The sequence below is a fragment of the Microcoleus sp. Z1_B2 genome (genome assembly GCF_036700325.1).
In the GTDB taxonomy this organism is placed as follows: domain Bacteria; phylum Cyanobacteriota; class Cyanobacteriia; order Cyanobacteriales; family Microcoleaceae; genus Microcoleus.
Genome location: NZ_JAUBOQ010000014.1, coordinates 1 through 57671 on the forward strand (window position 1 = coordinate 1; position 57671 = coordinate 57671).

A 57671-nucleotide genomic window follows, 5' to 3' on the forward strand; every position below is an offset into this window, starting at 1 on the left:
CGTCCCGCCCGTCCAAAAAGGACGGGCGGGACGCCCATCCCACTTTCAAGAGTGGAAGTTATTTAATTCTCATTCCTAATAAGGTAGGGGCGGGTTAACAAAAAATATCTGCTCATAATTGACAATCTCAAAAACCCGCCCTTTTAATCGCGGTAACTCGATCGGACACGATCTCAAATCGTTATCAAAGCAGATTTCGTGTCATCTAAGGTGCGTGACTTTCCAGCATCTCGCTGTTAATTGAGGATCTAAAAAGTCACGCACCCTAACGAGTATAGATAAACCCGCCCTTATAAATTCAGCAATTCTACAATCCGCTGAAGCGGAATGTGCGCCCAATCCAAGCGGTAATTAAGTTCGTAGGCTAGCTCGGCAACCGCTTTTTCCAAAATGTAAGCATCCAGCAAAACTTGTAGTTCCGGTATAGATTTGGGCAAGAAATCTGCATCGGCTGCTGTTGCCAAATAACTCTTGACAAAAGTGAGGCTGACCCAGCGGTGCCAAACGTTCGCCCACTGCTGCATCTCCGGGAGATTTTCAGGGCGAATCATGCCACTTTCTACTTCATTGCGGAGTGCCAAAGTAACAGCGTAACTTATAGATTGCAGCATTCCCGCAACATCTCGCAGGGGCGACCTCTTCATCCGCCGCTCGCTTAAGGGTCGATCGCGTTCTCCTCCGAAATCAATAATTACGAAGTCTTTGCCTGTATAAAGAACTTGCCCGAAATGAAAGTCCCCGTGACAGCGAATTCTATCGGCGGTGATTCTCAAGTTTAAAATAGACTTGAAACGTTCCATGATCAACTCTTCGCGGTTGAGGAGCTTTTGCGCCGATTTTTGTATTTCTGGTGGCAGTTTAGACAGCCGTTTTTTCAGATCCAGCAAAGTTCTTCCCGCCAGATTTCTCATGTGTTGATAGATGGAACGCTGGTAAAAGGAGGTGAAGTTTTCTGGGGCAAAAGCGGGATTTTCTGTGTCAGAAGCTAAAGCCAGGTGAAGTTCGGCTGTCCGTTGACCTAAAAGTTCGGCTGATGCTAAGTAAGAGCCGATGAGTTCGCGAGCTAATTCTGGAATTTCTAGCGATAAATCGGCTACTAGCGAGTTTTGCTGCCGCTGGGTTTGTCCGGTCAAAGCGTTCGGCAAATAATTTTCGGGGGCAGTAGATAAATTATCGCTGGAATGCTTTGCTTCTACTGTCATTACTTGCTCGAAATAGTCGCGCAGTGTGTCTAATGTATAAGACCAAGCATCTACGCTGTCGGGGATTAATTTTTGTAGGATTCCGACTGTAAGGACTTGTTTGGCTGGTGTGTGATATTCCAATGCTCCGGTAATTGGAGCGTAGTGTTGGATCGAGTTGCGCTCTGTTAAAAAGCGTCCGATTTCTAATTCAGGGTTAATACCTTCCTCGACTTTTCGCAATATTTTCAGGACGAAGCGGTCGCCGTAACCTGCAGATGTATTGCTTTGTTCTTTTTTGAACAGGTGAGGTTCGAGCTGCGCTAACTCTTCTTCTGATTTGAATGCACTGTCGGCAATTCCTAGCAGTTGACCTGCAACACCTCTGTAACTGCGAGAATTGGCGATCGCCCCCAGCAGTGCGCTCAGAAAACCTTTCTCCCCAGCAGCATCAAATAGTACCCCGATTTCCTTTTTGGTTTCTGGGAAGTGCAGGCGCGCGATCGCCCGATCGTCCACATCGCCTTTAATCTCTTCCCACCCTAAAGGCAAAACGTAAGTTTCCGGCATACCTTCAGTATAATTCAACTGCAAAAACAGAATGTAAACTTGAGATTCCTCTCCCGCGCTATCTTTACATTCAATCGGTAAAACCTCACTTATTTCTAAAGATTGAATTGTCCGATCTGAACCGCTAAACCAGCGATTCCGCCGCAAGTATCCCGGCAAAAGATTAAGCAGCATATCGCTTAACTGACTTGTAGCAAAAGCAGTTTTCCAATTACCTATGACCGCCAAAGTAGGCAAGTCTGTGGGCACACCGTGCAGCGAAAAATCTTCGTGTTTAACAGTAAGAGTAAACCAGTAAAACGTGTGAGGACTCAAACTCAAAAAGTAAGGCGAATCGCCAACAGCAGGAAACTCCGTGCGGCCGAAAATCTCCACCGGAACAGCACCTTTAAAGGGCGCAAGGTCTAATTCTGCCGTCTGGACAAAGCGCGACAAATTAGCCACTACGAGGATGTGTTCGTCTTGATAAGTACGTACAAAAGCTAAAACTTTGCGGTTTTCCGGGTATAGGAATTCGCAAGTTCCGCGGCCGAATGCTTGGAAGCGCTGCCGAATTGCAATCAGGCGTTTCATCCACCACCAAAGAGAACTCGGATTCGCCCGCTGCGCGTCCACGTTAACAGATTCGTAGTGATATTCAGGGTCAACAATGGGCGGTGCGTAAAGCCGCTGCGGGTTAGCACGACTAAAACCGGCATTGCGATCGCCACTCCACTGCATCGGAGTTCTCACCCCGTTGCGATCGCCCAAATAGATATTGTCTCCCATGCCAATTTCATCGCCGTAGTAAAGCACCGGCGTACCCGGAAGAGACAGCAGCAAAGCATTCATCAACTCGATACGGCGGCGGTTATTTCCCATCAAAGGAGCCAAACGGCGGCGGATGCCCAAATTAATTCTCGCCTGAGTGTCTTGAGCGTAAACCCGATACATATAATCTCGGTCTTCATCACTCACCATTTCCAGCGTCAATTCATCATGATTCCGCAAAAATAATGCCCACTGACAATTATTGGGAATATGCGGAGTTTGCTGGAGAATGTCGCTAATTGGGAAGCTATCTTCCATATGCAAAGCCATAAATAAACGCGGCATCAGCGGAAAATGAAAGTTCATGTGACATTCATCCCCAGCAGCGTAATATTCAACTGCATCCTCCGGCCACTGATTCGCCTCAGCCAGCAGCATCCGGTTCGGGAAGTTTTCATCTACGTGCTTCCGCAATTGCTTCAGGAATTGGTGAGTTTCTGGCAGGTTTTCGCAGTTAGTACCTTCGCGCTCGTACAGGTAAGGCACCGCATCCATCCGCAGTCCGTCTACTCCCAGCGCCAACCAGAAATCTACCACATCTAAGATGGCTTGGCGGACGGCCGGATTGTCGTAATTCAAATCGGGTTGGTGCGAATAAAAACGGTGCCAGTAATAAGCTTTTGCTACCGCATCCCAAGCCCAATTAGATGTTTCAAAATCTTGGAAAATAATCCGAGCATCTTGATATTTTTCCGGCGTGTCGCTCCACACATAAAAATCTCTTTCGTTACTGCCTTTCGGGGCCCGGCGCGCTCGCTGAAACCAAGCGTGCTGGTCGGAAGTGTGGTTCACAATCAACTCAATAATGACTCGAATTCCACGCTGGTGCGCTGCTTCTAAAAGGTCTTTAAAGTCCTCTAATGTGCCGTAAATCGGATTGACCGTAGTATAGTGAGATGTATCGTAGCCGTCGTCTCGGAGCGGCGAAGGAAAAAATGGCAGTACCCAAATGGCTGTGACTCCCAAGTTTTGCAGGTAATCCAGTTTTTCTGTCAGTCCTCTAAAGTCGCCGATCCCGTCTGCATTGCTGTCGGCAAAAGCGCGAACTGGTACTTCGTAAATAATCGCGTCTTTGAACCACAACGGGTCGTTATTTAACATTGAGTTTGGCATGATTTGTAGCGATGATTGGTAATTGGTAATTTTTACTTAAAGTTTGGTAATTGGGATTTGTTAGTTCCCATCCAAACTGATAAATCATAACTTATAATTGGGCCGCTATTCATCATGCCAGCCCCAGACTTTTAATCGTAATTTATGAACGCAAAACTTATAATTTCTTAACTATAAAATCTCAACAATCTGTTTTGCTATTTCGGACACAGTTAACAATCCGGGTACTGTGCTACCTACCGATGCGCGGTGCACACCCTACCAAGGCGTGTCAATCGATTTTAGATTTTAGATTTTCGATTTTCGATTGAAGCACTGACCCCACGGATAAATTCGGGGGCTTACTTATCGGATACAGGTTTTTTATTTCTGGGTCCTGAGTCTGCGAAGGAATGAATCCGGGGGCTTGTACCCTGGATGCTTGATTGTCAACTTAAGCCTGAAACCCCTCTGTATCTCTCGCTGGTAGCCCAGTCTAGATCCCCCTCGCATCCCCCTTGATAAGGGGAGTAGGGGTTGACTTTGAGAACACTCTTGTCCCCCCCCTCTTATTAAGGGGGCTAGGGGCGATCGAGCCCTTGTTGACACTAAGCACACCTACAGACTCAGGGTTAGGTGCGGTATTTACTACCTGCCGGACGGTTGCCACGACATTACAGTACCTTGACGTTGATTGCTAATTTTCGTTACATTAGTTTACATAAAGCAACAAAAGTTAAGGAAAAAGTAAAAATGACTATTGTAATCGCTCTTTTAATCGTCGGTTGGGTAGCAGCCTCAGTAATTGGCACTCAAGCATATTTCCTGGGCGAACAGTCAAAGCCTATCCACGAGCGGAATTGGAACGATGAATCTTTTGAAAAATTGGCTGTAGCAATCACAGCAACAGAGATGGATTACAGCGTTCGCGTTCCCGCCTACAGCATGGATGCTTACGGCAGCCGCACCATCTCGAATTCTTGATATCAAGTAACAGGTTTCACTATTTTCAATAACAGGCATCTTGCCTGTTCCTAATTTTCAATAACAGGCAAGATGCCTGTTCCACAAGAGAATTGATTATTTGTGGAACAGGCATCTTGCCTGTTCCTAATTTTCAATAACAGGCAGGATGCCTGTTCTACAAGAAAATTGATTATTTGTGGAACAGGCATCTTGCCTGTTCCTAATTTTCAATAACAGGCAGGATGCCTGTTCTACAAGAGAATTGATTGTTTGTGGAACAGGCATCTTGCCTGTTCCTAACTATTCGGCAACTACAAACTGTTACCTGCTAGCGCCGGACGAGACTCTTTTTTGCGAAATTGCAAAGAGTTATTTTCACAGTCGATCGCAATTGTATCACCTTCGACAAACGCATTTTCCAGAATCTTGTTAGCCAGCGGGTTTTCCAACTCCCGCTGGATGGCGCGTTTCAAGGGGCGAGCGCCGTAAACCGGGTCGTAACCGACATCTGTGATATGGTTTTTCGCCGCATCGGACAGTTCCAAAGTAATTTTTTGCTCTGCCAACAAACGCTCGATCCGCTTCACTTGGATACTGACAATTTGCCGCAGTTCGACCTTGCTCAAAGTGTGGAACAAAATTATCTCGTCCACCCGATTGAGAAATTCCGGCCGGAAGTGCGATCGCAGCGCTGCCATCACCCGTTTTAACATCTGTTCGTACTCTTGGTCTGTCTCCCGTTCTTGAGTCAATAAATTTTCATTTTCAGTCTTGTTTTCACTCTTACTTACACTATCAACCTCAACTCGCTGGGCCGACACCTCAACAGTACCGTCTGCCGCCACTTTATAATCTGTCTTTTGACTTGACAAATCTTTCGTTTCCTGCTTCCGGCTAGCAGGTTTTTTGACGGTTTTTTCCTTCTTAGTAAACACGTCTAAAATGTGGTCGCTGCCGATATTGCTAGTCATCACAATTACGGTATTTCTAAAGTCAACCACTCGACCTTGAGAATCGGTAATTCGGCCGTCATCCAACACTTGCAGCAAAATGTTAAATACGTCCGGGTGCGCTTTTTCCACTTCGTCAAACAGCACTACCGAATAAGGATGTCTCCGCACTGCTTCGGAAAGTTGTCCCCCTTCATCGTAACCGACATATCCGGGAGGAGCTCCTACCAACCGAGAAACGCTGTGTTTCTCCATGTATTCCGACATATCGATGCGGACGATCGCATCATCGCTGTCAAACAAAAACTCCGCCAACGCCCGCGCTAACTCAGTTTTTCCCACGCCTGTCGGGCCCATAAACAAGAAAGAGCCGATCGGCCTGCCGGGGTCTTTCATGCCCGCCCTAGCGCGCCGAATTGCCGCCGCCACGGCTGTTACAGCTTCCTCTTGACCGATGACTTTTTGGTGCAAGTGTTTTTCCAATTGCAGCAATTTTTGGCGTTCTGATTCCAACAATCGGTTAACCGGAATGCCCGTCCATTTAGCGACAATTTCCGCAATATCGCCCTCAGTAACTTTTTCGCGCAGCAGGGAAGAACCTTGAGCTTGCTGTTTCAAAAGTTCCGCTTCTTTCGCTTCGCGATCGCGCACCGCAGTTTCCAACTTGCCATACTTTAACTGTGCGGCTTTATTCAAATCGTAAGCCCTTTCTGCTTGTTCGATTTGCACTCGCAGTTGGTCTTCTTCTGCTTTCAATTTATTGATTGCATCCAACAACTGCTTTTCGCCCAACCACTGAGACGACAATTTTTCCTGCTTGACTTTTAAAATGTCAATCTCAGATGTGATGCGTTCGACGCGGAAGCCGAGCCCAGGGGCTAGAGCACCTTTTCCTTCCCCTTCGATCGACAATTTTTCCATTTCCAACTGCATCACCCGGCGGTCGATTCCTTCCAATTCCACAGGTTTAGAGGTAATCTCCATTTTCAAGTGGGCGGCCGCTTCATCTACCAGGTCGATCGCCTTGTCCGGCAAAAAGCGATCGGAAATATAGCGAAAAGACAGAGTTGCAGCAGCTACCAGGGCCGAATCAGTAATTTTTACCCCGTGGTGGCGTTCGTAACGGTCTTTCAATCCGCGCAAAATCGAAACAGTATCTTCAACGCTGGGTTCGCCGACAAATACTTGTTGAAAGCGGCGTTCCAGGGCTGGATCTTTTTCAATATTCTTGCGGAATTCGTCGAGAGTTGTAGCGCCGATGCAGCGCAATTCGCCTCTCGCCAACATGGGTTTCAACAAATTTCCCGCATCCATTCCCGAACCGGAACTGCCGCCGCCACCAGTCCCGACAACCGTGTGCAATTCGTCAATAAATAGGACAATTTGCCCGTCGGAATCGATGACTTCCCGCAGGACTGATCGCAATCGTTCTTCAAATTCGCCCCGGAATTTTGCCCCAGCAATTAAACTGCCCATGTCAAGGCTAAATAGCTGGCGATTTTTCAAAGATTCCGGTACGTCGCCGTTGACAATTCGCTGGGCTAAACCTTCGGCGATCGCAGTTTTTCCGACTCCGGGATCGCCAATTAACACTGGATTGTTTTTTTGGCGGCGGGAAAGAACTTGTACCACGCGGCGGATTTCCTCGTCGCGGCCGATTACTGGGTCGAGTTTGCCGGCTTTGGCGGCTTCTGTCAAATCGCGGCCGTACTTGCTGAGGGCGTCGGAGTTAGCTTCCCCATCTTGATCTTGGGCTTTAGCGCTGCTGCGGCTGCCTTTCCCGGTTTCGGAATTTTTTTCTTGGGCTTTAGCAGTGGCGCGGAAAGATTTGATGGCTTCTTCTAGTTTTGGTCGATCGAGTGTACCGGCTGGGGGTTTGCGATCGTAACCGGGGCGACCAGGCGGGCCGTCGCCTTTTGTCAGCAACCTGCGGCCGACTCGTTCGTCTTCTACTAAGCCAATTAATAAATGTTCAACGGCGATAAAATTATCTTGCCAAGTCGCCCTGGTGGCCTCGGCAACATCTAACATCACTTCTAAGCCGCGACCGAGATATAGTTGGTCAGCGTTGGCAACTCTGGGCTGTCGTTTGGCAAAAGCATCTAACTGCTGCGCCAAGCGGGTGGCATCTACCCCAGCCAAGCTGAGAATGCTGTTGGCCTGACCTTGCTGTTCGAGAAGGGCGATGGCTAAATGTTCAACCTCTAGCTGCTGATTGGCAAAGCGGCGGGCTACATCCTGGGATTTGACAATGGCTTCCCAGGCTTGATCTGTAAATTTGCTAGGGTCTGTTGGCTGCACGTTGGTTCCTCGCAATCAAGGGGATTCCTGTTGTTATCCGTTAATACATCGTCTCACAACCATCATAATCTTTAAACAGGATTATGAATTTATGAGTGCGGTTAACTAGGGCGGAAGTTGTGAAATAATTGACAAGATTGAAAAAGCTTACAGTCCGTAATCCACCCCGAAATTTGCTGCGGTGAGACTCACATCTTGCGCCATTCTCCAGAACGGGCAAGATGCCCGTTCCACAAAAGATAAATTTTCTTGTGGAACAGGCCGAAAAGCCTGTTCATAAAAGGCTAACTGACAATGGTGCAACATATGAGTTCAGACAGACTAGGGCGATTTCCTTCGGGATAGGTTCGCTGGCCGTACTTATAAAAATATTGCCACAAACAAGATTTTTTATCGGCTGAGATATATGCTATTTCCCACTTACCAATTTTTAGTATTTTTCCTAATTATTTTTAGCGCGATCGTCTCTGTGAAACCCCAAGTCGATTTGTATAAAATTGTCTTGTTAGTTTCCAGTTTATTATTTTATTCCTTTTGGAGTTTTGACTTTCTCTTGCTCCTGATTTTCTCTACAGTCTACAATTATATCATTCTCCGGGTGCTCTGCAAGAGTAAATATAAAAAATTTGCTTTAATCTCCGGTCTAATTTTCAACATTGGCTATCTCGGCATCTTTAAATATTACAACTTCTTTGTAACTTCCTTATTTGAGGTACTGAATCAGCTACAAATTCCCGCCGACTTTCCAGTTTTGCAAATAATCGCCCCCGTCGGCGTGTCTTTCTACACTTTTAGAATAATTTCCCATTTAATCGACTGCTACCAGCAAAAAATCCCTTGTCCGAATTTTGTAGACTATGCCGCCTACATTACCTATTTTCCGCAAATTGCCTCCGGGCCAATCTCGCGAGCTCGCGAATTTTACTGGCAGCTAAATTCACCGGAAAAATACGACTATAAAATTGAAGAAGTTATAGTTTTGATTTTGTCTGGACTCTTCAAAAAATATACTTTATCGAGCTTTTTGTTTAACTTCACTGACTTGCCATTCAAAGTCCCGCAGCAGTACAGCAGCATCGATTTAATCCTCGCGGCAATTTCCTATTCCTGTTTGATTTACGTAGATTTCAGCGGCTACTCGGATTTAGCCAACGGCATCTCCTGTTTGCTGGGTTTCAAACCCATTGCTAACTTTAATATGCCATACCGATCGCTCAGCCTGCAAGAATTTTGGAAAAGGTGGCACATCAGTCTTTCCGAGTGGCTGAGGGATTACGTTTACTTTCCCTTTGGCGGCAACAAATACGGCAAGTTGAGGAAGTACGTAAATTTACTGATGACAATGGCGATCGGTGGATTGTGGCACGGCGCAGGTTTAAACTTTATTTTCTGGGGAGCAATTCACGGTTTAGGATTAATTGTCAACCATTTATGTAAAGATATCCCCCAAGCTATCCACTTTAAATTAGACTATGCCTTTCCCAGATTTGCTAAATTTTGCAGTTGGTTGTTAACATTTAGTTTTGTTACTTGTAGCTGGGTATTTTTTGGCACTCCCAACTGGGAAACGGCGGTGAGCTTTTTTCAAGGAATTATCCATCCTGTCGTCGCAACTTTTCAATTTAACTTCTGGCAATTGTATTTAGTAATTGCAGTCATTGGCGCGATCAACTTGTGGGGCGATCGCATCTCCGAACTATTGCAAACCGTACTGTCATTAAAAAACATTTTCTTTCGGGTTGTCTTAGTTTCGCTGCTCGTGTATACTATCTTGATGTTGGGGCCTAGTACCGTTCCGCCTTTTATTTACTTTAATTTCTAAGACATATGAAAGACCGGGAAATTTTGCTGATTGTTACTTCTGTAATTCTCACTTTAATATTTTCAAACTTATCATTATTTCTAAAAAGCTTTGCTTCAACTCCTTTCGCAAGTCCAGAAATTAAACAAGCCGCGCGCCAGATAAAAATAGACGGTTTCCGAAAATCAGAACAAGATTTTTGGAGCAAAATTAAAGATATTAACTTCGATAACCTCCCCAAAGAATCAGAACTTCCTCCTGTCCAAACCGAAACAAAAACTGCCGTTCAACCCCCTAAGCCTGCCACTGCTAAAAAACCAACTCAAGGGAAAAAAACAACCCCAGCTAAACCCAAACTGACCATACCTTATCGCAGATTTTTATTTATTGGAGATTCCGTAATGTTCGACTTAGGAATTCAACTCCAGTACACTCTTAAGAAAAAATACAATATCGCCGATACGAAAATTGACTACAAGGTCTCGACCGGATTAAATCGGATAGATTATTATGATTGGTATGCCAGAAGTCGCCAAACAATTAATAATTACCAGCCGGATGTAGTGATAGTTTTGTTTGGAGCCAATGACCGTCAAAATATTATAGATTCTCAAGGAAAAGCCCGGGCTGTTATGAGCAAAGAATGGCAAAAAGCTTATCAAGAAAGAGTTGAAAAATATGCCAATTTACTGGATTCGTCATCCGTGAGAAAAGTGTATTGGGTCGGTCAATCGATGCCCAACAAATCTTCCTATCTCAAAGCTTTTCCCATCATGAACAATATTTATAAGACTGCCAGTAAATCTTCATCAAAAATCGAATTTATTTCTACTTGGGAGACATTTGGACAAGGCGGAAAATTTGTTCCAGTAGTTGCTAATAAATCGGGTAAGCGAGGCTATGTAAAAAATAATGACGGCTTGCACTTTACCTCCCACGGAGCTCAAATTATCAGCGACTTAATCGTTGACAAAATGGTGAGCGACAAAATCTTAAAAGCTCCGACCAAGAAATGACGAGAGTAGGTTGGTTTTTGTGACTCAACTCAACCAAATTTTTTGACATTTCACCGATTAATGCAAGATAATATATTTAGTTTGGGACGCACATTGGTCTCGATCAACTAGGTTTATAGGGAAAATCTAGGATTGAGTTATAATAAATTTACTCATGAAACCGGGTTTATAACTCCCTATGCGTCCAGGACTAATATTGACAAAAAGCCACAGTAAATGTAATGCTGAATTCAGCATCCAACAACGGCCTCCATATCTAGCAATTGTCATGGCGACAAATTATGACGAGCAATATGTGGAAACTCGATCGCACTAACATCCCTGAGTCAATGGGGTGCAGTGGCACAGCGCTAATCTTCACTCTCACTAAATATACTCAACCTTGGCAAAGAATAAACCTAGTTGAAAAAATCCTGCAACAGTGCGGCATCGAGCCTTTTGCTGAAGTTTTGGGCGTACCCAACAGCGGAATATTCAGAGAAAATATACCGGAATCCGTCAGAAAACCGCATCCGAATTTGCTGTTTCGCGCTTTGGCAATTCAAGCATTGGGGAAGGTGCGAGAGGGGCTGATATCAAGTGAGAGAACGGCTAGAGCAAGTAATTTTAACAAAAATCTGCTGGCGGCGTTAGAACAGGAAGCACGAGGGGGCTCGACTCCTTTAATTCGGTGGTCTGCGGCTGTTAGTATTAAGTCAATGTGGTTGGATGAAGTAGGGCAACAACAAGGCAAGGAAGGTGCTGTCAATTCCACAATCAATGCAGGGGAAATTGAGCGGCTGGTTGTAGAAGAGCAAATTCAACTATTAGCAAGCAACAAATTTGCTTTGGACGACAGCCGCAGACATGACAGCGGTAAGGAATATGAGAATTGTCTCGATTTTTGGGTGTACGGCCCTAGCTGGCTGCTGCCGAGCCTGCCAATGGATTGCGAGGAATATCTGTTTTGGATCGATCGAGTATTTGCTGCGATCGCACTTAGGGATTCCTACAAATTGAATGCCGAAAACGATGCAGCGGTAACAAACTTTTTGGAAGTTGCGGAAAAGAATTTTAATGACTTAGAATTATCCAAAATACTTGCCACAATTTTTGATTTCCTGCACCACCCGGAAGCGAAAGTCAAAAATCTAGCTGCCATTATTTTAGCACCCTACAAAGACAAGCTGGAGCAAAAATCGGCGCAGATTCTGACAGCGATCCTATATAAATTTCAGGTAAAATATAAGCCTTTACAATCCCTGACTCTTCCCGAAATTGAGGAGTACAAAGCGTCACTGTATTTCGGTAAAATGGAAATTGACGACTTGTATTGTGAGGCTTTGGCGCTGTGCGGCGAGCGGGATGTCGAACTCGCAAGTTTCTTGTCAGCTAAACAGAGGGAATACCAAAATACTGTAGATGAGCAGATCAACAATCTCAGCAAGTTAGTTAAGTCGATCGTAGATTGCCAGAGCTTGTTAGATGCAAATAGGGAACTTTTGTATTTAACTATAGAGCGGCTGCAAAAATGGGATTACACCCTAGGTCATAAACTGTCTGTGCACCGCAAGAAACTCCAAAATCTCAGTTTTGACAAAAGCACATCCGAGCAGTGCATAAACCTCGACAACGAGCTAAATTCTCTCAGAGATTCTTTGCAATATACTTTGTATGAAGTCACATCCAAAATTAACAGCCTAATTAGAGATTTAGAACTTTCTGTGTCTAAAAATCACAAGACTGCAACAGATATCTTTAAATGGACATGGGTATTGTTCGGGGTGTGGTTTTCAGTAGGGCTGCTCTTGTATTTATCGGATTCAGTGATTAACTCGCTGTTTACCGTCAGCTACACAAGCGAATTTCTAGTTTGTTGGAATATTTTATTTAGTGTAATGCTGGTATTTTTGTTAGTATTAGCTATGTTTTTTTCGGCGATCGCTGCTTTAGACAAGCGCCGAGAATCTAAATTAATTCCTAAATTTGATAGCTTAAGCCAAATAGGGAGCAGTTTTTCTGTCTTGTGGCAAAAAATATATTTGCAGCAGTTTGTACCGTCGGTGCGATCGCATTAAAAGTGTTAAAAACCCCCTAAATCTCCTCAGTAGGGTGCGTCAGAGAAAGAGTTTCAACTTAACTCAAAAAAATTGTTTCTGACGCACCCTAGCAGGACTAGAGGACGAACTCTAAGATGCGGTTGTTGCTGCTACTTTCTGGGTGTTGCTACCTTGATTTTCCAGTTGAATTAATTCAACTTTATATCCATCTGGGTCTTGCACAAAAGCGATGACTGTTGAACCGTGCTTCATCGGGCCGGGTTCGCGACTAACTTTACCGCCACGAGCTTTAATTTCTTCGCAAGTACCGTAAATGTCGTCAACGCCGATCGCAATATGACCGTAAGCATCCCCTAAATTGTACTCTGTGACGCCCCAGTTGTATGTTAATTCCAAAACTGTAGTGTCGGATTCATCGCCGTAGCCCACAAAAGCCAGAGTAAATTTACCGTCTGGATAGTCCTTTTGCCGCAGCAATTTCATGCCCAGAACCTCAGTGTAAAATTTGAGGGACTCTTCCAGGTTGCCGACTCGGAGCATCGTGTGTAGTAGTTGCATTTAGCTCACTCCAAATTTTTTAAGCTTTAATCTATTTTAGCGATTTATTGCTGAAAAAACTCGCGCCTCAACCGTCGCAGTTCCCGCAGGTTGACAACTGTCTATTTGATTTAGCTTTGTACTTCCACCACACCCCGAAACATATTCATGCCGCAAGTAAATAGGTATCGTCCAGGTTTTTGAGGGGTGAATTCAACAGCCGTTACCTGATTTAGAGGCAATTCTCGCACAATGTGAAAATCTGGTAACAACACTTTTTCAAGACAACTGTTGGGGTCGCGCCTCAAGAAATTGAGCCTGACTAATTGACCTGCTTTCACAACTACAGTGGCAGGCTCATAACCCCCGTCTACAGTAATATTCAACTCTTGTATACCCTGAATAGATTCAGCTTGCTGCCCTTTAGATTTACTGAACAAAAACCACCACAATTCTAAACCTATTAATGTCAAACCACCTATTGTGACGCCAACTTTTAAACCTAGTGGCTGTTCAATGCTGCGGAATTGAGTCGTTGAAGTAGAATGCTGGACGGACATTTCTGAAGCTTGAACTCCCGATGCAATTCCCATCACAAGTCCTAAACTCGCGAGACTTCCCGAAATTTGACGATGGTGTAACATTTTTCTCATTCCTCCAAATTTATGCACTAGATTTGGCTTGAAAATTCCGCAAGCGCAAAGCATTAGTAACTACAGAGACTGAACTGAAAGCCATTGCTGCACCGGCGATAATTGGATTTAGCAGCCAGCCAAATATGGGGTACAAAATGCCAGCAGCGATCGGTATTCCAGCGATGTTGTAAATAAACGCAAAAAACAGATTTTCGCGGATGTTCCGCATGGTGGCGCGGGAAAGTTTAATTGCTGTAACTATGCCTTGCAAATCGCCTGAAATTAAGGTAATGTCGCTGGCGGCGATCGCCACATCGGTGCCGGTGCCGATCGCAATTCCCACGTCAGAAGCGGCCAAAGCTGGTGCATCGTTAATCCCGTCTCCCACCATCGCGACAATTTTTCCTCCCCGTTGCAGGGCTTGAATTTGAGCTGCTTTTTGGTCGGGTCTAACTTCGGCAAAAACGCGAGTAATGCCCACGGATTGGGCGATCGACTCCGCCGTCGCGCGATTATCTCCAGTCAGCATCGCCACCTCCAAACCGAGCTTTTGAAGCGCTTTCACCGCCTGCGCTGACGACGGTTTGAGGGCATCCGCAATGCCCAGAATTGCCTCTATTTTGCCTTCTACAGCCATCCAAACAACCGTTTTGCTCGCAGCTTCCAAAGCTCTCGCGCGCAGTTCCAGATATTCAGTATCGCAGCCGAGTTCCTGCATCCACCTCACCGTTCCCAGGGCGATCGACTTTCCGCCTACAACCCCGCGAACACCACTCCCCGCGATCGCCTCAAAATCCTTAACATCCGTCAAATTCACCTCTTGAGATTGAGCATACCTCACAACAGCTTCCCCCAAAGGATGCTCCGAATTTCGCTCTACAGACGCCGCCAATTGCAGCAACTTTAACTCATTGCTATTCGCCGTTCCTTTAATTGTCACAAAATCAGTTACAGTCGGCTTGCCTTCAGTAAGAGTTCCTGTTTTATCTAATACGATAATTTGGATTTTATGAGCCAATTCTAAACTCTCGGCTCCTTTAATTAAAATCCCATTTTCTGCACCTTTCCCAGTTCCCACCATCACAGCAGTCGGAGTCGCCAAACCCAAAGCGCAGGGACAGGCAATAATCAGCACTTCCACCATTGTCACTGTGGCTAGAGTGAAGTTTCCCGTCGCGTTAAACCAGATAATGAAAGTAGCTAAAGCGACGGCAATTACTACAGGAACAAACCAACCAGTCACTTGGTCTGCTAACTTTTGGATCGGTGCTTTTGACCCCTGTGCGTCCTGCACCATCTTGACAATTTGAGCTAAAAATGTATCTTTGCCAACTCTTGTCGCCCGAAACTTGAAACTGCCAGTTTTATTAATTGTGGCTCCGATAACTTCGTCGCCAAGCTGCTTTTTGACAGCCAAACTTTCTCCCGTAACCATTGCTTCGTCTACCGTCGAAGCCCCCTCAATTACCTCTCCATCTACGGGGATTTGCTCTCCCGGCCGCACCTGCACGATGTCGCCAATTTCCACTTGGGCGATCGGCACTTCCAACTCTTCCCCGTTGCGAATTATTCGAGCAGTTTTTGCTTGCAAACCCATGAGTTTGCGAATGGCTTCGGAAGTCTCTCCCTTCGCCCGATTTTCTATGGTTTTCCCCAACAAAATTAAGGCAATAACGCTGGCGGCAACTTCGTAGTAAACGCCAGAATTTAAACCTTGGGCTGTGAATAAACCTGGGAAAAATGTCACAAATACAGAATAAAAGTAAGCAGCACTTGTACCCAAGGCAATCAGAGTATCCATTGTTGCTACCCGCCGTTTTAGGGATTTCCAAGCTCCCACATAAAACGATTTCCCGCACCAAAATTGTACGGGTGATGTCAGCACTAATTGCAGCCAATAATTGTGCAGCCATGCGGGAATAAATGGCAGGTGCAAGCCGGTCATCGCTGGAATAGAACCCACCACTAGCAGGATGCTGATGATACCTGCTGTCCAGAGTTTTCGCTGCAAGGTTTGAGATTCCGATTTGCGATCGGCTTGTTCGGAATCATCCTCTGGCGCCGCCATTTCTGGAAGCGGCAAAGCTTCGTATCCCGCATCATCAACAGCAGATTGAATTGTTTCTAAGTCGGTTTGCTTGGAGTCGTATTGGATGGTTGCTTGTTCCATCCCAAAATTGACATGACACTCAATTACGCCGGGAACAGATTGGATTGCTTGTTCGACAGAGGCAGCACAAGAAGCACAACTCATGCCCCGCAATTTAAGTGTGAGATTGTCCATAGATGCCCTCCTAACTTATAAAGTTACCTTCTGTCTTCAAATGACCGAAAGCCCCCGGATTCATCCGTCCAGAAATAAAAAACCTGTATCCGAGAAAATTGCCCCCCGAATTTATCCGTAGGGTCAATGCTTCAATCTAAAATCTAAAATCTAAAATCGATTGACCTCGCCTAAAAACGGATAACGTGCGACGTACTCCTGTCGTGGAGAATCAAAAATTTTAGACTCTTGTTAAATCTCCCAGATTCAAAGCTGCAAGTAAATCTCAAATCTCAAATCTCAAATCTAAAATTGACTTGTTGGATAGCCAGCAGATGCGATCGCTTTCCTAACTTCACTTTCCGACTTAGCGGTGTGAATCGTGACCAATTTTGTCTTGAGATCCGCCTCAACGGTTGAGGCTGAGTCAATGGCTTGGACTGCTTTTGTGATTGTAGTCGCACAAGCAGAACAAGCCATCTTAGGCACTTTTAGCTGTAATGTCATAATTTGAACCTCAGCAGAAACTACTCTGCTCAATCAATGAATTAACTCTATTGTAAAGTCTCCAGTACACTGGAGAGTCAAGGGGAATTGCAAAATAAATCAGGAATTTATGAAAAAAGTGGTTTGACACGCTACCCATAGGGGTAAGGCGCGCACTGTGCACATACATAATTAGGTTGTGAGTTCTGTAAATCTTAACTTTGAGTGCGATCGACAGCACAGCAATAATTCTTTACAAGTTTGCCACAAAAATTTCATCCTAATTTCATTTATATGTGAAAAGCTGAAAATAAATGGCCATTTTAAGGATATAAGCTCTATGAAACCAATTTCATTGAAAACAGGCTTTGCAGCGCTGATGTTGACCGCCACAGCCGCTTTTACCAGTGGAGTGCTTGCAGCTTGTTCAAATGCCCCTTCCAGTGAAAGTCCCGCCCCAAATGTTACGGCTGCAACCGAAGCAAACAACAAGCAAGACGTGGTACAAGGCGGTGGCATGGGTGGCATGAATCATGGCATGAATCATGGCATGAATCACGATATGTCAATGGATTTAGGCCCTGCTGATGCCGACTACGATTTGCGATTTATTGATGGCATGACAGTACACCATCAAGGTGCTGTAAACATGGCTCAAGATGTGCTTAAACAATCCAAACGCCCGGAAATGAAAAAACTTGCCACTGATATAATTGCTGCTCAAAACCGCGAAATAAATCAAATGAAAGAGTGGCGAAAAACTTGGTATCCCAAAGCCAGCAGTACGCCGATGGCTTATCACGCTCCCATGGGTCACATGATGGCAATGACTCCCGAACAAATGCAAAGCATGATGATGAGCATGGATTTAGGGGCCGGTGACGACAAATTTGACTTGCGATTTATCAATGCGATGATTCCTCACCACGAAGGAGCTTTAGTGATGGCCCAAGATGCTTTGAACAAGTCAAAACGCCCAGAAATGAAGAAATTAGCTCAAGAAATTCTGACTTCGCAAAAGCAAGAAATTGAGCAAATGAAACAGTGGCGGCAAGCTTGGTACAAACAGTAATTTAGCAGCCCTAAACAAAACGTGACCCAAATCCCGAAAATGAGTGACATTAATCACAGTAGCTCAAGAGTTCCGAAAATACTTGCTTCACAAAAGCAAGTAATTGAACAAAGGAAAAAGTGGCGACAACCTTGGTAGACAAAGTAATATAGCTCGACTGTGGCTGTCAGCATTTGTCTGACTCCACCTCAGTTTCTTGAGAGTACCTACACATACTGTAGATAATGGAGCCGCCCTACCTCTAAAGTAGTATAAACTTACGTAATAATACTGTAGACAATTGCTCATCTCTACCTCTAAAGTAGTAGGTAAGTCAGTAAAAAGCTATATGGATAGAGAGGGTAGTGTATGATATTGAATAGCTTGGAATTAAACAACATTTATAAGTCAAATGCAGCCGTAGATGAGCTACTGAGCGCATTGACAAAAGAAATTGCAGCGCCAGCAGAGATAAAAAAACCTGAAAAAAATCTAAAGCATAATCGCTTGTCATTAGGCGAAACTTATCTTCATATTTTAGAATCTGGTGGGCATCTGGGCTGCTGAGGCGAAATTTCATCCTAATTTCATTTGACCCTGAAATACTAGGTTGAGTAGAGCATTTCTAGCTCTTGGTCATTGCTTAGCGGTCGCTTCTTGGAAAATGCTAATAAGTAACTTTACTTAATGGGTATCAGTTACTTACCTTGGCAAAATACCAACTGCTAAACCTGTGGCACTCAACCTGATTTCAAGGACAATGCCAACGATGATAATTCATAAATATGCTCAATCTCCAGTAATTATTAGCAGCTTTTCGGGAATTTTGTTCAGCCTAATTTTGCTAACTTCTCCGGCTGTCGTTTTTGCTCACGCGGGACACGGAGATGAATTTCACCAAAGCGGCGAAACAACTCAAACTCCTGCTGCTATTTCTGTCGATGCGGAAACATCGAAGCGGATCGGAATTAAAATCTCCCCTGCCACGCGCCAGAGACTAGATATCGGCATTAAAACTACTGGAGAAATTGAAACTTTACCTAACCAAAAAGTAGAAGTGACGGCTCCTGTTGCTGGGAAAGTAGTAGAGTTACTGGTTAAGCCTGGGGACAAAGTATCAAAAGGTCAACCGGTGGCGGTTTTATCGAGTTCAGAATTAGGACAGTTGCGGGTTGAATCTCTCTCGAAACGTGCCGAAGCTGAGGCAGATTTGCAGCAAGCAGAAGGGGATCTAAAACTAGCACGAGAAAATTACGATCGCCAAAGTCAAATATCCGCAGCAGAAATCGCCCAAGCCCAAACCCAATTAACAGCGGTAACTAAGCAGTACCAGCAAGAACAAGAATTAGTAAATAATCGTTCCGTGGTGCAAGCCGCTAAAGAAAACTATCAGCGTCAAGTTGAAATAGCGCAAGCAGAAATAGCGCGGGCAGAAACTGAACTGACAGTGGCTAAAGAACAGTTCGATCGCGACAAAGAATTAGTGGCATCAGGGGCGATCGCGCGGCGCACAATGCTGGAATCGCAAGCCCACTTCGCCGAAGCACAAGCCGCTGTTGCTAAGGCAAAAAGCCGTCCTGAAGTTATCAAAGCCCAAACCGAAATTAAACAAGCCGAAGTAGACCTCCCAATGCGGGAATTGCGGGAATCTCAAGGCAGAGTAGCAGACGCAAAAGCTCAACTTACCAGAGCTCTGAGCCGTCGGGAAGTCCTAGAAGCCGAGAACCAACTCAAACGCGGCAAAACTGCCGTAGAAGTCGCTCAGTCGCGCATTCGCTTGGCTGATGCAGCCTATCAAGCGCGGCTGCAACAATTAGGAACTGTTGCCAACGATCGAGGACTCGTTACCGTAGTTGCTCCGATTTCGGGGACTGTAGCCGATCGCTTCATCACCCCAGGAGAGTCAGTAAACCCTGAAAAACCGTTGATGAGTCTGTTAAATGACAGCCGCGTTTTTGCCACAGCCAATATTTACGAAAAAGACCTGAATAAAGTAAAACAGGGTCAGGAAGTGAGGGTAAAAGTCGCTAATTTACCCGATCGCACTTTCAAGGGAAAAATCGCCTTAATTGGGTCATCCGTGTCAGGAGAAACGCGGGTTGTGCCGGTGAAAGCAGAACTAGATAATATTAACGGTGAATTAAAGCCAGGACTGTTTGCTGAGTTGGAGATTTTAACAGACAAAACTGCCACAAATCTTTTAGCAATTCCGAGTGCGGCGGTAGTGGATGTTAGCGGGAAAAAAACCGTTTACGTCCAAAATGGCAATGCTTATCAAGCGGTTGAAATTGAACTCGGTCAAACTGCGGGAGATTTAGTTGAAGTTAAGAGGGGTTTATTCGAGGGAGATTTGATAGTAACGCAGCGAGCACCTCAACTTTACGCACAATCTTTGCGCGGCGGGAATAAACACTCAGAAGACGAGGAAAAGAAAGAGACATCTCCAAAGGCAACAGAGGTTAATTTTAATAATTTACCCGTGTCTTTATGGTGGGCGGCAATAGGGGGAGGAGTTGCGATCGCATCCCTAACTTTCACAGCCGGCGTGTTGTGGGGAAATCGGCGCAAATTGCCAGCAATAGCAGCGGATTCTGGAAACAATGCTGCAAATAATGGTTTTTCCGCCTCTACATCGACCTGGGACGATGAATTGCTGTTACACAATAACAACCATCACGTTAAAAATGCAGAGACAGAAGTCAATCGATTTTAGATTTTAGATTTTAGATTTTAGAATTGAAGCATTGACTTGCGCGAGATAAATACGTTCGGCAAGTTTCATCGGATACAGGTTTTTTATTTCTGGTTTCTGAGTCTGCTTTCGGAATGAATCCGGGGGCTTGTATCCTGGATGCTTTCGGTCAAGAGTTTAAAGTAACAGCACGACACGGAAGTCACGGATAGCTGTTTTTATCAATTCCCAATTCCCAATTCCCAATTCCCAATTCCCAAATTATTAAATGTTCAGCACAATTCTTAGATGGGTAATTAATCGCCGCTGGCTAGTTGTTATCGCTACCATTATTATTAGTCTGTGGACATTGTATATCATCCCCCAAATGTCCCTTGATGTCTTCCCTCCTTTTGCACCCCCGCAAGTCGAAATTCAGACGGAAGCACCGGGGCTCGCGCCGGAAGAAATCGAGTCTTTGGTAACACTACCGATCGAAAGTGCGATTAATGGAACTCCTGGGGTGACAGCAGTGCGATCGTCTTCTGCTGTGGGCCTTTCTTCGGTTAAGGTAATCTTTGATTGGGGAACTGAAATTTATCAAGCGCGGCAGTTGATAACAGAACGGTTGCAGCAAGCTGAAAGCAAACTCCCGGCTGGGGTAGAAACACCGCAAATTTCTCCCACAACTTCTCCTGTGGGCACTGTTATTACCTATGCTTTTACCTCGGAAACTACTCCTTTGATGGAAGTGCGCCGTCTGGTTGACTGGCAAGTCACAAATCGCCTTTTGGCAGTGACTGGCGTTGCTCAAGTGGTGGCATACGGCGGCGAAGAAAGGCAGTATCAAGTATTAGTAGAACCTGCAAAGTTGAAAGCTTTTAATGTGTCGTTGCAGCAAGTTGCTGAAGCGGCGGCGGCTGCGAATGTTAACGCGCCGGGGGGCTATTTAATTACGCCCGATCGCGAAACTTTAATCCGGGGGGTGGGGCGGATTGAGTCTGTGGAAGATTTGCAGCAATCGGCGATCGACTCTCGCCACGGAACACCCGTCAGAATTAGTGATGTGGCTGAGGTCAAGATTGGTGCTGCAATCAAGCGGGGCGATGGCAGTTTTAACGGCAAAAAAGCTGTGATTGTGATGGTAAACAGACAGCCAGTTGCTGATACTCCGACGGTAACGAAAGCAGTTGAGGCAGCAATGGCCCAGGTGCAGGAAGCCCTGCCCAAAGATATTAAAGTTACTGTGACTTTTCGACAGGAAGAATATATTAATTCCTCGGTGGAGAATGTGCGATCGGCTTTAGTTGAAGGCAGCATCATTGTCACCCTTATTCTCATCCCGTTTTTGATGAATTGGCGCACTCTGGCGGTTGTTTTGCTGGATTTCTTTCTGACTTGGCTGTTGGCGCTGCTGGCGATGTATTGGCTGGGGCTGGGGCTGAATACGATGACTTTGGGGGGTTTGTCGGTGGCGATCGGCACTGCGATCGACGATGCGATCGTCTACGCGGAAAATACCTACCGCAACTTGAGAGAAAATACGTCTTCTCTTCATCCTCGCCCGGTGATGGATGTGATTTTTGATGGCAGTGAGGAGGTGCGCGATTCGTTAATTGGAGCGACTGTTATTGGCATTGTGGTGTTTTCTCCTATTTTTACTTTGCCCGGTGTAGAAGGTCGAATTTTTACGCCTATGGGGATTACTTATCTGGTAGTTGTGGTGATTTCTAGTCTGGAATCGCTGTTAATATCTCCGGCCCTTTGTGCTATCTTGTTGCCTACCAAACGCATGAGTGCTGCGGAACCTTGGCTGCCGAGATTTTGCAAGAAAATATATCATTTTTCGATAAATTTGTCAATGCGCTATTCGGGGATTATTTTAGCTTTAGCTGCTGCTAGCATGGTGGCTACATTAATTATCTTGCCTTCCTTTGGACGGGTGTTTTTGCCGGAGTTTCAGGAGCAAACTTTGGTGAATACTATTATGCTTTATCCGGGGGTGTCTTTGGAGACAACAGATAGCGCGGCTTTTGCTATTGAAGATGCACTTAAGGATGATACCAGGTTTGAATACGTGCAAGTGCGATCGGGCAGGGCTCCGGGAGATGCGGATGCTGCGGGAGTCAATTTAGCTCACATTGATATCGGTTTGAGCGAGGAGGGCATGAAAAACAGGCCGCAAACTTTGGAATCGCTGCGGCAGGAGTTTGGTAAATTGCCGGGAGTTGCACCAAATATCGGCGGTTTTATTTCTCACCGGATGGATGAGGTTTTATCTGGTGTCAGAAGTCAGATTGCTGTTAAAATCTTTGGCCCGGATTTGGATCAGCTTCGCAGCATCGGTGCCAAAGTTGAAGAGCAAATGAAAACAGTGGAAGGCATTGTGGATTTGCAACTCGAACCCCAGGTGCCAGTGCAACAAATTCAAATTAAGTTTAACCGTCAAGCTGCGGGTAGATACGGTTTAAAAATCGGAGAACTTTCGGAAATAATTGAGACAGCTTTAAACGGCAAGGTTGTTTCTCAAGTTTTGGAAGTGCAGCAAACTTTTGATTTAGTTGTTTGGTTGCAGCCTGAAGCCCGAAACAACCTAGAAACTATTCAGAATTTGTTGGTTGATACTCCAAGCGGCAACAAGATTCCCCTCGCCCAAGTTGCGACTGTTAAATACGGTACGGGGCCCAATACGATTAACCGCGAGAATGTTTCTCGCTTGATTGTGGCAGCGGCTAATGCTAAAAATAGGGATTTGCGATCGGTTGTGAATGAAATTCAAGCTAAAGTCAAACGAGAGGTGCAGTTGCCTTTTGGCTATTTTATCCAGTACGGCGGTCAATTTGAAGCAGAACAAAGAGCTTCGCAAAATATTATGATATTTAGTGCGATCGCCTTTTTGGTAATTACTGTATTGATGTACTTGTCAGTCAAGTCAATTCCTTCAACTGCTATGATTATGATTAATTTGCCGATCGGATTAGTAGGAGGAGTAATTGCGGTAGCTTTGACTGGCAGCATCATCTCTGTAGCTTCTTTAGTTGGCTTTGTCACTTTATTTGGCGTTGCCACCCGTAACGGCTTGCTTTTAGTAGACAACTACAACACTAAATTTGCTGAAGGACTGCCTTTTAAGGAAGCAATTATTAAAGGTTCGATGGAACGGCTCAATGCCATCTTGATGACTGCTTTAACTTCAGCTTTGGGTTTAGCACCTTTAGTCTTTGAAGGCGGGGCGGGAAAGGAAATTTTGCAACCGCTGTCAGTAGTAGTTTTAGGAGGGTTATTTACTTCTACAGCACTAACTCTGTTAGTTTTGCCAGCTTTGTATGCTCAATTTGGGCATTTTTTACGACCTCAAAAACCTCAGCCCGTTATTGAAGACGGAAAGGTAGTTAATGTGTGATATTTTCCAATTATTGTCAGTCAGCAAGGAGTCAAACAAATGAAATCGCTTAAGTCAAATTTAATTGTTCTAGGTAGTGTTGGATTGCTGTTTTTGGGAGCTTGCAGTAACGATAACCAAGCAAGCGATCCAAATACCACTCCAGCATCCCCTCCTGTCGCCTCTCAACCTGCGTCTTCGCCTCCCGCCACTGCTCCTGGAAAAGCAACTCAAGGGGGGCAAGTTGTGGAGTCTGGAGCTTACCATTTAGAGTTTGTACCTTACAAAGAAGCTACCGGAACTCATTTAGATGTTTTTTTGCAAAAAGGAGAGAAAAAGGAACCAGTTGCTAACGCGAAAGTGACGGCTCAAGTGCAGTTGCCGAGTGGAAAGCAGCAAACCCTAGCTCTCAAGTATGATGCTGAGGGCAAACATTACGCTGTGTTGTTTCCCGGCAATGAACCCGGTCAGTATCCAGTAAAAGTGACTGCGGATATTAACGGAGAAAAAGTTGACGGGCGTTTTACCTTCAATCAATAGATGGCTGATTTCCTAATGCGCTCTAACTTATGGGCGCATTAATTATTAGCAACAAACAACTGCCTCTTGCATTTCCGCTAAAAAGCCGATCGCGTTTCGATCGCACTTAATTTCCTATTTCGTTACCTGAGTTTTTTTAAACGGAAAAAACACTCGACCTGCCAGACTTTGGAAGTAGATGCCACCGACAGTACCTAAAAACATCAAATAGGCGATCGCCTGCATGACATAGAGCTTATCCGTGTAGCCAAACAACGCACTCAACAACAAACCGGGAAACTTTTCTTCGGGAAGCAGTTTTGAGGTATTCCAGACCATTGGCCCGAGAATCCAAGAGTGGATTTTAGGAAATCTTTCGTAATAGAAACACAGTGATGCTGATTCGCGATTTGATTGCGATAAAATATTCACCGCGCTGTCAAATAATCCCAAAGTAGATACCACTAAACCCGCTACAATGAAGAGCAATAAAACGCCCATATATTTGAAAAACAGGCGGATATTAATTTTGATTCCCCATTTAAACAGCAGGACACCCAGTGCGGTGGCTGAGATAAGGCCCGCCCAAGCGCAGATCGCCGGAATAATCCCTTGTTGAAACTTGGCAACGACAAACAAAACTGTTTCAAATCCTTCGCGTAAAACGCCAATCAAAACTAAAGTAAATACGCCCCAGCCAGCATGAGAGTTTTGCGTTAAGGCGGCACTCACAGCACCTTCTACTTCGGCTTTCATAAATCGCGCTTGCTTGGTCATCCAAATCAGCATCCAGCTCAGCATTGCGATCGCTAAAACTCCAAAGGTTGCCTCTAGCAGCGATTCCATAATCGGTGCAAAAGGCTGATTGGATGCGGACAAAATTTGAATTGTCCAGCCGAACATTACACCTATCAAAGCACTGGCAATAAGTCCAACGCCAACGCCGCCGAAAACCCAAGGACTTAAATAACTTTGTCCTGATTTTTTGAGGCAAGCGAGAACGATTCGGACAACTAAGGCGGCTTCGACTCCTTCGCGGAGAGTAATTACAAAGGTGGGCAATGCTTCGCCAAAATTCCTTTTTTATGGTGGGAATGGGACTGGTTAAGGAGCGAGGTAATTGGCAGATTATTTACCAATTACCGCTGTTGATGGGAGTAATGTTTTTAAGATGCGGGTTTGAGAACTTTTTGGCTGTCGCTTTCGATCTTTTTAACTAGCTGGTTGACTTGTTCGGTTGTTTTAACTGGGGCGGGGGGTGCGATCGCAGTTGGCCAATTTGCCTTCAGTTCCGTCATGTTGGCAACAATTGCTTTGTCAATTTCCGGGCTGGTTTTAGCCAATTGAGCGGCAATATCTTTGTACAGCATTTCCGCGTACATGACAAAACCCCGCGAATCTTGGTATTCAATAATTGCGGAAATTTTGCCGTTAGCAACTGCCGCTGCGTATTCGGAATTAGCTGTATCTAGCAAGCCGTTAATCACTTGCAGCACGAATTTCGGATCTTTTCGCTGCGCTTCGGGGAGGGTGGCAATTGCTCCGTCAACTGCTTGCATTGATGTGTCAAATTGTGCATTCACTTGAGCCGGATCTTTTGCACCCGCTTTAACTAAATCCTGCAATTTAGTTAGAGTAGTCTTAAATTCGGGAATTTTACGCTCGTTTAGCTGATTTTCGACATTGGCATAAATTTCTTCGACTGGATGCCCGATGTGAGGTTCTGCCTGGTCTGGTTTGCCTTGCTCCAAGAGTTCTTTTGCTACCATAAGATGCCCTTTCATCAATCCCATGTTAGTCATGAAGTCTACATCTTTGGCTTCACCGGTGAGGACGACATCTTCAATAGTCACCATGTCTTTGATTTCGTCGAATTGGGGTTGAGTAATGACATTTTTTGATACCAATTCTTCGACTTTCCCGTAAGGACGGCTGGCTTGAATTTTGTTAGAAAGTGCCGGTACTCCTAACTTGGCTTCGAGTTTATCTAACTCTGAAGGAATGGCAGTATTGATGTTGATGCCGCCTTTGCCGCCGTGATTCCCGCTGTGACCGCTTGTGGAGGCGGGACTGGCTGTAGCAGCGGGTGAGGCGGTGCTGTCGGTGTTGCTGGCTGTGGGGGTGGAAGCGCAACCGGTCAGAGCAACGAGGATGGCTGTAGCGGTTGCTGTAGGTAATAAACGATATCTTGCAACATTTGCAGCAACCCTGCTACGGGCGGGCGAGACGCCCACCCCACAAGAAAAGTCATTGTTTGTGGAACAGGCATCTTGCCTGTTCTTGGGGACGCGCACCCCACAAGAAAAGTCATTGTTTGTGGAACAGGCACCTTGCCTGTTCTTAAGAATGGTGCAAGATGTGAGTAATAAACGAAATGTTGATAACATGGCTGTTGCTAATTTTTACGTTATGTGCATTTGGCCTCACAAGTTATTAAGAAAGATTCTCAATTATTTGCGAGCTATTCATTCTACCTATTTGCGATCGAGCTTGTCAAATAATTTCATACTTTCTTTATTTGAATCGCCGCACCGTGGTAGCAGGATTTGGTTTAAGTGATGACTTCAAATACCCCCATGCAGCCTGCTTCGGCGATATCATCTTGATGGGGATGAAACATAAATTTTCCAGCGTAGCCGTAGGTAAATTCTAAAATATGTCTTTCAGCTACTCCCATTGTGATTACATCGGTTCTTTCACTGGGAGTTAAAGTCATTCCCGTGCGATATACGTCAAAAAAGTTGGCGTGCAGGTGAAAAGTCACTGCCGCTTCGTACTCAATTATGTTGAGAACGTAAAGCCGGATTAGCTGATTTCTGTAAATAGGGATCGGGTTGTTCATGTAATAATTGGGCAACCCGTTAAAAGCGTATAGTTCGTTTTTTTTGTCGTCGTTTACATCGTATCCTCCCATGATTAACATGATTTCATCTGCGGGAGGACGGGGTTTTGGCGGATCTATGATGAACATTCCATAGAGTCCTTTACCTATATGACGAGTTACGGGTTCAATATGGCAGTGATAAAGATGCACTCCGTAGGGATTGGCATCGAATTCATAAATAAATACCGAACCGTGTTTCACTGGTTTAACGCCATCCATTTCGCTGGTATGAACGCCGTGAAAGTGCAGCGAATGAGAATCTGCGGCTTTGTTATAAAAAATGACGCGGATACGATCGCCCTCAGTTGCCCTCAATGTCGGCCCCGGCACGCGATTGTTCACGTTCCAGGTGTTGAAGGTGACGGCGCTGTTGAGTTGGACGATCGAAGTATTAGCTTCTAGGCGAAATTCCCGAACCGTGCGCCCGTTTTCGCGCGTCACCGTGCCGTAATCAAAATCCCGCGCAATTTGCATGGGGTTGATATTGCTGATGGTGACTGCATCTGCAGGCATGGGCGGTATTCTCGCGACTGATGTCGGTTTGCGAGTCAAGTGTTGAAGTGCGATCGCGCCCCCCGCTACCCCAGCCCCAGCTATTCCTAGCTGTAGCAGTTGGCGGCGACTCCAGCGCCCCGGCTTTTTCATGGGGGGACGATCGGATAAATCTGTCATAGTTATTGAAAAATATTCTCAAAAATTTGATTGGGTTTGAGTATAAGACATTTCCCGCTTGTTGTCAATAATTGTCAACAGTCCTTTTTTTCTGCGAAATTAGAAAATTTCATGCTGATTTCATCTCAGTATGTGATGTTAGATGTTGGGGTAGATGCTGCCGATCGCTAACAATGTATAAAGATTTACCGCTATAAATTAGAGTTATGAGAGTTTTGCTAGTTGAAGATGAGCCAGATTTAGGGAAAGCGATCGAGCGAACCTTAAAGCAGGAAAAATATATAGTTGATTGGGCCCTCGATGGCAGTGAAGCTTGGGAATATTTAGACAGCCAGTGGACGCAATACACCCTCGCTATTTTTGACTGGTTGCTACCAGGATTGTCAGGATTGGAACTGCTGCGGAGATTGCGTGCTAAACATAGCGCCCTGCCCGTATTGATGCTGACAGCAAAAGACCGAATGGAAGATAAAGTTGCGGGACTAGATGCCGGAGCTGACGATTATTTAGTCAAGCCGTTCGGGATGGCGGAACTGTTAGCAAGATTGCGGGCTTTGCAAAGGCGATCGCCCCAAATTCAACCACAACATAGACAGGTAGGGAATCTCGTTCTCGACTGCGGAAATCGCACTGCTTGTCATGTCGATACCCACGGCAAAAATCAGATAATTTCACTGACAAACAAAGAATTTCAACTGCTAGAATATTTTATGAAACATCCGAACCAAATTGTCACCACCGACCAAATTCGGAATCAGCTATGGGAAGCGAGTGCAGATACCTTTAGCAATGTGGTAGCAGCTCAAGTGCGCTTGCTGCGGCGCAAACTTGAGTCTGTTGGCGGCGCTAATTTAATAGAAACCGTTCACGGCGTCGGATACCGCATGAGAAATTAAAGTAAAACCGATAGTCCGGCAGGGAATGAATTCCCGGCCTCAAAGCTAAAGTCCTCTAAAGAGGACTAATGAGTTCTTTAGTCCTCTTTAGAGGACTTTAACTATTAGCCAGGGAATTCATTCCCTGGCGGACTGTTTGACTGACAGCTTAAGTTATGAAAAATGAATCAAAATAAACTATTTAACCGAACTCGCTGGCAATTAGCCCTTTCCTATGCAGCAGTAATGGGTTTGATTTTAAGCTTGCTGGGATTGGGCGTATACGAGGCGATCGCCCACGCTCACTGGGTAGCCATAGACCGCGAATTAGAATCGGTAGCGGGGACGCTACACGACAGCCTAGAAACAAAATTGCAGCAGCCCGGACGCCTAGAACCAATAGTCAATGATCTTTTGCCCAACCTCCGCGTAATTGGAGTTAACGGCATTAAAGATAAAGAACAGTTGCCCGATCGCCATATTTTAAGCGCTATAAACCAAAGCTTTTACTATATCCGTTTATTTGATAATTCAGGAAATTTGATTGCTACAGCAGGCGCTTATCCCGAAGAATTGCCACCGACATTTAACTCACAACATTGGCAAACAATCACTGACAGCCAAGGCAATATTTATCACCAAATTTCTGTATTGCTGCACACCAATAATCAGGAAGATTGGGGATATTTTCAAGTTGGGCGGAGCTTGGAAGACTTCAACGATTATCTCAGTACAGTGAAATGGGTTTTGAAATTAGGATTGCCTACAGCATTGATTTTGATAGGCTTTGCTAGTTGGTGGCTGGCAGGATTAGCCATGAAACCGATTTATGCTTCCTACCGACAAATCCAACAGTTTACAGCGGATGCTGCTCACGAATTGCGGACGCCTTTAGCGGCTTCGCAGGCGACTGTAGAATCGGCGCTGTTGACGCCTCAATTGGATGAAAAAGAGGCGCAGGAAATTTTGCGGACGATCGATCGCCAAAACCGACGACTGACTCAGTTAGTGGCTGATTTGCTGCTGCTGGCTCGCATGGATAATCAAGTGATACGCGATCGCCCTCAATTGTGTTGTTTGAATGACCTTGTTAGCGATTTAATAGAGGAATTGGCCGCTTTGGCGATCGCCTCAAAGGTAGCGCTAACATCCGAAATGCGCGTACAGCAGCAGTTAAATGTTGTCGGCAATTCCGACCAACTTTATCGCCTAGTTGCTAATTTAATTGTTAATGCCATTCAATACACTCCGGCGGGCGGGAAAGTAACAGTTATTTTAGATTGCAATCACATCGAGGCGATCGTTCAGGTTCAAGATACCGGTATTGGGATAGCGGCGGCAGATTTAGAGCGAATATTCGATCGATTTTACCGAGTTAACAGCGATCGATCGCGCCATACAGGCGGTTCGGGACTGGGATTGGCGATCGCCCAAACCATCGCCCGCGCACACCGCGGCAGCCTCAGCGCCCGCAGCGAATTGGGTTCCGGCAGCACCTTTCTCCTGCAGTTGCCTTTGTGAGCTACTATGTGAGGGCAACTGACATCTTGCACCACGATCGAGAACAGGCTTTTCGGCCTGTTCCACAAAGAGTAAATTATCTTGTGGGGTAGGCCGGAAAGCCCGCCCGTCAAAGGCTTATTGAGAATTGTGCAAGATGTGGGGAAAACCGAATCATCTTTTTGTGGTAATCCCTTCGGCAAAACGTAGCACGATCGCCGAAAATCATTAAATAGCTATTTCTAAGCAATTAGCAGTCATCACAGAGAAAAATTATGACAGTTTTAGAACAGGGAACAATCTCAATCCATACCGAAAATATTTTCCCGATTATCAAGAAGTCGTTATACACTGACCACGAAGTCTTCTTGCGGGAACTAATTTCTAACGCCGTCGATGCCATTGCCAAACTCAAAATGGTTTCTCGTTCCGGCGAATACAGCGGCGAGGTGGGCGAACCGCAAATCAACATAGCGATCGACAAAGAAAACAAAACCCTCTCAATTTCCGATAACGGCATCGGCATGACCGCCGACGAGGTAAAAAAATACATCAACCAAGTCGCTTTCTCCAGCGCAGAAGAATTTATTGAAAAATACCAAGGCAGCGGCGAGGACGCAATTATCGGTCACTTCGGTCTCGGTTTCTACTCTTCTTTCATGGTGGCGAAGAAAGTAGACATTGATACTCTTTCTTACCAGGAAGGAGCCCAAGCCGTACACTGGTCTTGCGACGGTTCTCCCGCTTTTGAACTATCAGAATCTTCCCGCACGGAACGCGGTACTACTATTACTCTTACCCTCCAAGATGAAGAACAAGAATATCTAGAACCCAGTCGGATTAGGCAGTTAATCAAAACTTACTGCGATTTCATGCCCGTTCCCATCAAATTTGAGGGAGAGGAACTCAACAAGCACAAAGCAATTTGGCGGGAATCAGCCAGCAATTTGCAAAAAGAAGATTACTTAGAACTGTACCGTTACCTTTACCCGTACCAAGACGAGCCTCTGCTGTGGGTACACCTGAATACAGATTATCCTTTTATTGTCAACGGGATTCTTTTCTTTCCCAAATTGCGGCCGGATGTCGATGTTACCCAAGGCAATATTAAGCTATTCTGCAACCAGGTTTTTGTCAGCGACCACTGCGAAGAAATTATCCCGAAATTCTTGATGCCGCTGCGGGGAGTTATTGACAGTACCGACATTCCCCTGAACGTTTCTCGCAGTTCTTTGCAAAGCAATCGCACTGTGCGGAGAATCGCTGATTATATTGCGAAAAAAGTGGGCGATCGCCTGAAAGAACTCTACCGCGACGACCGCAACGAATACATCCGTTGCTGGCAAGATATCGGCACTTTTGTCAAGTTTGGAACTCTCAACGATGACAAGTTCAAAAAGCAAGTCGAAGATATTTTAATCTACCGCAGCACCTACGAACCAACAGCCGAGAATCCAGAAACTGTAACGCCAGAAGTTCAGGTGCAAACAGAGGAAGGAGATTTGTGGCAAGATGTCACTCCGAAGTCGGAAAATTCTAGTTCCACCCAGCCTTACACGACTTTAAAAGAGTATTTGGAACGCAATCAAAAACGCCACGAAAATCGTGTGTTTTATTGTACAGATCCGGCGTCTCAAGCAACTTACGTTGCTATGCACAAAAGCCAAGGTTTAGAAGTGCTGTTTATGGATTCTTTCATCGACACGCACTTTATCAGCTTCTTGGAACGAGAACACTCAGATGTCAAATTCTCGCGGGTTGATTCCGACATCGATGAAACGCTAATTGACAAAGAGAAAGAAGCGGAAATTGTCGATCCGGCGACGAATAAAACTCGCAGCGAACAAGTTAAGGAAATGTTCCAAAAAGCTCTCAATAAGCCGAAAGTGAACATTCGCACAGAAGCTTTGAAGTCTGACTCTGCGGAGGCGACGCCACCTGCGATCGTACTTTTGCCGGAAGCTTTGCGCCGGATGCGCGACATGACTGCGCTGTTGCAGCAGCAAGCGGCCGAATTCCCCGAAGATCACGTTTTGCTGGTGAATACGTCTCACCCGCTGATTCAAAATCTGGCGAGTTTGAGTCAGGGTGCGATTATTCAAGGTGGCGGCGAGTCTCCGTCGGCCCAGTTGGCGAGTATGATTTGTCACCACGTTTACGACTTGGCTTTGATGGCCCAGAAGGGTTTCGATGCTGAAGGGATGAAGGATTTTGTCGAGCGATCGAATCAAGTCTTGACAAAATTGACTGAACGTGCCATGTAATTACCCCCCCCAACCCCCCCTTGCTAAGGGGGGGAGTAAGAGTTTATTTCTATTGGTAAAGGGATAAGTCAAGCCTTCTTCCTTGTTCCTTCTTCCTTCGGGTATAATGAGAGGCTGCACGCAAAAAAACGGTAATCTGGAGGGAAGTATGTCACGGAAATGTCAGCTAACGGGGAAGAAGGCTAATAACGGTTTTGCAGTTTCTCACTCGCACCACCGCACTCACAAGTTGCAAGAGGCAAATTTGCAGTGGAAGCGGGTGTGGTGGCCGCAGGAGAAGCGCTGGGTAAAATTGCATCTTTCTACAAAGGCGATTAAAACCTTGCAAAACAAGGGTTTGGAAATCATGGCGAAGGAAGCTGGAATTAACCTGTACAAGCTTTAAAAAACTTGGCTAGCGTAAAAGTAAGGGCGATCGCACATTTGAGAGTGCGATCGCCCTTACTTTTAGAGAAAAACCTTTACTAAAGTCACTGTCTGCATTTGAGTAAATAAGTAGTCATCTGGCCTTTGCCTTTAACTTCGATCGCGCCGCGACTTTCAAATACATACTTGTCCTGCAATATATCATAAATTGCAGAGGTGACTTGAATGCACCCCGGCAAGCCGTGGGATTCCATGCGGGAAGCGGTGTTAACGGTGTCTCCCCATAAATCGTAAATAAATTTTTTAATTCCAATAACTCCCGCGACAACCGGGCCGGTGTTAATGCCGATTCTGATGCTAAAATCTTGATTGTGGAGATTGCTGAAGTCAGTAATTGCCTGCTGCATATCGAGGGCCATTTGGGCGATCGCCTCTGCATGATCGCTGCGGGGCATGGGCAGCCCTCCTACTACCATGTAAGCGTCGCCAATCGTCTTAATTTTTTCCAAACCGTGCCTTTCTGCTAGGCGATCGAAGGTGGAAAAAATATCGTTAAGCAAGGAAACTAATTCCGGGGGAGAAATTTGGGAACTAATTTGGGTAAAACCGACTATATCTGCAAACAATACTGTTACTTCGGAAAAAGTATCGGCGATGATGCTTTGGTCTTGTTTTAATCTATCGGCGATCGCTTGCGGTAAAACATTGAGCAGGAGACGGTCAGATTTTTCTTGTTCTAAGCGCAAAGCTGCCTCAGCTTGTTTGCGAGTTGTGATATCTTGAACAGTACCTTCGTAATAAAGCAAATTTCCATGTCTGTCGCAGACAGTATAAGCATTCTCCGCAATCCAAATTATACTGCCATCTTGGCGGTAAACTTGAGACTCAAAATCTGATACTTTGCCGTTTTTTCGCATTAAATTAATGACTTCGGCGCGGCGTTCTGGGCATACATATAGCTGGCGGTTAATATTAGTTAAAGTTCCCTTCAACTCTTCAAAGGAACTATAACCGTAAATACGAATTAAAGCAGGGTTGACGCTGAGATATTCCCCATCGGGAGTAGTTTGAAAGATGCCGACGATCGCATTTTCAAAAATGCTGCGGTATTTTGCCTCAGCTTGTCGCAGCGCTTCTTCAGCGCGCTGGCGTTCTCGCGCTTCCATTGCGAAAGTTACAGAGTCTGCTAGAGAAACAGCGAAACTTTGTTCTTCAATAGTCCAACGGCGGGGCATTCCTACGTGTTCTAAACAGAGAACTCCGGCTGTTTCTCCGCCTATTTGAATCGGCGTATCTAGCATGGAAGTGATGCCGAACGGAAGTAGGTAAGATTCCGCAAATTCTCTAGTTCTAAAATCGTTTTGCGCGTCAAAGGCAGCAATTGCGCGTTCTTCTCGCAGTGCTTGGAAATAGACAGGATAGTCTGCTTCTGCTAATTGCAAACCGTCTGAGTGCTGGTTGACAGCGCGATCGAACAAATCCAGGCACTCGATCTTGGATTTAGTGCGATCGTACAGCCATACGCTCGATCGGGCAACTTCCAGAGTACGGCTAGCAGTTTCAGTTATTTCTTGAAGCGCCTTTGTTAAGTCGCCTTGATTCAGCGCTTTATTTTTGGCTAAATCAATTAAGGCCGATTTCTGTTTCTGTAGCTGAAGTTCGCTTTGTTTCAGGGCATTTGTCCGCTCTTCAACTCGGATTTCCAGCTTTTCATTCAGATGAAGCAGCGCTATTTCAGCTTTTCGGCGAGCGGTGATATCTGTGCCGATGCAGAGGATGCCCAGGATTTCTCCCGCTGAATTAACCAGCGGTTTATTTGCCCAAGATACCCAAACGCGATCGCCACGGCGTCGGAGGTTTTCATTTTCATAGCTGGTAAAGCGATCGGGATTTTGTAAAATTTCATTATAAACCAACTGTAAGTTATTCCCTTCGATGTCTGTCTGCGGAAGAATTGTTCCCATTGCATTTTTACCAATGACTTCTTCCTGAGTGTAGCCAAAGAATATTTCAGCAAATTCGTTAAAAAAAGTAATATTGCCGTCAGCATCCAATTTCAGAATAATGCTGCTTGCATTTTCCACCAATTCTCGATATTTAATTTCGCTTTCTCGCAGCGAATTTTCTGCCTCGGCGCGTTCAGCTACCGTCGCTGCCAATAACAGCGATGTAATTGTAACTACAGCCATAAAAGCTTGCAAAAATAAGATAGCCTGAGTGATATTTTCGGCTTTGGCTATGAACGGCCCCCCTCCCTGAGAACTGCCCATAATTGCGATGCTTGAGACAATGAACGATGCTAGGACAGCGGCTCGTTGACCGAATTGGAGCGCCGACCAAATTATGAAAGGAAACGGCAAATATTCCAGGGGATAACTAGAAATAGAAGCTTCAGTTTTCGACACAAAGACCAGCCAGCTCACCCCAATTAATAATAATAACCATACTGCCCGCCAAATTAAATATTTTTGCTGGCTGCCTGTTTGTCTTTTTAAACGCTCGGCGGTTACTTTAGGGCGAAAAAATATTAGGATTAAGGGAGTTAAAATTAAAACTCCCATTGTGTCTCCCAACCACCAATCCCACCGAAGCGACCAATATTCTGTCCTATCTACTTTCCCCGCTAAATATAGGGAAAACGCGCCAATCGTACAACTGATTTGAGTAGAAATTAGACCGCCAAACAAGATTAAATTAACTACATCTTTCAAGCGATCGAGAGATGGACGAAACCCCATCCAGCGCAGGGCAGTTACTGCAAAAACAGCTTGCAGAATTGCCCCGGCGTTTCCTCCCAGCCAAACCGCAAATATCTGTTCATTTGGGTTAACAAAATTTAGCAGGAATGTACCCAAAACTATGGCTGGCCAGACTTTACTCCCAAACAACAAAAGTCCAGCTTGTGCAATTCCTGCGGGTGGCCACACCGAGGCAGCAAAGGGACTAACACCTTGAATTGAAATTGCTAGCCTCGCCCCCACGGCGTAAGCGACAGCAACGACAGTTACTTGGGCTAAGTACCGCCCAATTCGGGATTGAGGGAATCGCAGAAACTGATTTAGGTTCAGATTCATACCGAGTTTTAAGTTTTAGGGGATTTCACATCTCAAGGAAGAGGGAAGTTCGGCAACGAGCAATGTACGGGATGTAACGGATGTAATATCAATTCCGGTTGTATCGGAATGAGGAAACCGCAGAGGACACAGAGGATACAGAGAAAGGGAAGAGAGAGATGAATAATTCTGATGCCAACGGATTTGATATAACGGATGTAACGGATGTCAGGAAGAGGGAATAAGGAAGAGAAAGAGGGGAGCTAATGTAGGGTGTACACCGGGCACATTGCGAGCCTAAATGTAGGTGCGCGGTGCGCGCACCTTACCAATTATAAAGGCTTAGTTGATGGCGGCTTCAATCCACTGTTTTAAAGTAGAATTTACTTCATCAATGAGAATTTCATGTGATTGGTGAGTGGCTCTTTCCACAACTTCAACTTTTCCTGCTTTCAGCGAACGGCCCGGAACAATGCGATAGGGAATGCCGATTAAATCAGCATCTTTGAATTTAACTCCGGCTCGTTCGTCACGGTCATCTAGCAAGGTTTCAATGCCAGATTGGTTGAGTTGTGCGTAGAGTTTTTCGGCGACTTCTACTTGTTGGGCGTCGGAAATATTGGGGATGCTAATGATGGCGTGATACGGCGCGATCGCCACTGGCCAAATTATCCCGTCTTTGTCGTAGGATTGTTCTACGGCCGATTGAGCTAGGCGCGACACGCCGACGCCGTAGCAGCCCATAACAAAGGGCATTTCTTCGCCTTGTTCGCTGGTGTAGGTGGCGCCCATTGCTTGGGAGTATTTGGTTCCTAATTGGAAGATGTGGCCGACTTCGATGCCTCTGGCACTTTCCAAGGTTTGTTCGGGGTTGTGCACTGCCCGATCGCCCTTTTTAGCTGTTCTGACGCCTACAACCGTTGCTGGCAGGGGAAATTCTTTGTTCCAATTAGCCCCGACAACGTGGTATCCTGATTCGTTTGAACCAGTGACAAAGTTTGTCAGATCAACTGCTGTGCGATCGACCAAACGCAAAAACTTGGGAGATACCCCCCCTTGCCCCCCCTTGGTAAGGGGGGGATTTGAGTCTTCTTGCCCCCCCTTGGTAAGGGGGGGATTTGAGTCTTCTTGCCCCCCCTTGGTAAGGGGGGGTTGGGGGGGGTTGGAGGCGATATAATCATCAGCAAGATCCGGAGCCATATAACCCAGAGGTAAAGATTTAGCCGCCCATTTCCGCTGAGCTTCCGCATCGGGAACAGTCAAAAATAAAACAGTTTTAGCTTGATAATTGCCCGCTAACTTCGTCAATTCATTCAGCAACTTTACCTGATTCACATCTTGGTCGCCGCGAATGCTTACCAATACCAAGACTGTGATGCCATTGTCGTAAACAGCTTGGTAAAGCACATTTTTGACAACTTGCGTCGGAGAACATTTCAAAAATTTGCAAAGTTTATCAATTGTTTCAGTTCCCGGCGTTTCCCGCTTTTCAAACGTTGCAAAGGGCGACGGTTCCACATCCGCAGGCATCGATACAGCCTTTTCCACATTAGCTGCATACTGACCATCTTCAGTATAAAGAACTTCATCTTCCCCCGCTTCAGCCAACACCATAAACTCTTGAGAACCAGAGCCGCCAATTGCTCCCGAATCAGCATCTACTGCTCGGAATTGCAAGCCCGATCGGCGCAGCATATTGCTATAAGCTTGAGCCATATCCTGATAAGTTTTTTTCAAACTTTCTTCGTTAGTGTGGAAAGAATAGCCATCTTTCATAATGAATTCGCGACCGCGCATCAACCCAAAACGCGGGCGAATTTCATCGCGAAACTTAGTTTGAATTTGATAAAGATGTAAAGGCAATTGCCGATAGGAACGAATCATATCTTTAGCAATTGTAGTAATTACTTCTTCGTGAGTTGGGCCCAGTCCCAATTCTCGCTGCTGCCTATCTGTCATGGCAAACATAATACCTTCAGCTTGAGTGTAGGTATCCCAGCGGCCGGATTCCCGCCACAAATCGGCCGGTTGCAATTGCGGGAGGAGACATTCTTGAGCGCCGGTAGCGTCCATTTCTTCGCGCACAATTTGAGATACTTTTTTGAGAACTCGCCACATTAAAGGTAGATAAGCGTAAATTCCGCTACCGATGCGCCGGATGTATCCGGCACGGAGTAATAGTTTGTGGCTGGGAATTTCTGCTTCTGCCGGGTCTTCGCGCAGGGTAACAAAAAGCATTTGAGATAGTCGCATGGCTGATTTCCTTAAAATACCGGATGAGTGTAATTTTAGATCAACTTCTGATATTATCAGAACTAAGCCCGATTTGATTAAATATATGAATAAAATTTGGCAAAACTACGAAAAAGGTATGGCAGTCTTTGATAATTGTCACTCTCCTACTGTGCAATCTCAGTGGCTTGCCTTAAAAGATGAAATAGGAGAATTTGTTCGAGAACCTAATTTAAGCGAAATTTGGGATATTGTTCATGCTGCTGGTCGATTGCTTTACAAACTAATCGGAATTCCATTATATTTAATTGCCTATCCTACGGTTCGCAAACACAGTCAACGTTTCGAGGAGTACGGCTGTATTCGCAGCATTCGCAACTGTGAGGGTAAATGCTGCGGGAAAAATTCGTAGCCTAGGCTGCGGCGCACCCGATATCATGTTTGTTGAATGACGCGCAATTACATTCTAATGACCGACAGCATCCAGGATACCCGCCACGTGATTCATCCGTCCAGGAATAAAAAACCTGTATCCGATGAAACTTGCCGAACGTATTTATCCGTGGGATGAATGCTTCAATCTAAAATCTAAAATCTAAAATCTAAAATGGATTGACCGGATTCAAAAAATAATGCAACTTTAGGCAAGCGCCAAACCCATATCCCGTAACTAATTCCCAATCTAAAATCTAAAATCTAAAATCTAAAATCGCATGACCAGATTTATTCACGACCAATTTGCTAAACAGTATCTGAAAGAACTATTAACCCCTCTCGGTAATGTAGAAACCAGCCGGGATGTTGCTGGAGAAGTAAGGCAGGTTGACGTTTTATTTTCCCCGAAAGCAGAACCGGAAGTCGAAGCAACAGCCCTCGGCATTTTGGGTCAAATTGCAGCAAAACCCGCTGTATTTGAACCCTTCCGCAGCCCCGTCCAAATCGGAGAAATTCGCAGTTGTCTGGGCAAACTCTTCGATATCCACGGCGAATTTGAACGCGCGGCAGTTAGAGAAAATACCCGGATTGCAGAGGCAGACTTGCCCCAACTTTGGATACTGTCGCCGACTGTTTCCGACACGATATTAGCTGGATTTCGAGCGATTCCCGAACCGGAAAATTGGGTAAGTGGAGTTTATTTTATGGGCCCATCTCTGAAAGCAGCGATTATTGCCATTCACCAACTCCCCCGGACTCCAGAAACCCTGTGGCTGAGAGTTTTAGGGAAGGGAAACGTGCAGAAGCAAGCTATTGCCGAATTGAGAGAGTTACCCTCAGATAATGTCTTTCGGTTGAATGCGTTAGAATTGTTGTACAACTTGCGAACGATATTAGAAGTACGTCAAGACATAGATCGAGAAGATCGGGAGTTAATTATGGAACTGTCACCCCTCTACTTGCAACGGTTGGAAGATGCAACTCAGCGAGGTATGCAGCAAGGTATTCAGCAAGGTATGCAGCAAGCTATGCAGCGCGCTCAACGCCTGATAGTTGAGAGTATGCTACAAGTAAAATTTGGCGAGATTGATGAAGAATTAACCCAAATAATCGAGCCTTTGATTGAGCTAGAACCCCTCGATCGCACGCGACTAATTAGGCAGCTCGATCGCTCTGAATTGCTAGCTCATTTTGATGCGTCGAAAAACCAACCCGAATCCTAACTCAGCAGCGTACTCTACAATCGGTAGGGTGCGCTAAATATCACTTTACTATTTATTATATATCGAGAAAATCTGGAGTTAATTATGGAACTGTCACCGCTCTATTTACAACGGCTTGAAGAAGCAACTCGGCGAGGTATCGAGCAAGGTATTCAGCAAAGTATCGAGCAAGGTATTCAGCAAGGTAAACGCCAGAATGTTGAGAGTATATTACAAGTAAGATTTGGCGAAATTGATGAAGAATTAGCCCAAATAATTGAGCCTTTGATTCAACTAGAATTTCTTGAAATCGCGCGACTGAGTATGGATCTCGAACGCCGGGAATTACTAGCTCGTTTTGACCCTAACAATCAAACAGAATCCTAACTCGGTAGCGTACTCTACGATATGTAGGGTGCGCCGAAAATTACTTTACTACTATTGATAATGGGTGGCAGCCCCCGCATCAAACTTGCCACTTTGATGCGAACTCTGCTGCTACTAATCCCTTGAAAACTAATTTCTGACTTTAGACGGATTTATTTTTTAGCTTCCAGAGCCATAATAAGCAGTAAGGATGAGATCACTAGATAACTGATTAACCGCTCATCCCAATTTCACTAATAAGGGCTTCAGTAAGATAAATCCGAACCCAAATAAAACATCATCTAAAGATTACAAAGATCCCTCAAAAAAAGTTGGGGGCCGTTTTCGATGTGCCGAGTTAGGCATAAAAACTTAGGAGGTAAATTATGTTTGAAAGCGAGTTATTAATTTCGCTGTACAGTCCCAAATTCAATATGGCCCAAATGCCAGTAGAAATGCCAGTAGAAATAGATGTGCCATTTGAGCACCCCGATATCGGAGGGCTGATGTTTTTAAGCCCTCAGTTTTTCGTGGCATTAATCGCCGGAGTCATCATGGCTTTCGGCTTCCAATTCCTGTTAACCAATTTCTCGATTGCCGCCAAAATCTCAAATTGGGACGAGGCTTTACCCGACGATGACGATGATGATGAGTCCGAAACTTTAGGCAAGAAAGTTCGGAAAATCGAAGGTTTAGTCGGGGGTTGGATTTTAGTCACAGTTAACCTGGCTTTATTTTTGGCTTGTTTTCTGGCAGTAAAACTAACTTCAATTGCCTCGGTAGACGGAGCGGCAATTATTGGTGTGGTCATTTGGTCGGCGTACTTTTTAACGCTGGTGTGGCTCGGTTCTAGCGCCGTCGGTTCCATGATGGGTTCCTTGATAAAAACTGCTTTTTCAGGCGTTCAAGGCGTGATGGGTAGTGCTGGTGCTGCGATCGGCGGCAAGATGGCTAGCGACCAAATGGTCAATACTGTAGAGGCATCTGTTGCCGCTGTCCGCCGCGAATTGAGTTCGGCGGTAGACCCGGATAGCATTCGCGAAACGCTGCAAGATTATGTGGGTTCTTTGCAGTTACCGAAACTAGATGTTAAGGAAATTCGCGGTCAATTTGAAAAGTTGCTGGGCGATGCAGATATCAAATCTCTTGCGGGAAGCGACGTTCTGAAGAATGTTAACCGCCAGACTTTTGTGGATTTAGTTAAGAGTCGCACAGACTTTACTCAAGAGGAAATAACTCAAATTGCTGACCAGCTAGAAGGCGTTTGGAAGCAAACTTTCGGCAAGCAGCAAGAGCAGAAAGACCCGAATTTAGAGTTGGTTGATTTTCTTAAGTTTGCGGCTCCAGATTTGCTGAAGTCTGACGAACTCAACGCCAAGCTGTCTCAAATTCTAGAAAGTAGGGAAAACAAATCGGAATCCAGCAGCGGCATGAAGCGAGCGATGCAGTTGGGTGTGGAAGCTCTTGTGGGCACTGTTTTGTCGCGGACGGATTTGTCTGATTTGGATGTTGAAAAAATCTCCGGTCAGTTGCAACAACTGACAGAAAAAGGTACTCAAAAAGCTAAATCTTTGGCTTCTAAGGTGGGCGACAAAGTGCCTGCGCTGCCTTTCAATACAGCTAAGGCTGATGTGGAAAACTACTTGATGAATGCCCAACCTTGGCATCTCAACCGGGAGACAATCAAGCAGGAATTTAGGGATGTTATTTATGACCCGGAAGCTTCTCCTGGGGCGGTTTTGCGCCAGTTAGAAATGTTTAATCCCGATTATTTTGTAGGGATTCTGGGCCGCCGTGAGGGGTTTGCTCCTGAACAGGTGACGGAAATTGCCGAACAGCTTGAAGGTGTCCGACAAGAAGTGTTGGAAATTGTGCAAGCTGCTGCTGGTGAAGAACAGTCTCAAGATTTGCGGAGTCGGATTGAGAATTATTTGCGATCGACCGGCAAGGAAGAATTGAATCCTGAAGGTATCGAGCGGGATTTCCAAGCGCTTTTGGACGATCGCGATGCTGGTTTTGAGGCTTTGCGCGATCGCCTGTCTCAGTTTAACCGCGATACTTTGGTGCAGTTGCTGGGTCAGCGGGAGGATTTCAGTCCAGAGGAAGCCGATCGGTTAATCGGGCAGCTCGAAAGTTCGCGCGATCGCGTAATTTCAAGAGCTCAAGAATTGCAAGAGCAAGCGAAATCGAAAGCCCAAGAATTGCGGCAAAAGGTAGAAGACTATCTCCGCAATACTAATAAGGAAGAACTCAATCCTGAAGCGATCGAGCGCGAGTTTCAAACGCTGTTAAACGACCCGGAAGCCGGATTCAAAGCGCTGAGAGAACGCTTGTCTCAATTCGACCGCGATACGCTGGTGCAGTTGCTGTCACAGCGCCAAGACCTCAGCGAAGAACAGATCAATCAGACGATCGACCGGATCGAATCTGTGCGCGACAACATTATCCACGCGCCGCAAATAGTGGCAGATAGAGCTAAGCAACAGTACGAGGAAGTTACTGCAAAAATTGGCGAGTACCTGCGGAATACAAACCTGGAAGAACTCGATCCAGAAGGCCTCAATCGGGATTTGACTAAATTGTTTGAAAATCCGAAAGAGGGTGCTTTGGCACTTCGGGACAGACTTTCTCAGGTCGATCGCGAAACTTTAGTCAAGCTGCTTTCGCAGCGGGAAGATTTGAGCGAAGAACAGATCAATCGGACGATCGATCGCGTGCAAGATTCAATTCGCAGCATCGTGAAATCGCCCCGCCGCTTGGCATCTCGCGCTCAAAAAACAGTCCGGGATTTCCAAGGCAGTTTGGAAAATTACTTGCGGAATACGGACAAGGAAGAACTCAATCCTGAAAGCATCAAACGCGATTTGCAGTTGCTGTTTAGCGAGCCGGGAATGGGGATGCAAAGTTTGGGCGATCGCCTGAAGCACTTCGATCGATCGACTCTGGTAGCATTGCTGTCGCAGCGGGAAGACATCTCCCAAGAGGAAGCTAACAGAATTGCCGACCAAATTGAATCTGTCCGCAACCAAATTGTCGAACAAGTTCAAATGGTTCAGGACAAGTTTCAGTCAGCAATGGATGGTATTTTCGGGAAAATCCGGGATTACCTCAATTCGCTCGATCGACCAGAGCTCAACTACGAAGGCATCAAGCGGGACTTACGCAAAGTGTTTGACGACCCGCAGGCCGGATTTGACGCGATTAAAGAGCGTTTAGGTGAGTTCGATCGCGCTACTTTAGTTGCCCTGCTGAGTTCTCGTTCCGATATTTCCGAGGCACAGGCTCACCGAATTGTTGACCAAATGGAAGGAGCAAGGGACAGCGTTTTATTGCGATCGGAACGCCTGCAAAATGAAACCAAAAAACGCATCAAACAGCTCAAGAACAAGGCCAAGCAGCAAGCAGAAGATGCGCGCGAAGCGGCAGCCGCCGCAGCTTGGTGGCTGTTCGGTACGGCTCTGACTTCTGTGGTTGTTTCGGCTTTGGCTGGAGCAATAGCAGTCAACGGGATTTCGGGTTTGTTTAGCTAGATTTTCAACGAGTTTGAAATAAAGTTCTCCTGATTCTAGGCTGGCTGTTTGCCAGCCTATTTTCTTTGGAATGATATCATGTCCGGTTGATTTGGTGGCATTGGAATTATTATGCAGTGCGAGCGTCCACAGCGAACGGTATGGATCGCGAGCGAGGACGCTCGCACTGACATTATCCAAATATATGATTCCGATGCCACCGAAAACGATATTATTTATCGCCGATCGAACTAGGAGGAAATACTTTAGATAAATCTAGGGACAAATCCCCAAAATTAGGGAGGGCAACTGTTTCGTTAGGCAGAAAAATTCTCTTGACGCGATAACCAAATTTGCCTTGCGAATTCTGATAAGGTTCGCTGTAACATTCCAAACAAATTTCTAATAAATTAAATATCCAATAATCAGAGATAGCCGCTTCAGCATAAAGGGGCAACTTGACTTGTTTGTCGTAATTCAAAGAAGAATCCGCAATCTCAATCAGTAACAATATATCCGCTGTTGTGGGGTGACAGGATAAATAGTCATCAGGGCGATTTTGCACGATCGCGCGATCGGGTTCAGGTTCGCTGTCATCCGGCAGAATAATCGGTTGTTGCCCTCGCAGTGTCGCCCTTTCTCCCAGCAGCTTAAATAACTCGCGTTCCAAGCGTGTCTCGCAAACAGAGTGAGCGGTACCTTTAGCTGCCATTTTCACAAGTTCTCCCTTGATTAACTCAACTCGATCGTCCTCACCAAAGAACCCCAGTTCTGTCAGGCGATGATATTCCGCTATGGTGAAACGTTTTGCAGTTGCGATCGACATAACAGCCACCTCAATACAGGTATGTTGCGATTATAGGCGATCGTCGATCGGCTAAACAATGCTAATCATGAGCTTCGCTAACAACAATCTTGTCAAATTTGCCTCATCCTTTGGTTGCACTTTTTCCCAATTTTTGTGAATTTACTCGCCGAACTTATGTCCGGGATCATCTCTGTCTTAAGCAAGATTCTAGCATCACTATTTATTAGGTACTTTAACTTAAGTAGCAAACAAAAGTTTTCTCAAAAATAAGAAAACTGAGCAATACATATTATTTTGGAGGCTTGAATGACCTTTACTACCAGTGCTTACGACCAAGGAAAAGCAGATATTAAGCAGTTGAGTGTAGACGACCAATTAGGTTTGCTGTGGTTTGTTTACACCGAAATGGGCAAGTCAATAACGCCAGCGGCTCCCGGTGCTTCCGGTTCGGAAATCGCTCAGGGTTTGTTCGAGCAAGTCAAGCCTCTGCCCCACCAAGAACAACTACAAGTAATGCGGGACATTGCCTCAAAAGCAAATACTGAAATCAGCCGGATGTACGGCTCGATGAGTCCTGAAACCAAGCTGGCTTTTTGGTATTTCCTAGCGGTAGGAATGGACGAAGGAACTATTATTCCCGTGCCTCCAGACTATCAACTTCCCGACGCAGGAAAAGCTTTATTAGGAAAGATTGAGGGGATGGATTTCCAGCAGCAAATTGATTTCCTTCGCGGTACAATTTTAGAAATGGGTGCTGAAGCCGCTCCGGGGGCTGGCATTTAAAAATAGGACTTACGAAAAACAACCCGGTTTCTCGGAGAATATTGGGTGTGCTAAGGACGCATTTTTTAGGAAGAAAGCCGGCTTTTAGCCGTTTGATACGTAAGTCCTCAAAAAGATTAGTAAGGAATGAGAATTAAATAACTTACAATGCGTGATGGTTCTTGTGGGATGGGCACTCTTAGCCCGTCCAGAAAGGGCGGGCTAAGAGTGCCCAACTCCTACTTCCCACTTTCAAGAGTGTAAATTATTTAATTCGCCATCCTAAGTAGCTCAAACTAATACGCCGCGCCAGAAACCCGGTTCAAGAAACCGCGTTTCTGGCTGTTCTGTTTTTTTAGCTTTACGGCGACTATCCGCACTTTACAGCTAATAACTGAATTCAACGGATTTATTTCCTACAACTTCCGGCGCAGCGACTGTTAAACGCATATTTTCGCAGGCAACTGTTAGCAAGGGCTGACCCAAGTTAAAACTGGCAAAAGGGCTTTCTTCTGGCACATCTAACTCGCCTCTAATCAAGCCGATTTTAGAACCCAATTCTCCTTTAAATAACAGCAAATTGCTGCTGTCAGCGCTGAAAACATTTCCGCTAAAAGGCACCGGGAAGGCTAAAGTTTGCTGGCTGTAATTGAGGCTGCACAGTTGACGGTTTCCTTGGCTAACTGTGACGCGGTAGCCTAGGGGTGCTGCCTTTACCGAATCGCTACCTTCCCAACTAAATTGAGCTAATTCTTTAGGAAGTCCCCAAATTTCGCGCCCGCCAGCTACCGAGTTAGGATTGTCTACGTAGATGTGGGAAATCCAAGCGCCCCATTTTCCTGCATAATTGGCGATCGCACTAACTACAATTAACTCATTGTACTCCATCACCGAACCCAACCCGTAGGACGATATATAAATGCCAGCTAGGGTTTTTCCGGGCAATACAGAGACAATTTCTAAGTCAGAGGGAACCAAGGGGCGCACTCGTGCCACATCTACCAATTGTAAAGTCCCAACAGCATAACCTTGCAGATTCCAAGGTGCAGATGGATATACCATTTTCAGTGATTAAATTTATGATATTTTATATTTATTTTAGCTTGGGGCTTCAAAAAGCCACAATTTTGGGTATTTCTTCACAAGTTGTTATGAGTTTACTTTATTTAAACAAATTAATATGTGACGGTAAATTTGATGAATAGTTGACTTGGGTTATCTGTTGTATGGGGGCGGGTTTAGTAATATTGTTAGTAGGAATTAGATATTTTTCGTAAAACCCGCCCCTACAGATATTATCAGCGTTTATCCGCGTTCATCTGCGGTTAAAAACCTCCAAGTCTACTTACTAGCATAACCCGTACTCACCAAAAACTCCCGCAACTTCCCAAAGTATTGAGTGCGATCGCGCCCTTGATAAACCCTCTCCAACAATTGCCAACCTTCCGCCTCCTGGCCCATGACATACTTGTTCGCCATGAAGGCCGCCAAAACCCCTTTCACCTCCCCATCTTCACTCAGACGCTTGTTAGATTCCAGCCAAAGCTCAGCAGAATTCGTGTATATTTCCACCGGATACTGTTTGCTAACATCTTGCATTTTACCTTGGCGGTACTGCCAAATTTGCAGCGGAAAGCGAGAATCAGCGTAATTGGTAAAAGCCTCGGAAAATCTGCCGTCCTGACTCTTAAACTCTGGGATATCATTTTTGCCCAAATCGACAATTTCGTAACTCACATTGCCCCAGAAATGCTTGAGATGAGTGTATTTGCTAGCTGCCGAATCGTAGCGGTAAATAAACGAATAATTGCAGCAGCGGACACCGCTTTTGGTTGAGACTAAATCTGCCAGCACTTCCGGTTCCTTGTCCCCGTCTAAATCACGAATTCGCAGCGATAAAAAACGTCCTTCTGCTATTTCTTCGCTGGCTCTTTTGTCTGGATTATCTACTAGAGAGCGAGTCGGAATCAGCACTGGTTCTTCTAATAAAATTTTACCGTCACGGATAATTTTGATGCGGAGATTTTTAGCATTTTCTGCTTCTTTTACGAAAGAAACTTCCGCCCGAACTTTTCCCGCTTCCGAGGTTTCTGTTGTTCGAGGCGGGCCGATATTCGCCGGAACTTGGGCGATATATTCCGAAGGAATTAAGGCAGTTTGGCCGGGTTTGGCGATCGCCTGACAGAAAAAACTTGCTACTTCGGCGCGAGTAGCATTCCGAGTAGGTTCTAGCTGTTTAACAGCCGGATAATTGACTACAAGTTGTTTTTCTGTGGCGGCGGCGATCGCACTTCTAGCCAGTTCGGGAATGTCCCGCGCATCTTCAAAAGTCGCATCCAAAATCTCAGCCGCCGGCCCTGCGGGTGTATATTTTAAGCCGCTGGTTAAAGCTACCAAAACCTGCCAGCGGGTAACATTCAATGTCGGGTTAAAAATACTGCCGCTGTAACCGGACATAAAACCCGTCTGATAAGCTTCTCGAATTGCTTTAAAACCCCAGTAATTTGTGGGAATATCTGCAAAGCCGATCGGAGATCGGACGGTTTGGGCATCTGGAAAAGCCATGCGAACCATGGCCGCAAACTCAGCGCGGCTGACGGGGCGATTCGGGCGAAAAGTGCCGTCTTCGTAATAGCCACTGATAATTTTTTTCTGTGCTAACTCCTCAATGCAAGCTTGCGCCCAATGGTTGTTAACATCCGTAAATTTGGCTTGAGCAAATGCCGGGGGTACATTCATGCCCGGAAACACTAAATTCCCGATGATTATCCCCAGGGCTACCAGTAAACCGATGATAGCTTGCCATCTGTGCGATCGAATCATAGAACAGACTCCTCTACTTACCAATTGGCGATCGAAACCGAAGCAAATTTTATAGAATACTAGGTATTTTAACCTGTTTCTCTTAACATACTCATGACTAGCGCCTTCACAGCCGCGCAGTGATTCCGAGAATTGCGAAGCAATTTCAAAGCTTGGCTATTGCTGCGCTTGGGATTGCAGTGACACAATCATGCAGAAACTTGTTCCCACAGTCGATCGACTGTCACGAATTTGTAACCTTTATACAAAAGCAATGGAATTATTTTATCCGCAGAGGCTGCCACATCTTCGCCACCGCAATAGCCGTCGTGCAGTACAATAATTGATCCGTTTTCTGTTTGCTGCACGATGCGACTAATAACTTTCCTAACCCCCGGCCTCACCCAATCTTCCGGGACGACACTCCACATTACAGGGCGATATTCCCACTGTTGCAATAACTCTAGTGTTCGCGGCGTAAAAATGCCGTTGGGTGGCCGCACGTCCAGGATTAATTTTGGGTCTAAATCGCAAGCTTTGGCAATTGCTTTTTGCGTGTCTTCTAAACTTTGTTTGAGTTCGTGGGTTTTGAGTTTGGGAAACGATATATGCTGGTAGCCGTGGAGACCGATCCAGTGTCCGCGATCGTACACTTCTTTAGCCGTTTCTGGATGCCTATCCACGCAAAAACCTAGCAAGAAAAAACTAGCTTTGATGTCGTATTTATCTAAAACTTTTAACAGTTGAGGTGTGTGCTGACGGTGAGGCCCGTCGTCAAATGTGAGGGCAATTTCTCGGCTGTTGATATCTCCCGTCCACAGACATCCGGGAAAAGCCGATTTGAGAATGGGATGAACGACAGGAAACAGGGGTGCTAATGGCATTGATTAACCTGGATAAATGCGATCGGGTAGAAATGAAGCTGCGTTACAATAGAATAAAGTTAACTCAATCTAGGTAAATATGACAACTGCTGTTGAGATAGGAACGCTAATTGTCCGCACGCCGGGAACCTGTGGCGGCCGCCCGCGAATTGCAGGAACTAGAATTACGGTAGAGAATATTGCTATTGATTTTAATGCCGGGATGACTCCCCAGCAAATCATTGATGAAAGACCGCATTTGACTTTAGCACAAATTTATGCAGCACTCACTTACTATTACGCGAACAAGGAAGCAACGGACGCCGAAATAGCAGCTTACTACGAAGAGTATGACCGTTTGGAAGCAGAATATATGGCAGGTAAGCTATCGTGAGCCGAATTTGTTTATACATGGATGAGGATATTCTCCAACGCTCGCTGATACTCGCTCTGCGAACCTCTGGTGTAGACGTAATAACTACCTCGGACGCTAACAAGCTTAGCTGTTAAGATGAGGAACAACTGATCTGGGCAGCGGAGCAAGGGCGTGCCATATACAGTTTCAACACTAAAGATTTTTGTCGTTTGCACAGTACCTTTATTGCCCAAAATATCGGTCATGCTGGAATTATTATGGGAGTGCAACAGCGGTACTCGATTGGCGATCAGTTGCGGGTTTTTTTTAACTTGATTGCTGCTAAGTCAGCCGAAGAAATGATAAATCAATTGGTGTTTTTAGCTGAGTACATTAGATATGAATAAAAGCTTGAAATAACCGATTGCACCGGAAACTACCAGCCTCTTTAACTCCTTTGATATAGACTCAATCTAGCCACAGTCGCATCGACCTCTATCTCGCGGTCGATGCGATCGCCCTACAGCGTCCTCCTATACTGAAAACCAGCACTACTAATCGAAAAACCATCAAGGAGGAACAATGACAGAGGAATATTTAGCCGAACGAACAGTTTCAGCCGTATTTAAGGAAGAAGAACAATTAGACGGCGTAATTCGGCGGTTGCTCGATCGCGGAGTTTCCCGCGACCACATCTCAGTAATGGGAAAAAACTTTCAATCTAAAACTAAAATTGCCGGCTTTATTACTAAAAAAGATGTGATATTAGGCGGTCTGCGAAGCGGGGCGATTTTTGGTTCATTATTCGGTTCTTTTTTGGGTTTGCTAACAGGCGTCGGCGTGCTGTTTATTCCCTTTGTCGGTGCAGTAGTATCGGCGGGCCCGCTGGGTGCGGTACTGTTGGGTGCTGCTAGCGGCGCGATCGCAGGTTCGGCCGGTGCGGGTCTAGTTTCCGCTTTAGTCACCTTGGGAATGCCGGAAGACAAAGCAACTATCTATCAAACCCGCGTTGAAGCAGGCGAGTTTCTCGTGATGGCAGAAGTCGCCGCCGACCGATCGGGCGAATTTCAACTCTTGCTAGAAAGTGCAGGCGGCGAAGAAGTTTCAGTTAGCGAAATGACGCTGCCGCGCGCCGTCAAAGGTCGCTGCAATAGTCCGGCAGACTTATCTCCAGAAGTGCGATCGCACCTGTCGGAAGCTGCTCAAAAAACCTTTATGGAATCCTACAACGCCGCATTTGATGAAAGCAACGACTCGATACAAGCGGAACACACTGCTTGGGACGCCATTCACCAGCAGTACGAAGAAGATGAAAACGGCGTTTGGACTAAGCCTTTAGCGAAAGTCTAGTCTTGCAATCGCAGCAAACTAATAAAAAATACGATCGAGCCTCTAGAACTGCGGTTTTGGAGGCTTTGACGATTTTAGATTTTAGGTTTTAGATTGGTGCAAGACTTAATTAGATTAGGACTTAGGCATGGGGGGCCCAGAAACCGGGTTTTTTTACGAAAAGACGCGTTGGAACCCGTAGATTCGGTAAAAAACCCGGTTTCTTTGTCGGAGTGCCTCCAGGAGTGTATATTTTATATTTTATAATTGTGAAAAACTTAATTTTTAAGAATTTGGTAATGGCCGAAAGTCTCATTACTGTTTGAAATTGGTATTGCACTAGGTTGCGTTGTCCAGTACAATCTATAAGCTTGCAATATAAAATTGAGTTAAGCAAATGCAAAAATACGTTTGTACAGTTTGCAGTTACGTCTACGATCCAGAAGTAGGCGACCCCGACGGAGGCATAGCTCCCGGTACACCCTTTGAAGATATCCCCGACGATTGGGTTTGTCCCACTTGCGGGGCGGCAAAATCCGATTTTGAACCAGAATAAGCGAGAAAAAATTTGTCCGATCGAATGCTCAAAATTACAGTCATAGGTGGCGGTGCTGCTGGTTTTTTTAGTGCAATTACCTGTGCCAAAACCTACCCGCAGGCCCGCGTCACTTTACTAGAAGCTGGCCGGCAACTCCTGGCAAAAGTTCGCATCTCTGGTGGCGGGCGCTGCAACGTGACTCACGCTTGTTTTGACCCGGGTGTTTTAGTGCAGAATTACCCCAGAGGAGGGAAAGCTCTGCGCGGTGCTTTTACTCGATTTCAACCCCGCGATACTGTAGAATGGTTTGCAGGTCACGGTGTGAAGTTGAAAACCGAAGAAGACGGGCGAATGTTTCCCATCACCGACGATTCGGCGACAATTGTTAACTGTTTGATCCGCGCTGCTGAGGATGCAGGCGTAAAAATTCGCACCGGGGATGCAGTAGTTTCAGTAAAGAAGTTAACGGGCAACACCGCAGAGGGCAAACAGGGGGACACCGCCCCTAGGTTTGAAATTGAGTTGAAGTCGGGGGAGAGTTTAAAGTGCGATCGCATTCTTCTCGCTACAGGCAGCAATCCATCGGGTTATAAGTGGGCAAAAGAGTTGGGTAATACTGTAGAACTGCCCGTTCCTTCTCTATTTACTTTTAATATTTCCGATAGCAGAATCAAAGATTTAGCCGGAATTTCTGTTCCTAATGCTAAGGTGAAATTGCCGGGAGCTAAATTAGAACAAAGCGGGCCTTTGCTAATTACTCACTGGGGTTTAAGCGGGCCGGCTGTACTCAAACTTTCGGCTTGGGGTGCGAGATTTTTGCACGATCGCCATTATAAAACATCTGTACTGATTAATTGGCTTCCCCAGTACAATGCGGAAGTTTTGCGGCAGCAACTGCTAGCAGTTAAGTCCCAGTTGTCGCACCGATTGATTGTCTCTAGCTGTCCGTTTCCGGTGCCGCGCCGCCTCTGGGAACGCTTGACAAGTTCGATCGGCATTGATGAGCAAAAACGCTGGGCCGACTTATCGAATAAAATCCTCGATCGCCTCCTGCAAGAACTCGTTCAAGGCGAATATCAGGTTGCCGGAAAAGGCGCTTTTAAAGAAGAGTTCGTCACCTGCGGCGGTGTCAACCTCAAAGAAGTCGATTTTAAGACAATGGAAAGCCGCCGCTGTCCCGGACTTTTCTTTGCGGGCGAAATCTTGGATATCGACGGAGTGACGGGCGGTTTCAACTTCCAAAGTGCCTGGACTACGGCGTGGTTGGCCGGGAACGCGATCGGCAAACCATCCGATTTTAGATTTTAGATTGGGGAATACTTGCTTTGTAAAGGTTTGGGAGTTGCGATCGGCTCGCCTATATTAAATTTTGTGTTATTTTTGAATTAAGGCGCACCAAATGTGTGTCAACTTCAGCTTGTAGACAAAATTCGCCGTTTGGCGGACTTAACATTGGGTGAGATACATGAAAAACTTGAATCTAAAAACCCTAAAGTTCGATCGCAACCTTGAGGGCCATTTTGACTCACCTTTCATCGAAAAAAATGGCTTGCTGGAATTCAACCCCAAATTTATCACTCCCGAATTTTTAACAACCTGGACGTTTGAAACACACCTGTACGGCGAACAAGTTGCGATCGACCACTTTGTCCTCACATTCCCTAGCCGCACCGAACTAGAAAACTACGCCGAATCTTTTTACCCCTTCGGCGCCAAAATTGTCGAAGGCCCCGACTTGTTCCCGATTAACTTTTGTGCGGAAAACATTAACGTTCCCTCCGACTTGTGGCTGCATTTAATGACTTTATTAATGCCAGCGGGCGGCTTAGTAGTATTAGATGCGCCCCACGCAGCCGGCGACCAAAAAAACCGCTTTCAGCAAGAAAGAGGATTAGAAGCAGTTCACCACGTCGCGATTCGAGTCGAAAACGTGCAGAATGCTGCTAAAATATGGCAAAATAAAAACTTTAAACCGCTATCAGAGCGTCCTCTAGACTACGGCTCATTAACCCAGTGGTTTCTGCAAAACCCCGCCGGACAAATCATCGAATTAATAGAACGTCGCCCCGGCAACAACGCCACTTTCGACTGCCAAAATATATCTGGTTTGCGCCTTAGTGAAGTCGCCAGTCAGTAGGGCCGGCAAGATGCCTGCCCCACAATTAGCAATTACCAATTCTACATTACAAAATAAAATCTATGGTTGCAATAAAAATCCCTAAAGTCACTTTTCAACCCCCAACATTCAACTCAGTTGAAGAAGAACGCCGCCACCGAAAACAGCGTTTAGCCGCCGCATTCCGATTATTTGCCCGCTTCGGATTCAGCGAAGGAATTGCCGGACACATCACCGTCCGCGACCCCGAACACCTCGACCATTTCTGGGTCAATTCTTTTGGAATGCACTTTAGTTTAATTCGAGTCAGCGACCTAATTTTAGTCAACCACAAAGGCGAAGTTGTTGAAGGAAATAAACCCGTCAACGAAGCAGCATTTGCCATTCATTCCCAAGTGCACAGCGCCCGCCCCGACGTAATTGCAGCAGCCCACGCCCATTCTCCCTACGGCAAAAGTTGGTCGAGTTTGGGCCGCCTGCTTGACCCGCTGACGCAAGATGCTTGTTCTTTTTATGAAGACCAAGCTTTATTTGACGATTACACCGGAGTTGTTTTGGAAATCGAAGAAGCTAAACGCATCGCCAAAACTTTAGGTGAGAAAAAAGCGATTATTTTACAAAATCACGGACTGTTAACAGTAGGTCAAACAGTAGATGAAGCGGCTTGGTGGTTTATTGCAATGGAACGTTCTTGTCAAGCGCAGTTAATGGCCGAAGCAGCGGGAAAACCAATTCTCATCAAGCCAGAATGTGCGCGTTTGACACAGCAACAAGTAGGGTCTCACCGCATGGGATGGTTTAGCTTTCAACCGCTTTATGACATGATAGTGCGTCGGGAACCTGACTTATTAGATTAGGAACTAGGCGGTTGAAACCGCTAGTACACAAACACCGTCCGCCTGCGGCGAATAAAGAATGAACGAGGTATTAAAGCCGGATTTAGTATCAGGAGTGCAAAATTTATAAATTCATGCTGACACGGATTCCAGCCAAGCTATCAAATCCTCTTGACTGGTAAAATCTAACAATATTTCTCCTAAATCCTCTAATTGTTCGAGAGATAACTGTTGGATGCGAGTTTGAATTTCCGGCGCAATTTCACCAGTGCGCCGCGCGACTTGACGCAGGATTAATGCTGTTTGCCCCTCAATTAGACCTTCTTGGCGACCTTCTTGGCGACCTTCTTGGCGACCTTCTTGCATCCCCTTAATAACAGCACCGCGTTGGTCTTCAAAGAACATTTCCCGCTTTTCTAATGATGCTAACTCGTCAAGGTTTAAGGTAGACCTGTTAGCAATGTTAAAAGCTGTTTGAATTTCGGGTACTGACGCCAATTTATCCGGTATTTCCTCCAGTTCAGGAGCATTTTTTATAAAATAAATCCAGCTTTGAATCAGATTTTCAACTTGTTCTAATTTTTTGTTAAACTTTGGTAGTTCAACAAAAACTAACTCTATTTCTCTATAATACTCGAAGTTTTCTTCGACTTCTTTAAATACAAAATGTGAGAGAAACTTTTCGGTATTTTCAAACAGGATAAAATCCGTAATTGTGAGAGCAATGAGAGGATTTAATTTTGAGTAGCCTTCTCTGCGTTTGAGTTGAGTGGCGTAGGTTTTGGCTGCATTATATATGACGCGCTTAGTAAAAGCTTCTACATTGATGACCTGCATTTCGATAATTACAGTTTTGTTGCCCGTAATTTTTGCTTTGACATCCAGGTAAGTGTCTTTTAATCCAGTAACGCTAGGCGCGGCGTAGGGATCGATGATTTCTAAGTCTTTAATTGTCGGCTCTGCGTTGTAGAGCATAGCATTGAGGAAGCTAATCAAAACTTCTTTGCTCTGGGGCGAAGCAAAGATTTTTTTGAAACCAAAATCTGTCTTAGGGTTGATGAAATTCATAATTGATAATTAGTAAATGGTGTTTCAATGTGATAATTATATCACAAAATTCCTTCCATTTCTAAATCTTCAATTATCTGCAATCCGCGCGGGTCGCCAACTCGCAAAAGTGAAGATTTAGCATCTTCCCGCACGCCCATGTCTTCATCTTCTTCTAAAGCTTCAATTAGACCATCGATCGCCCCAGCGTACACTATATTATTCGGCAATTCGCGAGCCAGTTGCCCGATCGCCCAAGCGCAGTTGCTCCGCACAGCAGATACAGAATCTCCCCGCAGCGCTTCAATCAACGGCGGAATCGCCGCAATCACCACATAGTAACCAACTTTTGCCATTTGACCCAGAGAACTCGCCGCCCACAAACGCACCGCCGAAATATCAGTTTTCAGAGAATCAATTAAAGATGGCAAAGCGCGGTGATCCCTGCAATTTCCCAAGGCCCAAACTACCCCTTTGCGAACGTAACCGTTCCAGTCGCGGTTAAGTTGAAGAATCAGTGGTTCCACAGCATCGGGACTCGGATTTCGCCCCAAAGCATAAGCCGCGCTTACCCGCACCAAGGGGCAACCGTCTCTCAATAAATTAATTAAATGCGAAATTGCTCGATCGTCCTGCAGTTCGCAAAAAGCCCGCGCCGCAATCATCCGGTGCTGAGGTTCCGGGGATGCAAGCATTGGCAGCATTTCATCGGGATCTGGCAGCGGGGGTTCGGATTCGTCAAATTGATCCAAAGGGCTTTCCAGTTCCGTGTCAGTATCAAGGGCGTTGGGGTAGTCGTTATTGTTCATAAAAAAACTTTACCGCACAGAGGATGCTCCTAAGCAACTCAGTCAGCAGTCAGCACTCAGCAGTCAATAATTGTAGGGGGCGCTTGTCAGCAACAGGCTTTCCGGCCTGTTCCACAACAGATAAATTTTCTTGTGGAACAGGCCGGAAAGCCTGTTCCTAAAAGGCTAATTGAGAATGGTGCAACATATGACTTACAACAAACAAATTCCTCTGCTGTCACCTAAGTTTGTAGTGAGGACTTCAGTCCTCATAATTGCTGTCACCTAAGTTTGTAGTGAGGACTTCAGTCCTCATAATTGGCATGAATCAGGACTTTAGCCCTGATTCCAAACCAGTAGAATTTATATTTCAAAGGGATTTGAGCATCGACAGGGAATGAGTTTGATAGCCTAATTTTTGATATAGATTCACCGCAGGCTGATTGCTCAGAAATACTTGCAAACCAATTTGCTGATCGCCCCTTTCCCGCGCCCAATTTTCAGCATGAATAACTAAAGCTGCACCGACTCCCAGACGGCGATGTTCCGGTGCTACGTACAGCAAAAAAATGTGAGCGTAGCGTTCTCCGGTGGTTTGGTCGATCGCATTTCCCAACCACAAACATCCGACAACCGATGTCAGATTTTGGGCTTGAGATTGGGGATTGAGATACTGCGAGGGCAGCGCCGGCAAAATTTCTGCCTCTTCCTGGGTGTTTTTCTGGCACTCTACCCACCAAACCGGCGTCTGGTTAGAAAAATACTGCTCGACAGTTTGAGCCAAATGTCCCAATTCCCCATCCGGGTAAAGCTCTCGGTAAGTCCGGTGCATAAACTTTACCAGTTTTGCTCGATCGAGTCCCGATCCCGATCGCAGCCCGTAGCCCGGTATCAGTTGAGCAGACATCAGCTCAGCGGACACGGAAAGCGGCATAATTTAGCCCCAAGAAAATTGGATTCACCACTGCCGCTTGCTTTTGGGGAATCGCTTCCTCAATCGGTGCCGGGGCAGCCATGTCACCAGGCAAAAAGATGCGAGCACTGACTGCTACCAGAGCCGCGAAAAATACTAATACCGCTATTAATGGAGCAATGTATTGACGAATGATACCCATAACCGCAAAAACTTAATTCTTGAGTTGATATTATCAAGTGTACCATACAAATCTGGTCAGCTATAATGGCTGCCATTGGACAATTAGCTCAAGAAGAGAGCGATCGCAAATACCAACAAACAGAAAATCTAATATTATGAGTGCCTCGCCTGCTGTTTATGAAGCTCTAGCTAAATCAATTGTTTTTTTGAATCAAAAGCCGAGCGCGCAAAATGAAGTTTCGACTTTCCTAGATACTAATGGCTACTATATCGATCGCATATTTGACGACCCCGAAACCAACTTTTATGCGATCGGGTTCGGTTCATCCAATCCCGAAAACCCGCCCGCCCTCGTATTTAAAGGTACAGACTTCATCGACGGCGACGCTATCTTTTCCGACTCGCGGGACATTGGTTTACCTGAATTTGAAAAAAACAAAGATAATATCCAAAATTGGCTCACAGAAATCGGTCAAAATACTGGTAAAAACCCCAACAAATTATTGCCCGATGTCATCGGACACAGTTGGGGCGGAGCAGTCGCTCAAATTGTAGCAACAGAATACACAACTCTGACCGGCGATATCTTTACTTTCAACTCTCCAGGAGTATCAGCGAGTACATTCACCAGTTTTCGGAGAAATCTCGGCAGAGTCGGCAACAAAAATGTCACTCACTACATTGTCAGCGGAGATTTCGTCAG

Annotated in this window: 45 protein-coding genes (1 of these 45 running past the window's edge); 26 read left to right on the forward strand and 19 right to left on the reverse strand. The window is 45.5% G+C overall.

Translation table 11 applies throughout. From position 1 onward, the window contains the following. Positions 1-290: 290 nt before the first annotated feature. Positions 291-3674 (reverse strand): maltose alpha-D-glucosyltransferase, encoded by a 3384-nt coding sequence (gene treS, locus QT984_RS10230; protein ID WP_333373901.1) that lies wholly within the window; start codon positions 3672-3674, stop codon positions 291-293. A 732-nt stretch (positions 3675-4406) separates the two neighbouring features. On the opposite strand from treS, the gene QT984_RS10235 reads away from it, so the two are divergent. Continuing rightward, positions 4407-4637, forward strand: coding sequence for a photosystem II protein, Psb35-related (locus QT984_RS10235; RefSeq protein WP_333052866.1), 231 nt, complete (start codon positions 4407-4409; stop codon positions 4635-4637). A gap of 293 nt (positions 4638-4930) precedes the next feature. Here the strand turns inward: QT984_RS10235 and QT984_RS10240 are convergent, their stop codons facing one another. Continuing rightward, positions 4931-7870, reverse strand: coding sequence for an AAA family ATPase (locus QT984_RS10240; protein WP_333373903.1), 2940 nt, complete (start codon positions 7868-7870; stop codon positions 4931-4933). A gap of 406 nt (positions 7871-8276) precedes the next feature. Here QT984_RS10240 and QT984_RS10245 point away from each other — a divergent pair, with 406 nt between their 5' ends. The 3 genes from QT984_RS10245 (at position 8277) to QT984_RS10255 (ending at position 12744) form a co-directional block, all read left to right on the forward strand. Continuing rightward, positions 8277-9692, forward strand: a complete 1416-nt coding sequence (locus tag QT984_RS10245) for an MBOAT family O-acyltransferase (protein WP_333052868.1) — start codon at positions 8277-8279, stop codon at positions 9690-9692. 5 nt (positions 9693-9697) lie between these two features. Then, positions 9698-10687, forward strand: a complete 990-nt coding sequence (locus QT984_RS10250) for a DUF459 domain-containing protein (RefSeq protein WP_333373905.1) — start codon at positions 9698-9700, stop codon at positions 10685-10687. A gap of 281 nt (positions 10688-10968) precedes the next feature. Then, on the forward strand, positions 10969-12744 hold the full coding sequence (locus tag QT984_RS10255) for a hypothetical protein (RefSeq protein WP_333373907.1): 1776 nt from the start codon (positions 10969-10971) through the stop codon (positions 12742-12744). A 111-nt stretch (positions 12745-12855) separates the two neighbouring features. Here the strand turns inward: QT984_RS10255 and gloA are convergent, their stop codons facing one another. The 4 genes from gloA to QT984_RS10275 form a co-directional block, all read right to left on the reverse strand. After that, positions 12856-13284, reverse strand: a complete 429-nt coding sequence (gloA, locus tag QT984_RS10260; RefSeq protein ID WP_333052871.1) for a lactoylglutathione lyase — start codon at positions 13282-13284, stop codon at positions 12856-12858. A gap of 110 nt (positions 13285-13394) precedes the next feature. Further along, positions 13395-13907, reverse strand: coding sequence for a cupredoxin domain-containing protein (locus QT984_RS10265; RefSeq protein ID WP_333052872.1), 513 nt, complete (start codon positions 13905-13907; stop codon positions 13395-13397). A gap of 19 nt (positions 13908-13926) precedes the next feature. Next, entirely contained in the window at positions 13927-16182 is a 2256-nt protein-coding gene (locus QT984_RS10270; protein WP_333262804.1) for a heavy metal translocating P-type ATPase, read from the reverse strand. 285 nt (positions 16183-16467) lie between these two features. Continuing rightward, positions 16468-16668, reverse strand: a complete 201-nt coding sequence (locus QT984_RS10275; RefSeq protein ID WP_333208623.1) for a heavy-metal-associated domain-containing protein — start codon at positions 16666-16668, stop codon at positions 16468-16470. Between the two features lie 319 nt (positions 16669-16987). Here QT984_RS10275 and QT984_RS10280 point away from each other — a divergent pair, with 319 nt between their 5' ends. From QT984_RS10280 to QT984_RS10300, 5 genes are all read left to right on the forward strand, one after another. Continuing rightward, complete coding sequence (locus QT984_RS10280; protein ID WP_333262808.1) at positions 16988-17719, forward strand: DUF305 domain-containing protein; 732 nt, start codon at positions 16988-16990, stop codon at positions 17717-17719. Positions 17720-18067: 348 nt separating this feature from the next. Then, entirely contained in the window at positions 18068-18265 is a 198-nt protein-coding gene (locus QT984_RS10285; RefSeq protein WP_333208625.1) for a hypothetical protein, read from the forward strand. Between the two features lie 202 nt (positions 18266-18467). Further along, on the forward strand, positions 18468-20411 hold the full coding sequence (locus QT984_RS10290) for an efflux RND transporter periplasmic adaptor subunit (protein WP_333234121.1): 1944 nt from the start codon (positions 18468-18470) through the stop codon (positions 20409-20411). 247 nt (positions 20412-20658) lie between these two features. Beyond that, the gene (locus QT984_RS10295) at positions 20659-23772 is read left to right on the forward strand and encodes an efflux RND transporter permease subunit (RefSeq protein ID WP_333373909.1); all 3114 of its coding nucleotides are present in this window, start codon (positions 20659-20661) and stop codon (positions 23770-23772) included. Positions 23773-23811: 39 nt separating this feature from the next. Next, positions 23812-24291, forward strand: coding sequence for a hypothetical protein (locus QT984_RS10300; protein ID WP_333239864.1), 480 nt, complete (start codon positions 23812-23814; stop codon positions 24289-24291). Between the two features lie 114 nt (positions 24292-24405). On the opposite strand, the gene QT984_RS10305 is transcribed toward QT984_RS10300, so the two are convergent. The 3 genes from QT984_RS10305 to QT984_RS10315 all read right to left on the reverse strand — a co-directional run bounded on the left by QT984_RS10305 (position 24406) and on the right by QT984_RS10315 (position 27826). Next, positions 24406-25332: an FTR1 family protein gene (locus QT984_RS10305; protein WP_333373911.1), complete on the reverse strand. Its 927-nt coding sequence runs from the start codon at positions 25330-25332 to the stop codon at positions 24406-24408. 104 nt (positions 25333-25436) lie between these two features. Continuing rightward, positions 25437-26657, reverse strand: a complete 1221-nt coding sequence (locus QT984_RS10310) for a helix-hairpin-helix domain-containing protein (RefSeq protein WP_333270160.1) — start codon at positions 26655-26657, stop codon at positions 25437-25439. A 164-nt stretch (positions 26658-26821) separates the two neighbouring features. Beyond that, on the reverse strand, positions 26822-27826 hold the full coding sequence (locus QT984_RS10315) for a multicopper oxidase domain-containing protein (protein ID WP_333052885.1): 1005 nt from the start codon (positions 27824-27826) through the stop codon (positions 26822-26824). 206 nt (positions 27827-28032) lie between these two features. Here QT984_RS10315 and rppA point away from each other — a divergent pair, with 206 nt between their 5' ends. From rppA to rpmB, 4 genes are all read left to right on the forward strand, one after another. Continuing rightward, on the forward strand, positions 28033-28722 hold the full coding sequence (gene rppA / locus QT984_RS10320) for a two-component system response regulator RppA (protein WP_333208633.1): 690 nt from the start codon (positions 28033-28035) through the stop codon (positions 28720-28722). A gap of 162 nt (positions 28723-28884) precedes the next feature. After that, positions 28885-30222, forward strand: coding sequence for a two-component system sensor histidine kinase RppB (gene rppB, locus QT984_RS10325; RefSeq protein ID WP_333208634.1), 1338 nt, complete (start codon positions 28885-28887; stop codon positions 30220-30222). A 254-nt stretch (positions 30223-30476) separates the two neighbouring features. Continuing rightward, positions 30477-32465: a molecular chaperone HtpG gene (htpG, locus tag QT984_RS10330; protein ID WP_333052888.1), complete on the forward strand. Its 1989-nt coding sequence runs from the start codon at positions 30477-30479 to the stop codon at positions 32463-32465. Between the two features lie 148 nt (positions 32466-32613). Further along, the gene (gene rpmB / locus QT984_RS10335) at positions 32614-32850 is read left to right on the forward strand and encodes a 50S ribosomal protein L28 (protein ID WP_333052889.1); all 237 of its coding nucleotides are present in this window, start codon (positions 32614-32616) and stop codon (positions 32848-32850) included. A gap of 85 nt (positions 32851-32935) precedes the next feature. Here the strand turns inward: rpmB and QT984_RS10340 are convergent, their stop codons facing one another. Continuing rightward, positions 32936-35905, reverse strand: coding sequence for an adenylate/guanylate cyclase domain-containing protein (locus tag QT984_RS10340; RefSeq protein WP_333052890.1), 2970 nt, complete (start codon positions 35903-35905; stop codon positions 32936-32938). 321 nt (positions 35906-36226) lie between these two features. After that, positions 36227-38137 (reverse strand): proline--tRNA ligase, encoded by a 1911-nt coding sequence (gene proS, locus QT984_RS10345; RefSeq protein ID WP_333052891.1) that lies wholly within the window; start codon positions 38135-38137, stop codon positions 36227-36229. Between proS and QT984_RS10350 the strand changes: the two genes are divergently transcribed. The 4 genes from QT984_RS10350 to QT984_RS10365 all read left to right on the forward strand — a co-directional run bounded on the left by QT984_RS10350 (position 38136) and on the right by QT984_RS10365 (position 43649). Next, the gene (locus QT984_RS10350) at positions 38136-38528 is read left to right on the forward strand and encodes a hypothetical protein (RefSeq protein WP_333052893.1); all 393 of its coding nucleotides are present in this window, start codon (positions 38136-38138) and stop codon (positions 38526-38528) included. The genes proS and QT984_RS10350 overlap by 2 nt on opposite strands. 301 nt (positions 38529-38829) lie before the next feature. Continuing rightward, positions 38830-39774 (forward strand): hypothetical protein, encoded by a 945-nt coding sequence (locus tag QT984_RS10355; protein ID WP_333262830.1) that lies wholly within the window; start codon positions 38830-38832, stop codon positions 39772-39774. Positions 39775-39858: 84 nt separating this feature from the next. Next, positions 39859-40140, forward strand: a complete 282-nt coding sequence (locus tag QT984_RS10360) for a hypothetical protein (RefSeq protein WP_445243135.1) — start codon at positions 39859-39861, stop codon at positions 40138-40140. A gap of 365 nt (positions 40141-40505) precedes the next feature. After that, positions 40506-43649 (forward strand): MFS transporter, encoded by a 3144-nt coding sequence (locus QT984_RS10365; protein WP_333373914.1) that lies wholly within the window; start codon positions 40506-40508, stop codon positions 43647-43649. 211 nt (positions 43650-43860) lie between these two features. Here QT984_RS10365 and QT984_RS10370 read toward each other — a convergent pair whose 3' ends face one another. Further along, a complete protein-coding gene (locus tag QT984_RS10370; protein WP_333052896.1) occupies positions 43861-44454 on the reverse strand; it encodes a Uma2 family endonuclease in 594 nt (197 codons plus the stop codon). A gap of 288 nt (positions 44455-44742) precedes the next feature. Between QT984_RS10370 and QT984_RS10375 the strand changes: the two genes are divergently transcribed. Next, positions 44743-45219: an orange carotenoid protein N-terminal domain-containing protein gene (locus QT984_RS10375; protein ID WP_333157866.1), complete on the forward strand. Its 477-nt coding sequence runs from the start codon at positions 44743-44745 to the stop codon at positions 45217-45219. Between the two features lie 366 nt (positions 45220-45585). On the opposite strand, the gene QT984_RS10380 is transcribed toward QT984_RS10375, so the two are convergent. The 3 genes from QT984_RS10380 to QT984_RS10390 all read right to left on the reverse strand — a co-directional run bounded on the left by QT984_RS10380 (position 45586) and on the right by QT984_RS10390 (position 48884). After that, positions 45586-46260, reverse strand: coding sequence for an acetoacetate decarboxylase family protein (locus QT984_RS10380; protein ID WP_333270169.1), 675 nt, complete (start codon positions 46258-46260; stop codon positions 45586-45588). A gap of 279 nt (positions 46261-46539) precedes the next feature. Next, complete coding sequence (locus tag QT984_RS10385; RefSeq protein WP_333270174.1) at positions 46540-48021, reverse strand: S-layer homology domain-containing protein; 1482 nt, start codon at positions 48019-48021, stop codon at positions 46540-46542. 188 nt (positions 48022-48209) lie between these two features. After that, complete coding sequence (locus tag QT984_RS10390) at positions 48210-48884, reverse strand: polysaccharide deacetylase family protein (RefSeq protein WP_333208638.1); 675 nt, start codon at positions 48882-48884, stop codon at positions 48210-48212. A 79-nt stretch (positions 48885-48963) separates the two neighbouring features. Between QT984_RS10390 and QT984_RS10395 the strand changes: the two genes are divergently transcribed. The 7 genes from QT984_RS10395 (at position 48964) to QT984_RS10425 (ending at position 54058) form a co-directional block, all read left to right on the forward strand. Further along, positions 48964-49257, forward strand: a complete 294-nt coding sequence (locus tag QT984_RS10395; protein WP_333052901.1) for a DUF433 domain-containing protein — start codon at positions 48964-48966, stop codon at positions 49255-49257. A 191-nt stretch (positions 49258-49448) separates the two neighbouring features. Beyond that, a complete protein-coding gene (locus QT984_RS10400; protein WP_333052902.1) occupies positions 49449-49625 on the forward strand; it encodes a hypothetical protein in 177 nt (58 codons plus the stop codon). 175 nt (positions 49626-49800) lie between these two features. Beyond that, positions 49801-50568 carry a ChaB family protein gene (locus tag QT984_RS10405; RefSeq protein WP_333208639.1) on the forward strand — a complete coding sequence of 256 codons (768 nt, stop codon included), beginning with the start codon at positions 49801-49803 and terminating at the stop codon, positions 50566-50568. A gap of 376 nt (positions 50569-50944) precedes the next feature. Further along, positions 50945-51103 carry a rubredoxin gene (rd, locus tag QT984_RS10410; protein WP_333052904.1) on the forward strand — a complete coding sequence of 53 codons (159 nt, stop codon included), beginning with the start codon at positions 50945-50947 and terminating at the stop codon, positions 51101-51103. 24 nt (positions 51104-51127) lie between these two features. Further along, positions 51128-52393, forward strand: a complete 1266-nt coding sequence (locus QT984_RS10415) for an NAD(P)/FAD-dependent oxidoreductase (protein ID WP_333052905.1) — start codon at positions 51128-51130, stop codon at positions 52391-52393. A gap of 157 nt (positions 52394-52550) precedes the next feature. Next, positions 52551-53222 (forward strand): hypothetical protein, encoded by a 672-nt coding sequence (locus tag QT984_RS10420; RefSeq protein ID WP_333208642.1) that lies wholly within the window; start codon positions 52551-52553, stop codon positions 53220-53222. Positions 53223-53284: 62 nt separating this feature from the next. Next, a complete protein-coding gene (locus QT984_RS10425) occupies positions 53285-54058 on the forward strand; it encodes a class II aldolase/adducin family protein (protein ID WP_333208643.1) in 774 nt (257 codons plus the stop codon). Positions 54059-54169: 111 nt separating this feature from the next. On the opposite strand, the gene QT984_RS10430 is transcribed toward QT984_RS10425, so the two are convergent. The 4 genes from QT984_RS10430 to QT984_RS10445 all read right to left on the reverse strand — a co-directional run bounded on the left by QT984_RS10430 (position 54170) and on the right by QT984_RS10445 (position 56987). After that, complete coding sequence (locus tag QT984_RS10430) at positions 54170-55105, reverse strand: Rpn family recombination-promoting nuclease/putative transposase (RefSeq protein ID WP_333313880.1); 936 nt, start codon at positions 55103-55105, stop codon at positions 54170-54172. A 41-nt stretch (positions 55106-55146) separates the two neighbouring features. Beyond that, positions 55147-55893 carry a HEAT repeat domain-containing protein gene (locus QT984_RS10435; protein WP_333052910.1) on the reverse strand — a complete coding sequence of 249 codons (747 nt, stop codon included), beginning with the start codon at positions 55891-55893 and terminating at the stop codon, positions 55147-55149. A 349-nt stretch (positions 55894-56242) separates the two neighbouring features. Further along, positions 56243-56779 carry a GNAT family N-acetyltransferase gene (locus QT984_RS10440; RefSeq protein WP_333052911.1) on the reverse strand — a complete coding sequence of 179 codons (537 nt, stop codon included), beginning with the start codon at positions 56777-56779 and terminating at the stop codon, positions 56243-56245. A 4-nt stretch (positions 56780-56783) separates the two neighbouring features. After that, positions 56784-56987 carry a hypothetical protein gene (locus QT984_RS10445; protein WP_333052912.1) on the reverse strand — a complete coding sequence of 68 codons (204 nt, stop codon included), beginning with the start codon at positions 56985-56987 and terminating at the stop codon, positions 56784-56786. Positions 56988-57123: 136 nt separating this feature from the next. On the opposite strand from QT984_RS10445, the gene QT984_RS10450 reads away from it, so the two are divergent. Then, positions 57124-57671, forward strand: partial view of a calcium-binding protein gene (locus tag QT984_RS10450; protein ID WP_333052913.1) — the 5' portion only. The gene runs 814 nt beyond the window's last position; the window shows 548 of its 1362 coding nt (coding positions 1-548); the start codon lies at positions 57124-57126; the stop codon falls past the right edge of the window.

Coding starts and splice junctions, on each gene's coding strand:
- QT984_RS10270 (WP_333262804.1), bottom strand. CDS start 16,182: ATGGACAATCTCACACTTAAATTGCGGGGCATGAGTTGTGCTTCTTGT.
- rd (WP_333052904.1), top strand. CDS start 50,945: ATGCAAAAATACGTTTGTACAGTTTGCAGTTACGTCTACGATCCAGAA.
- QT984_RS10315 (WP_333052885.1), bottom strand. CDS start 27,826: ATGACAGATTTATCCGATCGTCCCCCCATGAAAAAGCCGGGGCGCTGG.
- QT984_RS10420 (WP_333208642.1), top strand. CDS start 52,551: ATGAAAAACTTGAATCTAAAAACCCTAAAGTTCGATCGCAACCTTGAG.
- QT984_RS10280 (WP_333262808.1), top strand. CDS start 16,988: ATGAAACCAATTTCATTGAAAACAGGCTTTGCAGCGCTGATGTTGACC.
- QT984_RS10340 (WP_333052890.1), bottom strand. CDS start 35,905: ATGAATCTGAACCTAAATCAGTTTCTGCGATTCCCTCAATCCCGAATT.
- QT984_RS10295 (WP_333373909.1), top strand. CDS start 20,659: ATGTTCAGCACAATTCTTAGATGGGTAATTAATCGCCGCTGGCTAGTT.
- QT984_RS10415 (WP_333052905.1), top strand. CDS start 51,128: ATGCTCAAAATTACAGTCATAGGTGGCGGTGCTGCTGGTTTTTTTAGT.
- QT984_RS10310 (WP_333270160.1), bottom strand. CDS start 26,657: ATGTTATCAACATTTCGTTTATTACTCACATCTTGCACCATTCTTAAG.
- QT984_RS10425 (WP_333208643.1), top strand. CDS start 53,285: ATGGTTGCAATAAAAATCCCTAAAGTCACTTTTCAACCCCCAACATTC.
- QT984_RS10350 (WP_333052893.1), top strand. CDS start 38,136: ATGGCTGATTTCCTTAAAATACCGGATGAGTGTAATTTTAGATCAACT.
- QT984_RS10375 (WP_333157866.1), top strand. CDS start 44,743: ATGACCTTTACTACCAGTGCTTACGACCAAGGAAAAGCAGATATTAAG.
- QT984_RS10265 (WP_333052872.1), bottom strand. CDS start 13,907: ATGTTACACCATCGTCAAATTTCGGGAAGTCTCGCGAGTTTAGGACTT.
- rpmB (WP_333052889.1), top strand. CDS start 32,614: ATGTCACGGAAATGTCAGCTAACGGGGAAGAAGGCTAATAACGGTTTT.
- QT984_RS10290 (WP_333234121.1), top strand. CDS start 18,468: ATGATAATTCATAAATATGCTCAATCTCCAGTAATTATTAGCAGCTTT.
- QT984_RS10255 (WP_333373907.1), top strand. CDS start 10,969: ATGACGAGCAATATGTGGAAACTCGATCGCACTAACATCCCTGAGTCA.
- QT984_RS10360 (WP_445243135.1), top strand. CDS start 39,859: ATGGAACTGTCACCGCTCTATTTACAACGGCTTGAAGAAGCAACTCGG.
- gloA (WP_333052871.1), bottom strand. CDS start 13,284: ATGCAACTACTACACACGATGCTCCGAGTCGGCAACCTGGAAGAGTCC.
- htpG (WP_333052888.1), top strand. CDS start 30,477: ATGACAGTTTTAGAACAGGGAACAATCTCAATCCATACCGAAAATATT.
- QT984_RS10405 (WP_333208639.1), top strand. CDS start 49,801: ATGACAGAGGAATATTTAGCCGAACGAACAGTTTCAGCCGTATTTAAG.
- rppA (WP_333208633.1), top strand. CDS start 28,033: ATGAGAGTTTTGCTAGTTGAAGATGAGCCAGATTTAGGGAAAGCGATC.
- QT984_RS10235 (WP_333052866.1), top strand. CDS start 4,407: ATGACTATTGTAATCGCTCTTTTAATCGTCGGTTGGGTAGCAGCCTCA.
- proS (WP_333052891.1), bottom strand. CDS start 38,137: ATGCGACTATCTCAAATGCTTTTTGTTACCCTGCGCGAAGACCCGGCA.
- QT984_RS10445 (WP_333052912.1), bottom strand. CDS start 56,987: ATGGGTATCATTCGTCAATACATTGCTCCATTAATAGCGGTATTAGTA.
- QT984_RS10355 (WP_333262830.1), top strand. CDS start 38,830: ATGACCAGATTTATTCACGACCAATTTGCTAAACAGTATCTGAAAGAA.
- rppB (WP_333208634.1), top strand. CDS start 28,885: ATGAATCAAAATAAACTATTTAACCGAACTCGCTGGCAATTAGCCCTT.
- QT984_RS10385 (WP_333270174.1), bottom strand. CDS start 48,021: ATGATTCGATCGCACAGATGGCAAGCTATCATCGGTTTACTGGTAGCC.
- QT984_RS10370 (WP_333052896.1), bottom strand. CDS start 44,454: ATGTCGATCGCAACTGCAAAACGTTTCACCATAGCGGAATATCATCGC.
- QT984_RS10435 (WP_333052910.1), bottom strand. CDS start 55,893: ATGAACAATAACGACTACCCCAACGCCCTTGATACTGACACGGAACTG.
- QT984_RS10380 (WP_333270169.1), bottom strand. CDS start 46,260: ATGGTATATCCATCTGCACCTTGGAATCTGCAAGGTTATGCTGTTGGG.
- QT984_RS10440 (WP_333052911.1), bottom strand. CDS start 56,779: ATGTCTGCTCAACTGATACCGGGCTACGGGCTGCGATCGGGATCGGGA.
- QT984_RS10275 (WP_333208623.1), bottom strand. CDS start 16,668: ATGACATTACAGCTAAAAGTGCCTAAGATGGCTTGTTCTGCTTGTGCG.
- QT984_RS10365 (WP_333373914.1), top strand. CDS start 40,506: ATGTTTGAAAGCGAGTTATTAATTTCGCTGTACAGTCCCAAATTCAAT.
- QT984_RS10250 (WP_333373905.1), top strand. CDS start 9,698: ATGAAAGACCGGGAAATTTTGCTGATTGTTACTTCTGTAATTCTCACT.
- QT984_RS10395 (WP_333052901.1), top strand. CDS start 48,964: ATGACAACTGCTGTTGAGATAGGAACGCTAATTGTCCGCACGCCGGGA.
- QT984_RS10285 (WP_333208625.1), top strand. CDS start 18,068: ATGATATTGAATAGCTTGGAATTAAACAACATTTATAAGTCAAATGCA.
- QT984_RS10430 (WP_333313880.1), bottom strand. CDS start 55,105: ATGAATTTCATCAACCCTAAGACAGATTTTGGTTTCAAAAAAATCTTT.
- QT984_RS10300 (WP_333239864.1), top strand. CDS start 23,812: ATGAAATCGCTTAAGTCAAATTTAATTGTTCTAGGTAGTGTTGGATTG.
- QT984_RS10245 (WP_333052868.1), top strand. CDS start 8,277: ATGCTATTTCCCACTTACCAATTTTTAGTATTTTTCCTAATTATTTTT.
- QT984_RS10390 (WP_333208638.1), bottom strand. CDS start 48,884: ATGCCATTAGCACCCCTGTTTCCTGTCGTTCATCCCATTCTCAAATCG.
- treS (WP_333373901.1), bottom strand. CDS start 3,674: ATGCCAAACTCAATGTTAAATAACGACCCGTTGTGGTTCAAAGACGCG.